General features: G+C 61.9%; 50 protein-coding genes (1 of these 50 running past the window's edge). 31 read left to right on the plus strand and 19 right to left on the minus strand.

Annotated features, from left to right (window positions below; genetic code table 11):
• The 3 genes from KH208_RS01370 to KH208_RS01380 all read right to left on the minus strand — a co-directional run.
• Positions 1 to 4,045, minus strand: a 4,045-nt coding sequence (locus tag KH208_RS01370) for a VCBS domain-containing protein (protein ID WP_291433159.1), incomplete at its 3' end; no start/stop codon positions are given.
• Positions 4,046 to 4,068: 23 nt separating this feature from the next.
• Complete coding sequence (locus KH208_RS01375) at positions 4,069 to 5,427, minus strand: HlyD family type I secretion periplasmic adaptor subunit (protein ID WP_291433161.1); 1,359 nt, start codon at positions 5,425 to 5,427, stop codon at positions 4,069 to 4,071.
• Complete coding sequence (locus KH208_RS01380; protein WP_291433163.1) at positions 5,424 to 7,646, minus strand: type I secretion system permease/ATPase; 2,223 nt, start codon at positions 7,644 to 7,646, stop codon at positions 5,424 to 5,426. Before KH208_RS01380 ends, KH208_RS01375 begins: the two co-directional genes overlap by 4 nt.
• A 359-nt stretch (positions 7,647 to 8,005) precedes the next feature.
• On the opposite strand from KH208_RS01380, the gene KH208_RS01385 reads away from it, so the two are divergent.
• From KH208_RS01385 to tatA, 6 genes are all read left to right on the plus strand, one after another.
• Positions 8,006 to 8,848, plus strand: coding sequence for a gluconate 2-dehydrogenase subunit 3 family protein (locus KH208_RS01385; RefSeq protein WP_291433165.1), 843 nt, complete (start codon positions 8,006 to 8,008; stop codon positions 8,846 to 8,848).
• Positions 8,849 to 8,851: 3 nt separating this feature from the next.
• Positions 8,852 to 10,630, plus strand: a complete 1,779-nt coding sequence (locus KH208_RS01390; protein ID WP_291433167.1) for a GMC family oxidoreductase — start codon at positions 8,852 to 8,854, stop codon at positions 10,628 to 10,630.
• A 9-nt stretch (positions 10,631 to 10,639) separates the two neighbouring features.
• Entirely contained in the window at positions 10,640 to 11,920 is a 1,281-nt protein-coding gene (locus KH208_RS01395) for a cytochrome c (protein WP_291433168.1), read from the plus strand.
• Positions 11,921 to 12,226: 306 nt separating this feature from the next.
• Positions 12,227 to 12,754 carry a DUF1269 domain-containing protein gene (locus KH208_RS01400; RefSeq protein WP_291433169.1) on the plus strand — a complete coding sequence of 176 codons (528 nt, stop codon included), beginning with the start codon at positions 12,227 to 12,229 and terminating at the stop codon, positions 12,752 to 12,754.
• Positions 12,755 to 12,796: 42 nt separating this feature from the next.
• Entirely contained in the window at positions 12,797 to 13,081 is a 285-nt protein-coding gene (locus KH208_RS01405) for a hypothetical protein (protein ID WP_291433171.1), read from the plus strand.
• A 56-nt stretch (positions 13,082 to 13,137) separates the two neighbouring features.
• Positions 13,138 to 13,332 (plus strand): twin-arginine translocase TatA/TatE family subunit, encoded by a 195-nt coding sequence (tatA, locus tag KH208_RS01410; RefSeq protein ID WP_291433173.1) that lies wholly within the window; start codon positions 13,138 to 13,140, stop codon positions 13,330 to 13,332.
• 71 nt (positions 13,333 to 13,403) lie between these two features.
• Here tatA and KH208_RS01415 read toward each other — a convergent pair whose 3' ends face one another.
• Positions 13,404 to 13,859, minus strand: coding sequence for a hypothetical protein (locus KH208_RS01415; protein WP_291433175.1), 456 nt, complete (start codon positions 13,857 to 13,859; stop codon positions 13,404 to 13,406).
• Positions 13,860 to 14,164: 305 nt separating this feature from the next.
• On the minus strand, positions 14,165 to 15,502 hold the full coding sequence (locus KH208_RS01420; RefSeq protein WP_291433177.1) for a deoxyguanosinetriphosphate triphosphohydrolase: 1,338 nt from the start codon (positions 15,500 to 15,502) through the stop codon (positions 14,165 to 14,167).
• 409 nt (positions 15,503 to 15,911) lie between these two features.
• Here KH208_RS01420 and KH208_RS01425 point away from each other — a divergent pair, with 409 nt between their 5' ends.
• The 3 genes from KH208_RS01425 to KH208_RS01435 all read left to right on the plus strand — a co-directional run bounded on the left by KH208_RS01425 (position 15,912) and on the right by KH208_RS01435 (position 18,780).
• On the plus strand, positions 15,912 to 16,883 hold the full coding sequence (locus KH208_RS01425; RefSeq protein ID WP_291433179.1) for a DctP family TRAP transporter solute-binding subunit: 972 nt from the start codon (positions 15,912 to 15,914) through the stop codon (positions 16,881 to 16,883).
• 127 nt (positions 16,884 to 17,010) lie between these two features.
• Entirely contained in the window at positions 17,011 to 17,490 is a 480-nt protein-coding gene (locus KH208_RS01430; protein WP_291433181.1) for a TRAP transporter small permease, read from the plus strand.
• Positions 17,491 to 17,499: 9 nt separating this feature from the next.
• Positions 17,500 to 18,780 (plus strand): TRAP transporter large permease, encoded by a 1,281-nt coding sequence (locus tag KH208_RS01435; protein ID WP_291433183.1) that lies wholly within the window; start codon positions 17,500 to 17,502, stop codon positions 18,778 to 18,780.
• A gap of 266 nt (positions 18,781 to 19,046) precedes the next feature.
• On the opposite strand, the gene KH208_RS01440 is transcribed toward KH208_RS01435, so the two are convergent.
• From KH208_RS01440 to upp, 3 genes are all read right to left on the minus strand, one after another.
• The gene (locus tag KH208_RS01440) at positions 19,047 to 19,208 is read right to left on the minus strand and encodes a hypothetical protein (RefSeq protein ID WP_062251748.1); all 162 of its coding nucleotides are present in this window, start codon (positions 19,206 to 19,208) and stop codon (positions 19,047 to 19,049) included.
• 110 nt (positions 19,209 to 19,318) lie between these two features.
• Positions 19,319 to 20,578 (minus strand): uracil-xanthine permease family protein, encoded by a 1,260-nt coding sequence (locus KH208_RS01445; protein WP_291433187.1) that lies wholly within the window; start codon positions 20,576 to 20,578, stop codon positions 19,319 to 19,321.
• Positions 20,579 to 20,636: 58 nt separating this feature from the next.
• A complete protein-coding gene (upp, locus tag KH208_RS01450) occupies positions 20,637 to 21,263 on the minus strand; it encodes a uracil phosphoribosyltransferase (protein ID WP_291433189.1) in 627 nt (208 codons plus the stop codon).
• 246 nt (positions 21,264 to 21,509) lie between these two features.
• Here upp and KH208_RS01455 point away from each other — a divergent pair, with 246 nt between their 5' ends.
• The 3 genes from KH208_RS01455 (at position 21,510) to KH208_RS01465 (ending at position 24,885) form a co-directional block, all read left to right on the plus strand.
• On the plus strand, positions 21,510 to 22,634 hold the full coding sequence (locus KH208_RS01455; protein WP_291433191.1) for an alanine racemase: 1,125 nt from the start codon (positions 21,510 to 21,512) through the stop codon (positions 22,632 to 22,634).
• Between the two features lie 94 nt (positions 22,635 to 22,728).
• Entirely contained in the window at positions 22,729 to 23,823 is a 1,095-nt protein-coding gene (locus KH208_RS01460; protein WP_291433192.1) for a DUF362 domain-containing protein, read from the plus strand.
• A 222-nt stretch (positions 23,824 to 24,045) separates the two neighbouring features.
• Complete coding sequence (locus KH208_RS01465; RefSeq protein ID WP_291433194.1) at positions 24,046 to 24,885, plus strand: DMT family transporter; 840 nt, start codon at positions 24,046 to 24,048, stop codon at positions 24,883 to 24,885.
• A 776-nt stretch (positions 24,886 to 25,661) separates the two neighbouring features.
• On the opposite strand, the gene KH208_RS01470 is transcribed toward KH208_RS01465, so the two are convergent.
• Positions 25,662 to 25,823, minus strand: a complete 162-nt coding sequence (locus KH208_RS01470) for a hypothetical protein (protein ID WP_291433196.1) — start codon at positions 25,821 to 25,823, stop codon at positions 25,662 to 25,664.
• Positions 25,824 to 26,151: 328 nt separating this feature from the next.
• On the opposite strand from KH208_RS01470, the gene KH208_RS01475 reads away from it, so the two are divergent.
• The 3 genes from KH208_RS01475 (at position 26,152) to KH208_RS01485 (ending at position 30,025) form a co-directional block, all read left to right on the plus strand.
• Positions 26,152 to 27,663: an APC family permease gene (locus KH208_RS01475; protein ID WP_291433198.1), complete on the plus strand. Its 1,512-nt coding sequence runs from the start codon at positions 26,152 to 26,154 to the stop codon at positions 27,661 to 27,663.
• Between the two features lie 38 nt (positions 27,664 to 27,701).
• Positions 27,702 to 28,781 (plus strand): ABC transporter substrate-binding protein, encoded by a 1,080-nt coding sequence (locus KH208_RS01480; RefSeq protein ID WP_291433200.1) that lies wholly within the window; start codon positions 27,702 to 27,704, stop codon positions 28,779 to 28,781.
• Positions 28,782 to 29,002: 221 nt separating this feature from the next.
• The gene (locus KH208_RS01485) at positions 29,003 to 30,025 is read left to right on the plus strand and encodes a transporter substrate-binding domain-containing protein (protein WP_291433202.1); all 1,023 of its coding nucleotides are present in this window, start codon (positions 29,003 to 29,005) and stop codon (positions 30,023 to 30,025) included.
• A gap of 78 nt (positions 30,026 to 30,103) precedes the next feature.
• Here KH208_RS01485 and KH208_RS01490 read toward each other — a convergent pair whose 3' ends face one another.
• The 6 genes from KH208_RS01490 to kdpA form a co-directional block, all read right to left on the minus strand.
• Entirely contained in the window at positions 30,104 to 31,438 is a 1,335-nt protein-coding gene (locus KH208_RS01490) for a sigma-54 dependent transcriptional regulator (RefSeq protein WP_291433204.1), read from the minus strand.
• Complete coding sequence (locus KH208_RS01495; protein ID WP_291433206.1) at positions 31,435 to 33,282, minus strand: ATP-binding protein; 1,848 nt, start codon at positions 33,280 to 33,282, stop codon at positions 31,435 to 31,437. Before KH208_RS01495 ends, KH208_RS01490 begins: the two co-directional genes overlap by 4 nt.
• 89 nt (positions 33,283 to 33,371) lie before the next feature.
• A complete protein-coding gene (locus KH208_RS01500; protein WP_291433208.1) occupies positions 33,372 to 34,496 on the minus strand; it encodes a kinase in 1,125 nt (374 codons plus the stop codon).
• A 179-nt stretch (positions 34,497 to 34,675) separates the two neighbouring features.
• Positions 34,676 to 35,305, minus strand: a complete 630-nt coding sequence (gene kdpC / locus KH208_RS01505; protein WP_291433210.1) for a K(+)-transporting ATPase subunit C — start codon at positions 35,303 to 35,305, stop codon at positions 34,676 to 34,678.
• 27 nt (positions 35,306 to 35,332) lie between these two features.
• Positions 35,333 to 37,432 carry a potassium-transporting ATPase subunit KdpB gene (gene kdpB, locus KH208_RS01510; protein WP_291433211.1) on the minus strand — a complete coding sequence of 700 codons (2,100 nt, stop codon included), beginning with the start codon at positions 37,430 to 37,432 and terminating at the stop codon, positions 35,333 to 35,335.
• Positions 37,433 to 37,465: 33 nt separating this feature from the next.
• Complete coding sequence (gene kdpA / locus KH208_RS01515) at positions 37,466 to 39,130, minus strand: potassium-transporting ATPase subunit KdpA (protein WP_291433212.1); 1,665 nt, start codon at positions 39,128 to 39,130, stop codon at positions 37,466 to 37,468.
• A gap of 54 nt (positions 39,131 to 39,184) precedes the next feature.
• On the opposite strand from kdpA, the gene KH208_RS01520 reads away from it, so the two are divergent.
• Positions 39,185 to 39,307 (plus strand): hypothetical protein, encoded by a 123-nt coding sequence (locus tag KH208_RS01520; protein WP_291433213.1) that lies wholly within the window; start codon positions 39,185 to 39,187, stop codon positions 39,305 to 39,307.
• A 335-nt stretch (positions 39,308 to 39,642) separates the two neighbouring features.
• Here the strand turns inward: KH208_RS01520 and KH208_RS01525 are convergent, their stop codons facing one another.
• Positions 39,643 to 41,256: a DUF4139 domain-containing protein gene (locus KH208_RS01525; protein ID WP_291433214.1), complete on the minus strand. Its 1,614-nt coding sequence runs from the start codon at positions 41,254 to 41,256 to the stop codon at positions 39,643 to 39,645.
• Between the two features lie 61 nt (positions 41,257 to 41,317).
• Positions 41,318 to 43,000, minus strand: a complete 1,683-nt coding sequence (ettA, locus tag KH208_RS01530; protein WP_291433216.1) for an energy-dependent translational throttle protein EttA — start codon at positions 42,998 to 43,000, stop codon at positions 41,318 to 41,320.
• A gap of 308 nt (positions 43,001 to 43,308) precedes the next feature.
• On the opposite strand from ettA, the gene KH208_RS01535 reads away from it, so the two are divergent.
• From KH208_RS01535 to KH208_RS01570, 8 genes are all read left to right on the plus strand, one after another.
• Entirely contained in the window at positions 43,309 to 44,265 is a 957-nt protein-coding gene (locus tag KH208_RS01535; protein WP_291433218.1) for a bile acid:sodium symporter family protein, read from the plus strand.
• Positions 44,262 to 45,488 carry an aromatic amino acid transporter gene (locus KH208_RS01540; protein ID WP_291433219.1) on the plus strand — a complete coding sequence of 409 codons (1,227 nt, stop codon included), beginning with the start codon at positions 44,262 to 44,264 and terminating at the stop codon, positions 45,486 to 45,488. Before KH208_RS01535 ends, KH208_RS01540 begins: the two co-directional genes overlap by 4 nt.
• A gap of 11 nt (positions 45,489 to 45,499) precedes the next feature.
• Complete coding sequence (locus KH208_RS01545) at positions 45,500 to 45,880, plus strand: RidA family protein (protein ID WP_291433220.1); 381 nt, start codon at positions 45,500 to 45,502, stop codon at positions 45,878 to 45,880.
• A gap of 158 nt (positions 45,881 to 46,038) precedes the next feature.
• Positions 46,039 to 47,178, plus strand: coding sequence for a metallophosphoesterase (locus KH208_RS01550; protein ID WP_291433221.1), 1,140 nt, complete (start codon positions 46,039 to 46,041; stop codon positions 47,176 to 47,178).
• 111 nt (positions 47,179 to 47,289) lie between these two features.
• Positions 47,290 to 48,057 carry a methyltransferase domain-containing protein gene (locus tag KH208_RS01555; RefSeq protein ID WP_291433223.1) on the plus strand — a complete coding sequence of 256 codons (768 nt, stop codon included), beginning with the start codon at positions 47,290 to 47,292 and terminating at the stop codon, positions 48,055 to 48,057.
• A gap of 133 nt (positions 48,058 to 48,190) precedes the next feature.
• Positions 48,191 to 49,318: a translation initiation factor IF-2 gene (locus KH208_RS01560; RefSeq protein ID WP_291433225.1), complete on the plus strand. Its 1,128-nt coding sequence runs from the start codon at positions 48,191 to 48,193 to the stop codon at positions 49,316 to 49,318.
• A gap of 237 nt (positions 49,319 to 49,555) precedes the next feature.
• On the plus strand, positions 49,556 to 50,302 hold the full coding sequence (gene pgl / locus KH208_RS01565) for a 6-phosphogluconolactonase (protein WP_291433227.1): 747 nt from the start codon (positions 49,556 to 49,558) through the stop codon (positions 50,300 to 50,302).
• Between the two features lie 223 nt (positions 50,303 to 50,525).
• Positions 50,526 to 51,035: a hypothetical protein gene (locus KH208_RS01570; protein ID WP_291433229.1), complete on the plus strand. Its 510-nt coding sequence runs from the start codon at positions 50,526 to 50,528 to the stop codon at positions 51,033 to 51,035.
• 16 nt (positions 51,036 to 51,051) lie between these two features.
• Here the strand turns inward: KH208_RS01570 and KH208_RS01575 are convergent, their stop codons facing one another.
• The gene (locus KH208_RS01575; RefSeq protein WP_291433231.1) at positions 51,052 to 52,017 is read right to left on the minus strand and encodes a M15 family metallopeptidase; all 966 of its coding nucleotides are present in this window, start codon (positions 52,015 to 52,017) and stop codon (positions 51,052 to 51,054) included.
• Between KH208_RS01575 and KH208_RS01580 the strand changes: the two genes are divergently transcribed.
• Positions 51,995 to 53,410 carry a MiaB/RimO family radical SAM methylthiotransferase gene (locus KH208_RS01580; RefSeq protein ID WP_062251728.1) on the plus strand — a complete coding sequence of 472 codons (1,416 nt, stop codon included), beginning with the start codon at positions 51,995 to 51,997 and terminating at the stop codon, positions 53,408 to 53,410. The genes KH208_RS01575 and KH208_RS01580 overlap by 23 nt on opposite strands.
• Before the next feature lie 138 nt (positions 53,411 to 53,548).
• Here the strand turns inward: KH208_RS01580 and KH208_RS01585 are convergent, their stop codons facing one another.
• Entirely contained in the window at positions 53,549 to 54,130 is a 582-nt protein-coding gene (locus tag KH208_RS01585) for a DJ-1/PfpI family protein (protein WP_008684680.1), read from the minus strand.
• A 202-nt stretch (positions 54,131 to 54,332) separates the two neighbouring features.
• On the opposite strand from KH208_RS01585, the gene KH208_RS01590 reads away from it, so the two are divergent.
• From KH208_RS01590 to KH208_RS01615, 6 genes are all read left to right on the plus strand, one after another.
• Positions 54,333 to 54,587: a zinc ribbon domain-containing protein gene (locus tag KH208_RS01590; RefSeq protein WP_062251727.1), complete on the plus strand. Its 255-nt coding sequence runs from the start codon at positions 54,333 to 54,335 to the stop codon at positions 54,585 to 54,587.
• A gap of 123 nt (positions 54,588 to 54,710) precedes the next feature.
• Positions 54,711 to 55,592, plus strand: a complete 882-nt coding sequence (locus KH208_RS01595) for a YicC/YloC family endoribonuclease (RefSeq protein ID WP_062251726.1) — start codon at positions 54,711 to 54,713, stop codon at positions 55,590 to 55,592.
• 4 nt (positions 55,593 to 55,596) lie between these two features.
• Positions 55,597 to 55,851, plus strand: a complete 255-nt coding sequence (locus KH208_RS01600) for a DUF370 domain-containing protein (RefSeq protein ID WP_008684688.1) — start codon at positions 55,597 to 55,599, stop codon at positions 55,849 to 55,851.
• Positions 55,851 to 56,459: a guanylate kinase gene (gene gmk / locus KH208_RS01605; RefSeq protein WP_062251725.1), complete on the plus strand. Its 609-nt coding sequence runs from the start codon at positions 55,851 to 55,853 to the stop codon at positions 56,457 to 56,459. Before KH208_RS01600 ends, gmk begins: the two co-directional genes overlap by 1 nt.
• A gap of 34 nt (positions 56,460 to 56,493) precedes the next feature.
• A complete protein-coding gene (gene pyrF / locus KH208_RS01610) occupies positions 56,494 to 57,192 on the plus strand; it encodes an orotidine-5'-phosphate decarboxylase (RefSeq protein WP_291433238.1) in 699 nt (232 codons plus the stop codon).
• A 113-nt stretch (positions 57,193 to 57,305) separates the two neighbouring features.
• Positions 57,306 to 57,671: the beginning of a tetratricopeptide repeat protein gene (locus KH208_RS01615; RefSeq protein WP_083521945.1), read on the plus strand. It continues 534 nt past the right edge of the window; only the first 366 of its 900 coding nucleotides appear in the window; its start codon is at positions 57,306 to 57,308; the stop codon falls past the right edge of the window.

Genomic DNA, 57,671 nt, shown 5'->3' on the forward strand with positions numbered 1-57,671 from the left:
AGTTGCCGTTGGCGTCCACGCTGAGCGTGCCGTAGCTGCCCGGCGCATTGCTCAATGGCGTGAAGCTGACCGTATCGTGCACATCCGCGTCCGTGGGCGTGGGCAACGTACCGCTGGCAACGGCGCTGTCTTCGGCGATATTCACGGTTGTGGCGGCCAGCACGGGCGCGTCATTGCTGCCGTTGATGGTCACGGTCAGCGTGTTGGTGACCGTGGCGCCGTGATTGTCGCTCACCGTGAAGGTGAAACTGTCGGTGAGGCTTTCACCCACGCCCAGGCCCTGCACCACCGGTAGGGAATTGTTCAGGATATAGGTATAGTTGCCGTTGGCGTCCAGGCTGAGCGTACCATAGATGCCGGATGCATTGTTCTGGGGCGTGAAGGTCACAATATCATGAGTATCCGCATCCACGGGCGTGGGCAGTGTGCCGCTGACCGTTGGCGTATCCTCGGCAATGGCAGCCGTGGCCGCGACCACGGTGGGCGCGTCGTTACTGCCGTTGATGCTCATGGTCACGACCGTTGAAGATGAGCCGCCGTGATTGTCCGAGACTGTAACTGTAAAGGTGTCGGTCAGGCTTTCGCCCGCGCCCAGGCCCTGCATTGCGGGCAGTAAGGTATTCAGCGTATAAGTATAGTTGCCGTTGGCGTCCACGCTGAGCGTGCCGTAGCTGCCCGGCGCATTGCTCAATGGTGTGAAGCTGACCGTATCGTGCACATCCGCGTCCGTGGGCGTGGGCAGCGTGCCGCTGGTGGTGGCGCTGCCTTCAGCGACGTTCACGCTTGTGGCGGCCAGCACGGGCGCGTCGTTTGTCCCGTTGACAGTCACGGTCAGGGTATTGGTGGCCGTGCCGCCGTGCCCGTCGGACACCGTGAAACTAAAAGTATCAGCCAGACTTTCACCCACGCCCAGACCCTGCACCGCAGGCGAGGCATTATTCAGGGTATAGGTATAGTTACCGTCGGCGTCCACATTAAGCGTGCCGTACTGGCCGGCGGTATTGGACTGAGGGAGGAATGTCACGGTATCATGGGTATCCGCATCCACAGGCGTTGGCAGCGTGCCGCTGACGCCGGCCATATCCTCGGCAACGACGGTTGTGGCTGCCGCCACGGTGGGCGCGTCATTGCTGCCGTTGATGGTCACTGTCAGGGTGCTGGAACCCGTGCCGCCGTGGCCGTCGGACACCGTGAAACTAAAAGTATCAGTCAGGCTTTCACCCACGCCCAGGCCCTGCACTACGGGCAGCGCATTATTCAGGCTATAGGTATAATTGCCCGAGGCATCCAGCGTGAGCATGCCGTAGAGCCCGGCCGTGTTTGTCTGCGGCACAAAACTCGCAACATCATGCAGATCCGGATCAACCGCCGGGGGCAATGTACCGCTGACGCTGACCGTATCTTCGGTGATACCGGACATGGCCGCGCTTACAACAGGCGCGTCGTTGCTGCCGTTGATGCTCACGGTTATGACTGTGGAAGACGAGCCGCCGTGATTGTCGGACACTGTGACGGTAAAGCTGTCGGTAAGGCTTTCGCCAGCGCCCAGACCCTGCAGTGCGGGCAGGGACGTATTCTGCACATAGGTATAATTGCCCGAGGCATCCACGCTGAATGTGCCGTAGTTGCCCGGTGCATTAGTTAACGGCGAGAAGCTGACCACATCATGCACATCCGCATCCGTGGGCATGGGCAGCGTGCCGCTGGTGGTGGCGCTGCCTTCGGCGACGTCCACGGTTGTGGCGGCCAGCACAGGCGCGTCATTGCTGCCGTTGATGGTCACGGTCAGGGTACTGGAGGCCGTGCCGCCGTGTCCGTCGGACGCCGTGAAGGTAAAGGTATCGGTGAGGCTTTCGCCCACGCCCAGTCCCTGTACCGCAGGCAGCGCATTATTCAGGGTATAGGTGTAATTGCCCGAGGCATCCAGTGTGAGCATGCCGTAGAGCCCGGCCGAGCCTGTCTGCGGCACAAAACTCGCTGCATCGTGCAGATCCGGGTCCGCGGGCGCGGGCAGCGTGCCGCTGACGTCGGCCGTATCCTCAACAATGGAAGCCGTGGCCGCGGTGACGACAGGCGCGTCGTTGCTGCCGTCGATGGTCACGGTCAAGGTGTTGGAGCCCGTGCCGCCGCGTCCGTCGGATACCGTGAAGGTAAAGGTCTCGGTCAGGCTTTCGCCCGCGCCCAGACCCTGCACCGCGGGCAGCGCATTGTTCAGCGTGTAGGTATAGTTACCGCCGGCATCCAGCGTGAGCGTGCCGTAAAGCCCGGCCGTGTTTGCTTGCGGAACGAAAATCACAACGTCATGCAGGTCCGGGTCCACGGGCGCGGGCAGCACACCGCTGACGCCGGCCGTATCTTCGCCAATGGAAGCCAGGGCGGCGGTCACGCTGGGCGCGTCATTGTTGCCGCCGTTGACGCTCACGGTTATAACAGTGGAAGACGAGCCGCCGTGATTGTCGGACACTGTAACAGTAAAGGTGTCGGTCAGGCTGTCCGTGGGGCCCAAAGCCCGCACTGCGGGCAGGGAGGTGTCCAGCACATAGGTATAGTTGCCGTCGGCGTCCACGCTGAATGTGCCGTAGCTGCCCGGCGCATTGGTCAATGGCGTGAAGCTGACCGTATCGTGCACATCCGCATCCGTGGGCATGGGCAAGCTGCCGTTGGTGACGGCAGTGTCTTTGTCAACGCCCACTACCGTGACGGCCAGCACGGGCGCGTCATTAGCCCCGTTGATGGTCACGGTCAGGGTACTGGAGGCCGTGCCGCCGTGCCCGTCGGATGCCGTGAACGTAAACGTGTCCGTCAGGCTTTCGCCCACGCCCAGGCCCTGCACCGCGGGCAGCGCATTATTCAGGGTATAGGTGTAATTGCCCGAGGCATCCAGCGTGAGCGTGCCGTAGAGCCCGGCCGAGCCTGTCTGCGGCACAAAACTCGCTGCATCGTGCAGATCCGGGTCCGCGGGCGCGGGCAGCGTGCCGCTGGTGGTAGCGCTGCCTTCGGCGACGTTCACGATTGTGGCGGCCAGTACCGGTGCGTCATTGGCGCCGTTGATGGTCACGGTCAGGGTGTTGGCGGCCGTGCCGCCGTGCCCGTCGGACACCGTAAAGGTGAAAGTGTCGGTGAGGCTTTCCCCCACTCCCAGGCCCTGCACCGCGGACAGGGCATTGTTCAGGATGTAGGTATAGTGCCCGGAAGCGTCCAGGCTGAGCGTACCATACAGGCCCGCCGCATTGGTTCGGGCAGCGAACGACGGAGCATCCCCGGCATCCGGGTCCGTGGGTGAGGGCAAATTACCGCTGACGCTGGCCGTATCCTCGGCAATGCTTGCCGTAGCCGCGGCCACGACAGGATTGCTGTTGCCGATTCCGCCGTTTCCTCCTGTTCCGCCTGAACCGTTATTGCCGCCGGTGCCTCCGCTGCCGCCACCGCTACCCGACCCGCCGGAACCGCCGCTGCCGCCCGAGCCCTGGCCGCCGCCGGGGCTGACGCTGCCGCTCCCGTTTGAGCCGCTGCCCAGGGCATCCACGCCGCCAAGCCGTCCGGCCCGCTCCGCCGCAAGCTCGTCCTGCCTGTTTTCCCTGCGGCCCAAGGTCTTGTCCGCGTCGGATTCACCCGTACGCTTGTCAAGAGCGCTGAGTTCGGAAATTCCCTTGCCCAGCTCGCTCTCGGAATATTCGTGATACGCGCTGTTTCTGGCCTGGACCACGCCTGCTTGCGGCATGTCGTCCTCGCCCAGCGCGTCGAAAAAGGCCTGATGGGTCATTTCCCGGCCACCCACCACAACGGCGGGCGGGCCTTCGTCGCGCGGCGCGCCGTCCGCCGGAGCATTCTGCGGCACATCCTCGGGCATGTTCCGGGGCGCATGATAGTCCTTGAGCACGAGCCGGGTTCCGTCAATACGGGAGAAAACCAGATCATTGTTTTCCCTGCCCACGAAAACCCCGCGTGCTGGAAAATCCAGCACCAGCCGCGACTGCGGGGAAAGTCCCGCGAGAACCGTTTCACGTCCTGCCGACGGCAGATGCAATATATGTGTTGTAGGCATGACAGCGCCTTATGGTAAAATTATTAACGTTCTCTCAGGGCATTCTGACGTGCCTTGAGGATGGGTTTCAGCAAATAATCAAGGATGGATTTCTTGCCCGAGATAATATCCACGCTCGCCACCATGCCGGGAATAATCGGCAACTGTTCGTTGCGGTAGTTGATGGCGTTCTTTTGCGTGCGCAATTTGACGAGATAGTAATACTCGCCTTTCCTGTCTTCGATGGTGTCGGCGCTGATCTGCTCCACACGCGCTTCAAGGCCGCCGTAAATGGAAAAATCATAGGCCGAAATTTTGACCATGGCTTTCTGATCGGCATGAATAAAGGCAATATCCGCAGGACGGATGCGCGCCTCCACCAGCAGCGTGTCGTCCAGAGGCACCACTTCCATGACCGGATCGCCGGGGCGCACCACGCCGCCCAGAGTATTGACGACCACCCGCTTGACCGTGCCGCGTACCGGCGAGCGCAGCTCCGTGCGCGTTACCCGGTCGCCTCCGGCGGAAAGCACTTCCTGCAGTGAGGTCAGCTCCGTGCGGCGTTTGTTGATTTCCTCGGAAATCTGCGCCTCCATCTCGGCCTTGCGCAGGGCGAGCTTGCGCCGGGCCTCCTCGGCCGCTTCTTTCGCTTTGGACATGGTGGAGGAAAGAGCTTCGATATCTCCGCCCAAGGTCACCACCCTCTGTTCCAGGTCCAGATAATCCACCTTGGAAAAGAGCTTACGATCCACCAGAGGCTTGGCGATGTCGCGGCGCTCTTCGGCCAGAGCCAGGGTTTTCTCCAGTTGCACCTTGCGGCCCTGCTGCTCATCCACGTCTTCCAGGCGCTGCTTGTACTGTGACTCGAGCAATTGCGTTTCCGAAGTGGATTTGTCGCGGCGGGTCTGGAACATTTCTTCCTGGTCGGTCACGATCTGCGGCGCTTTTTCCCTCAGTTCCGCGCTGAATACAGGTTCTGTTCCGTTTTTTTCAGCTTCCAGACGGACCAGGGCCACCTGATTTTCAAGGGCTTTATTCATGGCGTCGCGGTACTGGCTGGCCGCGCCCAGGTTGTCCAGGCGGGCCAGGAGCTGGTTTTTCTCCACCACATCGCCTTCCCTGACCAGGATCTCGCGCAGGATGCCGCCTTCCAGGTGCTGAATGACCTGGGTACGCTGCGCTGCCACCACCTGCCCCTGGCCGTGCGTCACCTCGTCCAGTTCCGCCCAGGCCGCCCAGGCAACCAGAAGCGCAACCAAACCCACCGTGCCCAGTGAAAGAAAAACCGCTCCGATTCCGCCCCGGCGCTGCAGGGCCGCGTCCACCCGGTTCATATAGGGCAGGTCTTCCTGTTTGCCGCCCAGGTCCGTCCGGCTTCGGAAAGAGTGCAGAAGTTTTTTCATGCCTGGCCTCCGGCGGCCGGAGAAAGCTGTCCGCTTTCCGGCTTCGGGACGGGCGGCGGCCCGTTCAGGGCGCGCAAAACAGCCTCCCGGGGCCCGTCGGCGATAATTTTGCCGTCTTCAACGACGATCAGCCTGTCCACCAGGTCCAACAGGCCGGGCCGGTGGGTGATGAGCACCAGGGTCTTGTTGGCTGTGATTTTCGCCAGGCGGTCCCGGATCAGCCGTTCCGTGCCCTTGTCCATATTGCTGGTGGGCTCGTCGAGAATCAGCACTTCCGGATCATGCAGCAGGGCCCTGGCCAGAGCCACGGACTGGCGCTGCCCGCCGGAAAGGGACATGCCCCGTTCCCCGACCTGGGCGCCCAGGCCGCCGGGAAGGGCGCGGATGAAATCCGAAGCTCCGGCCAGATACGCGGCCCGCAGCACCATCTGATCCTCGATGCCGGGATCGTCGAGGGCGATATTATCGCGGATATTGCCGTAAAAGAGCGTCACATCCTGGGGCAGAAAACCGATGCGCCCCCGCAGGTTGGCCGGGTCCATCTGGCGGATGTCCACGCCGCCGTAACGCACCGTCCCGGCCTGGGGCGCGTAGAGCCCGGCCATGAGGCGGCCCAGGGTGGACTTGCCCGACCCCATTCTGCCGACAATGCCCACCTTCTCGTGGGGCCGGATGCTGAAGGAAATATCCTCAAGCGCCTTTTTCTTGGCGTTGGGATAGCTGAATTCCGCGTTTTCAAAGGAAAAAGCGGGCTGCAACAGGCCGAAGTCCATATGCTCCTCGTCCCCGTCGTCCTCAGTGGGCAGTTCCATGATGGCATTCAGGGCGCTCAGGGACAGACGCGACTGCTGCAGGCGCGAAATCATGCCCGCCAGCTGCATGAGCGGAGCCATGGCCCTGCCTGCCAGGATATTACAGGCGATGAGCCCGCCCATGGTCAGGGAACCGGCCATGATCAGGTACACGCCCCAGACGATGACCCCCACGGAAACCAGCTGGCTGATGCCGCCGGACACGCTCAGCGTCAGCGTGGCATAGCGGCGGGACTGGCGCGTGGTTTCGGCGGACATGTCCGAAAGCTGCTCCCAGAGATACAGCAGGCGGCTTTCCGCGCCGGTGATCTTGACGGTTTCCAGGCCGTGGACGACCTCAACCAGAAGCGCGTGCTTCTGCATATTCAAGAGATAATTCTGTGCCGCCGAACGCCGGGCCGCCAGTTGCAGCAGCAGCCCGAGGCCGATCATCAGGGGTACGGCCGCCAGAGGCACGATGACAAGCGGCCCTCCGATGAAGGAGATGAGCCAGAGAAAAATGATCAGAAACGGCATGTCCGCGAGGGCCACCAGGCTGCCGGAGCTGAAAAATTCCCGCAAGGCCTCGAACCCGCTCAGATTGTTGACGAGCCCGCCCGTGGAATCGGGTTTGGCCTCCATGCGCAGACTGAGCACCTTGCTCATCAGCTTGCTGGAAAGCACCACGTCCGCGTTGCGTCCCGCCATATCCACGAAATAGCCGCGCACATTGCGCAGGATGAAGTCCACGAGGTAGGCGAACAGCACGCCCGTGGCCAGAACCCAGAGCGTTTCCACGGCCTGGTTGGGCACCACACGGTCATAGACGTTCATGGCGAACAGGGAACTGGCCACGCCCAGCAGATTGATGATCACGGTGGCGATGATGACGTGCTTATACAGGGGCAGGTAATGGGCGATGACGTCCCAGAACCAGCGTCTGGTCACGGGAAGGCGCAGATTGGCGCGGGCGTCCAACCGCCCGGCGAGGCTGCCGAAGGCCGTGTAGCCCGTGTATTCCGCCTCAAGGTCGGCCAGGGGCACGCGCTTGGCATGTTCGCCCTCTTCGGGCAGGACCACTTCCGCCGTCTCCGCGTCGCGGCCCAGAAGCACGCAACTGCGGCCGCCGGCCAGCAGCAGAATGCAGGGCAGCACCAGAGAGGAAATATCGCTCAGGGATTTGCGGTGGACAATGCGGCCGTCCAGCCCCCAGCGCCGGGCCGCGCGCAGGCAGGCTTCCGGCGAGTTGACGCTGGGACCGCCCAGAATGCCGCTCAGCAGCAAGGGCATGGAGACGGGACGGCCCAAAAGGCGCAGCAATGTGCCCAGGGAACGGGCGAACGGCGGGACATGGTCCGCGCGTTCAGGAATAGTTTCAGGCAGGATGTCCTGCTCAGCCCCAGCCAAGAGACTTGTTGTCTGGCTCATGCGCGCTCAATGAAACGCCCTGCCCTCTACCCCATTAGGAAATTCTATACCCTGTGGAAGCGATACGCAAGCATCCCTGCCGGGAACGGCAAAAAGTTCTTTTCCCTTTGTACAGCTTTTTGAGGGGGTCTCCCGCCCTCGGGCAGAATTTAATCTTAGTAAAAAAATCAGTTTCCAGATTGACACCACGAAGAGAATAGGCATAAGTCGATATACGTTGCTGCTGTACTATGGTAGTCACAGCGTCTGGACTTCACACTTCAAAAATCCCACGACACGCCTTCCAAAAGCCTCTGTTCGGATTTCCCCAAGCCTAAAGTTCAACGCCTCCCTTACCAAAATCAGCAAGAGACAGGAGAATGCGCGTCCGGCCCTTCGCGGTTGCGGCGCTGTCTCCGCGACTCTATCGCGCAGTTTCGAGTTGTTGCAAGGTGGTTTGTTTTTCGAGGGGTTACGTTAACCCCCAATATATGGAGTCATGTATGTCGAAAGATACGCTTGAAAGATCGCGCAGAGATTTTCTGATAAAGAGCATGGCCGTTGCTCCCGTTCTGGCGCTTGGCGGCATTGCGCTTGACGCCAGGGCCGCGTCCTCCTCGCGGGGAACCGTGGCTGAGAGCGCGGGCGGCTATCAGCCGACGTTCTTCAACCAAGAGGAATTTGAATTCATCAAGGCGGCTGTCGCCCGTCTTATACCCGAGGACACGCTGGGCCCCGGCGCGCTGGAGGCCGGTGTTCCGGAATTTATTGACCGCCAGATGCAGACGCCGTATGGCGTCGGCGCCAAAATGTACATGCACGGCCCCTTCCGGCCGGATGCCTCTCCGGATCTCGGCTACCAGTTGCCGCTCACGCCACAGGAGATTTACCGCCTCGGCATTGCGGAAGCGAACAATTTCGCCCGCAAAAGACATAATGCTCCCTTCAACAAGCTATCAGCCGCGCAGCAGGACGCACTGCTTGAGCAGATGGAATCAGGAAAGGCGGAGTTTGAAAAGCTGCCTTCCAACGTCTTTTTTGGCGCCCTGCTCCAGAACACCCGTGAAGGTTTCTTCAGCGATCCCGTCCATGGGGGCAATCAGCGGTTGACCGGCTGGAAACTCATCGGTTTTCCCGGGGCAAGGGCCGACTTTATGGATTGGGTGGAAAGAAACGAGAAATATCCTTTCCCGCCGGTGTCCATCAGCGGAGAAAGGGGGTAAATTATGGCAAAAGTAATGAAAAAAGTGGATGCTGTTGTGATCGGCTTTGGCTGGACCGGAGCCATTATGGCCAAAGAGCTGATCGAAGCCGGGCTGAACGTGGTCGCCCTTGAACGAGGGCCTGCCCACGATACCTATCCTCTGGGTTCCTACCCCCAGAGCATTGACGAGCTGACCTACAACACTCGTCATAAAATATTTCAGAACCTTTCCAAGAGTACAGTAACATTCAGGCATGCCAAGGATCAGACAGCCGTGCCGTACCGCAAACTCGCGGCCTTTTTGCCCGGGACAGGCACCGGCGGCGCGGGGCTGCACTGGTCGGGCGTCCATTTTCGCGTTGCTCCCATGGAATTGCGCATGCGCAGCCATTATGAGGAACGCTACGGCAAAGACTTCATCCCAGAAGGAATGACCATCCAGGATTTCGGCGTCACCTACGACGAGCTGGAGCCTTTTTTCGACAAGGCTGAAAAGGTCTTCGGAACATCCGGCACAGCCTGGAGCGTCAACGGTAAAATCGTCGGCAAGGGCAAGGGCGGCAACTTCTTCGCTCCGGATCGCTCAAATCCCTTTCCGCTCCCGGCGCAAAAGCGCACCTATTCGGCCCGGCTCTATTACAAGGCGGCTGAATCCGCCGGCTTTCACCCCTATGACCTGCCTTCGGCCAACACCTCGCAAACCTATACCAATACCTACGGCGCCCAGATGGGACCGTGCAACTTCTGCGGCTTTTGCAGCGGGTACGCCTGTTACATGTACTCCAAGGCGTCTCCCAATGTGAACATCCTGCCGGCGTTGCGCCGGGAACCGGGGTTCGAGCTGCGCAACGACTCCTGGGTTCTCAAGGTCAACCTCAGCAAAGACAAAAAAACGGCCACGGGCGTCACCTATGTGGACTCACAGGGCAACGAGGTCGAACAGCCTGCGGATATCGTCGTCATTTCGGCTTTCCAGTTCCATAACGTGCATCTGATGCTGTTGTCCGGCATCGGCAAACCGTATGATCCCGCCACCAATACGGGCGTCGTGGGCCGGAATTTTTCGTATCAGAACATGACCACCATAAAAGCCTTCTTTGACAAAAATGTTCATACCAATCCCTTTATCGGCGCGGGCGGCGCGGGTGTCGCCATAGACGACTTCAACGCCGACAACTTCGACCACGCCCCGTACGGCTTTGTGGGCGGCGCGCCGTTCTGGGTAAACCAGGCCGGAACAAAGCCGATCTCCGGCCTGCCCACAGCGCCGGGCACTCCCAACTGGGGCAGCAAATGGAAAGCCGACGTGGCGAAAAACTATACCCACCATCTTTCCATGGACGTGCACGGCGCGCATCAGTCCTACAGGGTCAACTATCTGGATCTGGATCCGACGTACAAATCGGTCCATGGCCAGCCTCTCCTGCGCATGACCTTTGACTGGCAGGACAACGACATCAAAATGAACCGGTTCATGTTCAAGAAGCTGGAAATCATTGCCAGGGAGCTGCATCCCAAATTCATTACCGGCAGTCCCAAGCACCCCGGAGAGCATTTCAATCTCGGCACATATCAGACGACGCATTTGAACGGCGGAGCCGTCATGGGCACTGATCCGAATACCAGCGCCGTCAACCGCTTTCTGCAGAACTGGGATGTGCACAATGTTTTCGTTCCCGGCGCATCCGCTTTTCCGCAGGGCCTGGGCTATAATCCCACCGGGCTGGTGGCGGCCCTGACCTACTGGTCCGCCAAAGCCATTCGCGAAAATTATCTCAAAAAGCCCGGACCGCTGGCGTAAGGAGCAACCATGAAAAAACTGCTTATCGTTCTGACGTTGGGTGTTTTTGCCGTGGCCGCGACGGCGCGGGCAGCCACAAGCGATCTTGAACAGAGCGTCAGGCGCGGCGAATATGTCGCCCGCGCGTCAAACTGCATTGCCTGCCACACCTACCACAAAGGACCTTATGCCGGAGGCGTTCCTTTCGGCATCGTCAACAGCCCCAATATTACCCCGGACAAGGAAACAGGCATCGGCAGATTCGACTTCGACGCCTTTGACAAGGCCGTGCGGCAGGGCATCTCGCCAAGAGGCCCCATGTCGGTCATGATGCCTCCCTCGTATGCGATCATGACCGATGAAGACGTGCATGACCTGTATAACTTCTTCATGCACGGCGTACGGCCCATTGACAATAACGTCAGCCAGCCGGACAAACCGATGGGCAATGCGGCTCCACGAGAGGTCAGGCCCTTTGCCCCCGCCCCCGGCGAAAACCCGGTGGTGGCGCGTGGCCGCTACCTGGTGGAAGGATTGGGCCACTGCGGCTTCTGCCATACGCCCAGAAATGCGCAGGGGGTCGAAAAGGCCCAATGGGCGAGCCAGGGCAAGGACTTTTTGTCCGGCGGCGGCAATTATGCCGGTTGGATAGCCATCAATCTGCGGGGAGACAATCAGGACGGGCTGGCCGGACGCAGCGTGGAAGACCTGACGGAGTTCTTCCTGACCGGGCGCAATGATCCTACAGCCGCCTTCGGCAAGATGATCGAGGTGGTTGAAACCAGCACGCACTACCTGACCCGCGACGATGCCGTTGCCATGGCGCGTTTTCTGAAATCCCTTCCCGCCAAGGATCCGTCCAAAGCGCCTTTCAAGGAAGACAAGACGGTCGCCCGGCAATTGTGGAAAGGCGATGACAGCAAACGGGGGGCAGCCGCCTATGTGGACAGCTGCGCAAGCTGCCATAGAACCGATGGAAGCGGCTATGCCCGTTTCTTCCCGGAACTGCGCGGCAACCCGGTTCTGCTGAGCCGTGATCCCGTCTCGCTTATTCACATTGTTCTTCAGGGGCAAACCCTGCCCGGTTTCAAGGCCGCCCCTTCCTCCATAACCATGCCGCCCTTCGGCTGGCGGCTTGATGACCAACAGCTTGCCGATGTGGTGACATTTATCCGCGGCAGCTGGGGGAATCATGCTCCCGCTGTAAGCGCTGAAGACGTGCGCAAAGTTCGTGAGGACAAGTCCCTTTTCCCGGACCCGCGCGTTTTCGGGAACAGCAGCGTGGACAAGCTGCTGAATACGCAACCGTAAGCAAAACAACAGGCTGACCGCCGGGGGCGTCTCTACGAAACGCGCCCCCGGCGGTCAGGGACAGGATTCTGTCATCCGCCCTGCGGCTGACAGGCGCGAAAATAATTCCGGCCGGGCACGGCACTGCCCTTGCAGACATTGCCGGGAGCGACGAATCCGTTTATAAGAAATCAGCACGGGTGCCCCGCGCCCGTCCACGGGCAGGATGTTTGCCTGGGAGAGCCTAAATCGCGCATCAGCGCGCAGATTCGGACCCGGTTGACGTTACACCAGAATATACCGCCCAATATCATATAGGAGATTAAGATGCGTAATCTAATCGTCGTGACATACGACACGGAATTCAAGGCTGAGGAAGTTCGACTCGACTTCATTAAAATGCAGAAATCCTACCTCGTTTCGCTTGAGGATGCCGTCATTGCCGAAAAGAAGCCGAACGGCAAAATCAAATTGCACCAGATGTACAATTTGACGGCGAGCGGCGCGGTCGGCGGCGGCTTCTGGGGAACGCTCATCGGCCTGATCTTTATGAATCCGCTTCTCGGCCTTGTGGTCGGCGCCGGGGCCGGTGCGGTCGCCGGGGCCTTGAGCGACGTAGGCATCAACGACAACTTCATGAAACAGCTTGCGGAAAAACTGACCCCCGGCACGTCCGCCCTGTTTGTGCTGGTCGATTCCACCCTGACTGACAAGGTGCTCGACGAACTGCGCGGCACCGGCGGCACCATTATGCAATCTTCGCTTTCGCATGAGGATCAGGCCAAATTGCAGGCCGCCCTGGACAGCGCCCGCACGGCTCAGCAGGAAGCCGAACCGGCCCAGGAAAACAAGTAGCACGTTCCCGTCAAAGGCCGCTCTCCCCAAGGAGGGCGGCCTTTGAGCGCCCGCAACGCCGTATTCCATTTCCCGGCGGCAATTTCAGAACTGACCGTGGCCGTGATCGCTGGCAACAGCGCGCGGCCATTTTTCATGAAGCGGTTTTTCTCAGCTTCAGGCGCAACACGGCCCGCATTGTGTGGGAGTTCTCCCGGCCGCCTCTTCCAAACCTTTCCCGCAAAATCCTTGAATAAGGGCGGCATGCCGTTCTTCCCGGCCACGGGGTCTTCTGCCAGGCAGCTTGCTTTTACAGTGAAGGCGGGTATGGTAAGGCAGGATAGGTAAAAAGCCGGGCCGATTCCGGCCCCGCATCGGTTATACCCTAAAAAGGGAGTCCCGCTATGTTGGATTTATTCAGTATACCGCATCTGCTCATGGTTCTGCTGGTTGTAATGCTGCTGTTCGGCACGAAAAAGCTGCCTGAAATCAGTGCCGGGCTCGGCAAGGCCATCAAAAACTTCAAACAGGCCGTCAACGAACCGGATGAAATAGATATCAGCCGCAAAAAAAGCGATACGAACAAGTCGGACAGCTAAACGCATGCGAAGAGCGCCGGGATTCAAAACATCCCGGCGCTCTTCGTCCTTACCGCCGCCGGCTGAGTGCTCTACTTGTCTTCCGGTTCCGGCTCCTGGAAATCCGCCACCAGCGAACAAAGCCGGTTCAGCATGTCCAAGGGCTGGGCCATCAGGTTTTCAACAATCTGGTTGAGAAAAAAGCCGTCCACCTCTTCCTCCTCATCAAAGTGGCGCATCAGACAGGAAAGAACTTCAAGTTTGCCGCGCACCATATGCAGGGCTTCCTGCCAGTCCGTAGCGCCGCATTCCTCCAACAGGCACTTTTCCTCTTTCACGGCGAAGTCCGGAAGAAGGTAGGTACGGATCACGCCGGACGCCCCTCCCGGCGTGGGGGAAGGCGTGCCCGCCGCATTGCCGCCGTCCCGGCCTGCCGGGCAAAAGGCCAGCAGAGCCCGGGCGGTTTCTTGCAAGTTTGCGGCCAGCGCGCTGAAATCCGGAAGACTTGGGCGTGGGGAAGGAACGGGAGTTGAGAGAGATTGGGACATAAGGCGCTCCTGACGGTTTTTTTGATGAGAGCTCCCAAAATGAAAAGCTCCGGGTGCTCAAAACTGCCGTCAGACAGCGGGCTATTTCCCGGCAAGCCGGTCTTGTATTTCGCCCACACCCGGAACATCAATGCAGGAAGCAGGCCCCAAAAGGGCACAAGAAAACCCACAAACTCTCGGGGTGGGAAACCGCTGACGGAAAAGGCGTTTTGAGCACCTTTTGGGAAAAAAGCACACTAAGAATCAAAGGTCAAGCCCGCTCGGAACGGGAAAAGGCCCGCCCTCTTTCCCGCCGCGCTTGCGCGTCAACCGGCCGTGCCGGAAAACTGCCTGGAAATGAACGTGGCGTAATCGTCCGTCATGCCGGAAATGAAATCAAGGACGCGCAGATATGATTGATAGAGATCGTCGTCGTGCGTCGGAGCGTTCACGCCCATGAGATGCAGCGCCCGTTCCTCCTGATAAGTGAGACTGCGGTTCATCTTGACCTTGAAGCAGGCCGGAATAAAGACGTCCAGAAGCCGCCGGTACAGATTGTACGCGCCCACCTCCAGGGAAATCTTCTGGTTATTGTTCAGGATTTTTTCAGTAAAAATCCTTTTCGCCCGCTCCAGATAGTCGGCGACCTCGCTTTCCGCGTGCTTGAGCAGGCTCCCTTCCAGGCGGCCCTCCATGATCTCCGCGTACTTGTCCTCAAAGGTCCGGCCCAACGAGCGCACGATATGCGAAATCAGCTGCGCGCGGAGAAAGCCCGCCCGCCGCCTGTCGGAATCCATGGCCTTCTGTTTTTCCTCGTCAATGTTCAGGGCCGCTTTCAACGGCTCCAGCACGTCGAGGATGTCCTCATACGAGATGATCCGCAGCTCCCGCGCGTCTTCCATGTCAATAATACGGTAACAGACATCGTCGGCGGCCTCCAGCAGATAGGAAAGCGGATGGCGGCGGAACCCGCCGCAACTGAGGCCCAGCGTTTCAAACACCTGACAGAAGATATTTTTTTCCGCCGCATAATAGTTGAATTTTTTTGAATCGCTCCCCACAGCCTCATAGGAAGAGTTCGGATACTTGACCAGCGCGGCTATGACCGGAAAGGTCAGGCGGAACCCGCCGCGATCCTTGTTGTTTTCAATCCGGTTGATCAGCCGGAAGCCCTGGGCGTTGCCGTCAAAGGTCTTGAAGTCGGTTTTTTCGTATTCCCTGAGTTCCTTCAGATAGTTGCCGCCGTTCTGCTCGTCCTTGAACCAGTCCTGGATGGCGGATTCCCCGGCATGCCCGAACGGCGGGTTGCCGATATCGTGAGCCAGGCAGGCGGCCTGCACGATCTGCCCGAAATGCACCGGCGTAAAGCCTTGGGGCATGTCTCCCCGCCCGGCCGCCGCCTGCCCCGCCAGAATGCCCAGCGAACGCCCTACGCAGCTTACCTCCAGGGAGTGGGTCAGCCGGTTGTGGATATGATCGTTCCGGCTCAGGGGATGTACCTGGGTCTTTTTCGCAAGCCTGCGGAACGAACTGGAAAATACGATTCTGTCGTAATCCTGTAGAAAGGGGTTCCTGTCGTCCGACAGCTCATAACAGCAGGTTCCCGTACCGGTTATCCGGTGCGGGGCGAGCAATTTTTGCCATTGTTCCGCATGCACAGTCATAAGCATACCTCCGGCAGCATGGGGCATGTGAGACAACGATCCTCATGGCGTCAGCGCCAGCCTACACAATTTTCTTTTGTCCCGACAGAGGCGGCCTTTCCCTTCTATCGGCCTCTGGAAGCGACGCAAACAGCCCTGACGCCGTGGCGGGCAAAAAGACTATTATTCCACACAGTAAAAGAAATCCATCAGTATGTCGCGGGGATATTCATTGAGCATGCAAACAATACACAGGGAATTTTCTTGCCAGATATGGGGAGCAAGGCTACATAGGTAAGTATATAAATGGCATGGAGCGTGGCTTTCTTCACACGCGGAGGAACCGTCGCGGGGGCTGCGGTGACTCTCGAAACGCGTGCGCAAGCCCGGCTCCGGATTCATAATTCGTATTCTTACAAGGGAGTTGTGTATGTTCCGCACCATCATGTCCGCCGCCGCCATTCTGCTGTTCGGCGCATCCCTGGCTCTGGCCGCGCCCGTCACCCTGAAACTGGGGCACATTGCCGAGCCTGAAAATCCCTACGGCCAGGGCGCGGACCATTTCGCCAACCTGGTGAAAGAGCGTACCAACGGCGAAGTGGAAATCAAGGTCTACCCCTCCAGCCAGCTGGGCAATCAGCGCGACCTTGTTGAAGGCCTGACCTTCGGCACGGTGGACATGACCCTCACCGGCACCGCCGTGCTGGGCAATTTCGTGCCCGAAGTGGCGGTCTTTGACCTGCCCTTCATTTTCCGCGACGTGCAGCATGCCTACAAGGCCCTGGACACCGTGGGCATGGATCTGTGCAAAAAGGGCGAGGCCCGGGGCATGATCACCCTGGCCATCTGGGAAAACGGCGTGCGCCACATGACCAACAACGTCCGCCCCATCAAGACCCCCGAAGACATGAAGGGCCTCAAATTCCGCGTCATGGAACAGCCCGTGTACATTGAAATGATGAAGGCCCTGGGCGCGAGCCCCACCCCCATGGCCATGAGCGAGCTGTACACCGCCCTGCAGAAGGGCGTCATCGACGGACAGGAGAATCCCCTGGCCCACATCGCCACCAAGCACTTCTATGAGGTGCAGAAGTACCTTTCCCTCACCGGGCACACCTATGCCGCCGAGCCCGTGCTGATCAGCACCATCGCCTGGAAAAAGCTCAGCCCCGAACAGCAGCGGATCGTGCGCAAGGCCGCTGAGGACACCCGCGACTGGCAGCGCCAGCTCTGCCGCGACCTGGAAGGCAAATTCCTGAAGACCATCCAGGACAGCGGCAAGTGCCGGGTCAACGAGGATGTGGACAAGGAAGCCTTTGCCAAGGCCACGCGCGGCGTGTGGGACATCTACACCAAGCGCTTCGGCGACGACAACATCAAGGCCGTTCTGGCCGTGAAGTAAGCGGGCATTTCTCGTTTTTACGGCGGGCTCCCCCGGAGCGAAGTAACTTTTCAACGTTACTTCGCTCCGGCGTCGGCTGTCGCCGGACGGGGAAAGGACGCGGCGCGGCGGCAGCCGGAGGGTTCTCATGATCGCATTGTCCAGATTTTTAGAAAAGATGCTCAAGGCCCTGGTGATTGTCGCCAATGCGGCCATGTTGCTGCTGGTGTTCGGGCAGGTCATCACGCGTTATGTCTTCGGCTGGACCCCGCATTTCGGGGAAGAACTGGCGCGTTATCTCTTCGTCTGGGTGGTTTTTCTTTCGTTGCCCCTGGTGGCCCGTTACGGCGGGCATATGTGCATCGAAACCCTGACCAGCCGCGTCAAGGGCGCTACGCTGAAGACGCTGAATATCCTTGCCGATATTTTCTCCATCGCCTTTTTGTCCATCATGGTCTGGAACGGCGTGCGCATGGTCATGCTGGCCGATTTCCAGACCTCGCCGGCCATGATGATCCCCATGTCCTGGGTGTATGTGGTCATTCCGTTCGGCTGCGGCGTCATGCTGTTGTATGTTCTCGGCAACCTCGTGCGCGTCCTCAAGACGCCCGCCGCGGAACTGAGGTAGGAGGCCGCCATGACATTGTGGGTTATTCTGACGTCCTTTGTGCTGATTCTGGCCACCGGAGCCTCCATCGGCGTGGCCCTGGGCCTTTCTTCGGCCATTGTGCTCTACGCCGTGCTGGATATGCCGCTCATTGTGGTGGTGCAGCGCATGTTCACCTCGGTGGATTCCTTTTCTTTCATGGCCGTGCCCTTCTTTATGCTGGCCGGGGCCTTCATGTCCGACGGCGGCGTGACCCGCCGCATCGTTGACTTTTCCATGGCCCTGGTGGGCGCGCTGGCCGGCGGCCTCGCCCTGGTGGTGGCCGTGGCGGGCATGTTCTTCGCGGCTCTCTCGGGTTCCTCGGCCGCCACCACAGCGGCCATCGGCGCGTCCATGATCGACGAAATGGAGCGGCGCGGCTATCCCCGTTCCTTCGCGGCGGCCGTGGTGGCCAGCGGCGGCACGGTGGGCATCGTCATTCCGCCGTCCATCACCATGGTGGTCTACGGTTCCATTGCCAATACCTCCATTGCCGACCTGTTCATCGCCGGTTTCGCGCCCGGCATTCTCATGGGCGTGAGCATGTGCGTGGTGAGCTGGGTCATTTCCAAAAGAAACGGCTATCAGGGCGAGGGGCATTTCTCGGTCATGCGCATTCTGCGCTCCTTCAGGGAATGCTTCTGGGCGCTGATGATGCCGGTGATCATCCTCGGCGGCATTTACACGGGCATTTTCACGCCCACGGAGGCCGCCGCCGTGGCCGCCGTGTACGGGGCTCTGGTGGGCTTTTTCATCTACAGGGAGCTGACCCTGGCCCATCTGCCCAAAACCCTGCTCAGCGCGGCCTACAACACCACCATGATCATGTTCGTGGTGGGCGCGGCCAACCTGTTCGGCTGGATTCTGACCAACGCCCAGGTGCCGCACATGCTGGCCCGGAGCTTCGCCACCCTCACCGACAGCCCCATCGTCTTCCTCATGCTGGTCAATGTGCTGCTGCTCTTCATCGGCACGCTGATCAACGCCTCAGCGGCGGTGGTCATTCTCACGCCCATTCTGCTGCCCGTGGCCACGACGGGCATGGGCATCGACCCCATGTTCTTCGGGGTGCTCATGGTGGTGAACCTGGCCATCGGCTGCATCACGCCGCCCGTCGGCCTGGACCTCTTTGTGGTGGCCTCCATCACCGGCCTGTCCATCGACAAGGTCACCGCCAAGGTCATGCCCTATCTGATCATGCTGCTGGTGGACCTGGTGCTGCTGACCTACTTCCCGTCCATCATCACCTTCCTGCCCGATCTGCTGCGCTGACGAAGCGTCGGCCGGAACAGACGGGCTTCCCCCGCATCAGCAGGGGAAGCCCGCGACACAAAAAGCGGCGGGTTTCCCCGCCGCTTTTTTCTGGCATACGTATTCCGTCAACTCAGCATGAAAATGCTCTGGTGTCGCGTCAAGCGACACATGCCGCAAACCCGCAAAGGGCTTGCACCGCCACAGACGGCGCAAGCACAGCAAAAACCGCGTTTTTTTGCTCTGCGATCTTCACGCTGAACCGACAGGTGAAGCGTGACATCTCACTAATCGCACACGCCGGTGTGCTCCGGCCCTTCGGGAACCTGGCAGGCATTCTGCCGCTGGCCGCTGCCGCCGCATTCATAGCAGGCGGAACCGTCGTTATTCTTGCCGCTGCCGTGGCAAACCGGGCAGGTGGTGTATCCATCATCTTTTTTTTCCGTCATGGTACATACCTCCATATATATGTACGCTGCGAATCAGCGTTAAAAAAAGTCTAGCACGCTTGACGGAAAAGACATAGCCCTGATTTCAGGCCGACGCCGCCTGCCGCTCGTTATTCCCGACGCCGGGGCAGAAACAGATTGAGCAGCACGCCGGTCACGGCGGCCAGGCCGATGCCGCCCAGCTTGAAGCTGCCGATGCTGAACTGCATGCCGCCCACGCCGAAAATGATGATCAGCGCCACAATAACCATATTGCGCGCTTCCATGAGATCCTCGCGGGCCCGCACCAGGGTGTTCAGGCCCACCACCATGATGGCGCCGAAAAGCAGAATCATGATTCCGCCCATGACCGGCGTGGGAATGGAGGCCAAAAAGGCCCCCAGCTTGGAAACGCAGGAGAGCAGAATGGCGCAGAGCGCGGCCCAGGTCATCACGGCGGGATTGAAGGCGCGGGTCAGGGTCACCGCGCCGGTGACTTCGGAATAGGTGGTATTGGGCGGTCCGCCCACGGCGCAGGCGGCCATGGTCGCCAGGCCGTCGCCGAGCATGGTGTTTTTGATGCCCGGATCTTTAAGATAATCCCGGCCCGTGACCGAGCTGATGGCGATGATGTCGCCGAAATGCTCAATGGCCGGGGCCAGGGTGATGGGAATAATGAAAAGGACGGGTTCCAGAGAAAATTCCGGAAAGGTGAAGGCGGGCAGGGCCAGCCAGGGCGCGGCCAGCACTTTGTCCCAGCCGCCCACGCCCAGCCAGAGGGCCGTGCCGAACCCCACGCCAATGCCGCAAAGAATGGGCACCAGGCGCAAAAAGCCCCGGCCCAGCAGGGAAACCAGCACCGTGGCCGCCAGGGAGGCCATGGAAATGATCATGGCCGTATTTTCCGGCACGAGCTGCTGCGCGCCGTCGCCGCTCTTGCCCAAGGCCATGTTCACGGCCACGGGCGCGAGCACAAGGCCGATGACCACAATCACCGGGCCGGTGACGACGGGCGGCAGCAGGCGCAGAATGATGCCCATGCCCCGCCAGCGGATCAGCAGGCTCAGAAGGACGTAGACCAGGCCGGAACAGAACAGCCCGCCCAGCGTCAGGGCCATGCCCCAGGTCTGCGCGCCGTAAATGATGGGCGCGATGAAGGCAAAGGACGAGGCCAGAAAAATAGGCACCTTGCCGCGCGTGCAGATCTGAAAGATCAGGGTGCCCACACCGGCCGTGAACAGGGCCACATTGCTGTTCAGGCCGGTGAGCAGCGGCACCAGCACCAGAGAGCCGAAGGCCACAAAAAGCATTTGCGCGCCCAGCAGGCAATCCCGCAGGCGCAGATTATAGGTCGTGTCCATGCCGCCGTGTTGCCCGCTGTCCGCATGCATGCGCCCGCTCCCGGTTATGGTTCGCCGCAACGGCCCGGCCTGGGAAAGCCGGTCCGCTCTACCTGGTGCCGAAAATGCGGTCCCCGGCGTCGCCCAGGCCCGGAATAATGTAACCGTTTTCATTGAGATGGTCATCGATGGCGGCGGTGTAGATATCCACATCCGGGTGCGCGGCCTCGACCCTGGCAATGCCCTCGGGCGCGCAGACCAGATTGAGACTGCATATCCGGCGGCAGCCGTGCTTTTTCAGCAGGTCGATGGCGGCGATCAGCGAGCCGCCCGTCGCCAGCATGGGGTCCAGGATGATGGCCAGGCGCTGCTCCAGGTCCTTGGCCAGCTTGACGTAGTATTCCACCGGCTCCAGCGTGCTTTCATTGCGGTACAGGCCCACCACGCTGATCTTCGCGCCGGGGATCATGTCCAGCACGCCGTCCATAAGCCCGAGCCCCGCCCGGAGGATAGGCACCACGGTCACTTTCTTGCCCGAAATGGCCTCCACTTCCACCGGCCCGGCCCAGCCCCGCACCATGTGCTTTTCCGTACGGAAATTTTTGGTGGCTTCATAGATCAGCAGGCGGGCCACTTCGTTGGCTACGGTGCGGAATTCGCGGGTGGAGGTGGACTCCATGCGCAGGATGCCCAGCTTATGGCGCACGAGAGGATGATCAACCACGTAGACGGCCATGCAGATCTCCTGTCAAGAGGATGAAGTGATGATAATGGATTGTTTTTACTATAATTCTTAACTTGTTAAGCCTATGCCGTCAGTGAAAGCGTGTCAAGCCCGCACGGCGCGGAACTTTCCTTCTTTTCCACGGTTCCCCGCCCCGGTTTACAGACGCGGGCTTTTGCGATAGCCGTTTACGCCAACCTCGTTTCAGCGCCAAGCCATCCGGATATGGCAACGCTGACTTCCCCCAAAGGAGCGCCCGTGCATTTACGCCATCTGCCCACCCCTTCCCTGCTCCTGGATGAAGCCCGCCTGCGCCGCAACATCGCCCGCCTGGACGAGCGCCTGCGTGTTCCGGGCGTGGTTTTGCGCCCGCACTGCAAAACCTGCAAAAGCATGGACGTGGCGCGGCTCTGCATGGCCTCACCGCAGGGGCCCATCACTGTCTCCACCCTGGCGGAGGCCGAATATTTCGCGGAACACGGCGTCACGGACATCTGCTACGCCGTGGGCGTCACGCCGGGCAAACTGGCGCGCGCTCTGGCTCTGCGCCAGCGGGGCATACGCCTCTCCCTGCTGCTGGACAGTGCGGAGGGCGCCCGCCTGCTGGCCGCCTTTGCCCGGGAGCGCAAACACATTTTTGATCTGCTGCTGGAAATCGACTGCGACGGCCACCGTTCCGGCCTGCGCCCCGACGATCCGGAGTTGACGGAGAGCGCGGCCCTGCTGGCCGGTGCCGGACAGAACCTGCTGGGCGTGCTGACTCACGCCGGTTCGGCCTACGACCTGCCCGATCCCGGTCCGGAGGTTTTCGCGGCCCTGGCCGGGCAGGAGCGCGACGCCGCCGTGCGCGCGGCTCAACGCCTGCGCGAGGCCGGGCACGCCTGCCCGGTGGTCAGCGTGGGCTCCACGCCCACGGCTTTTTACGGCGAGGATTTCACGGGCGTCAGCGAAGTGCGGGCCGGGGTCTATATGTTTCAGGATCTGGTCATGGCCGGTCTGGGCGTCTGCCGCCCGGAGGACATCGCCCTGTCCGTGCTCTGCACGGTCATCGGCCGCCGGAAAGACAGCGGCAATCTGGTGGCGGACGCGGGCTGGATGGCCCTGTCGCGCGATACGGGCCTGCCGGGGCGCTTCGTCCGGGAGGGGTACGGCCTGGTCTGCGATGCCGACGGCAAGCCGCTGCCCGGCCTGCGTGTGGCGGAAACCAATCAGGAGCACGGCATCATCGCCGCGTGCGAGGGCCAGTGCCCGCCCCTGCCCATGGGCACCCTGCTGCGCATTCTGCCCGTGCACGCCTGCGCCACGGCCGCCGCTTTTGACGCCTACCACGTCTGCCGCGGGCAGGAAATCACGGCCGTCTGGTCCCGCTGCCGGGGCTGGTGACCCCGCGCCGGGGCACGTCGCACCTCTCCGCTTCGCTTGCCTGAAACAGGCGGTCATGCCAGAATAACAAACAAAACAATGGAGGGAGGATCCTATGCCAGCCACCGTCTATTATGCGGATATGCACAGCCGTTCACTTGAGGACAGCAAAATCGCCAAGGTGGCCCGCCTCTGCGACGCCGTGGGCCTGAAAAAAGTCATCAAAAAAAATGACCTCACAGCTATCAAACTCCATTTCGGCGAATACGGCAACGACACCCATCTCAATCCTTCCCTGGTACGCCAGGTGGTGGACAAGGTCATGGATGCCGGGGGCAAACCCTTTCTGACGGACACCACCACCCTGTATTCCGGCAGCCGCCACAATGCCGTGGATCATCTTCAGACCGCCTATCTGCACGGTTTCGTGCCTTCGGTGGTGCGCGCCCCGGTCATCATAGCCGACGGCCTGTACGGCGAGAACGACGTGCCCGTACGTATCAAGGCCAAGCATTTCAAGGATGTTCACATCGCCACTGAAATCCGCCGCGCGCCCGCCATGGTGGTGCTTTCGCACTTCAAGGGCCATGAGATGGCCGGTTTCGGCGGCGCCATCAAAAATCTGGCCATGGGCGGCGCTTCGGTGCTCGGCAAAAAGGACCAGCACGCCACCCACGTGCAGGTGGACGAAAAAACCTGTGTGGGCTGCGGCAAATGCGTCAAGGCCTGTCCGCAAAAGGCCCTGAGCCTGCGCAAGAAAAAAAGCCAGGTGGACGTGAACCGCTGCATCGGCTGTTTCGAGTGCATCACGGTCTGTCCGGTCAAGGCCATCAACATCGACTGGGCCACGGAAATGACCCCGTTCATGGAACGCCTGACCGAATACGCTTACGGCGTGGTCAAAGGCCGCCAGAAGCGGATCTGCTACATCAACTTTGTGCTCAACGTCACCCCGGACTGCGACTGCGTGGCCTGGAGCGACGCCCCCCTGGTGCCGGATCTGGGCATTCTGGCCTCCACTGATCCCGTGGCCCTGGATCAGGCCTGTTTCGACATGGTGAACAAGGCCCCCGGCCTGGACCCGAAACTGGACAGCGGCGCGCCCGACAAGTTCACGGCCCGCTGGCCCAATACCCGTGGCGACGTCCAGCTCAGCTACGGCGAGGAGCTCGGCCTGGGCAGCCGCAAATACAAGCTGGAAAAAATCTAGTACCGTGTAACGCTTAAAGTTGCACGGTACTAACCGTCGGGCGCAAGCCCGGCGCGGCGGCGAAGCCGCCGTGAGCGAGCTGAAAACCACGTTTTCAGCGAAGCGATCTTACTACTTAAAACGAAGTTTTAAGTAGTACATGGTACTAGACGGCAACGCGGCGGCGGGTCTTGTCCGGTCCGCCGCCGTTTTTTGTTCCATCCCCCTACTGGAGCGCCTCCCATGTCCGGCCAGGTCATTCTTCTTGTACTCGGCGCGGCCCTGCTGCACGCATCCTGGAACATCATCGTCAAAGGCGGGGACAACAAACTTTTTGAATCCGCCATGAACGCCCTGGGCGGCGGCCTGGGCGCGCTCTGCATTCTGCCTTTCCTGCCCGTGCCGGACAAAAGCGCCTGGGGCCTCCTGGCGCTCTCCTGCTGCTGCCACCTGACGTATTACATCTGCATTGCCGAAGCCTACAAGGTGACGGACCTTTCCCTGGGCTACACCATCATGCGCGGCAGCGCGCCCATGCTCACGGCCCTGGTGCTCTGCGTTATGGGGGTTCCGCTGAGCCTCACCGGCTGGGGCGGCGTGCTGTTGCTCTGCTCGGGCATTCTGACGCTGGCCCTGGAGCAGAAATTCAGCCATAAAGCCAGCCTCAAAGGCATTCTCTACTCCCTGCGCACGTCTTTCGTCATCATGGGCTACACCCTTGCCGACGGCTACGGCGCGCGCGCCAGCGGCAACGGCGTGAGCTACACCTGCTGGATATTCTTCCTGAACATCTTTCCCCTGCACATCTATGTGCTGTCCCGCTACGGCACGGAATACCTGCGCTACCTGCGCAAACGGGCCGCGGTCGGCATCAGCGGCGGCCTGGCCGGTCTGGGTTCCTACGGCATCGCCATCTGGGCCATGACCGTGGCCCCCATCGCTCTGGTGGCCGCCCTGCGCGAAACGTCGGTCATTTTCGGCATGATCATGGCTGTGTTGTTTTTGGGCGAAAAACTTTCCGTCGTCCGCGTGCTGGCCATCCTGCTGGTCATGGGCGGGGCCATGATTCTGCGTATGGGCTGAGCCGCGTCCGGTGGACGGCGCACCGGCATGCGCCGACCGCATCCTTTGGGGAACTCCTCCTCGCGCGGCCTGCATGCCTGCCGCAAAAAAACCGCAGCGAGGCTGTCTGAATTCCGGTCCGCCATGTTCTTTTTTTCATTCGCGCCGCACCCGACAAGACCCTTTAACACTTGAAATGCCCGTCTGCGGCAAGCAAGGCCCGCCTGCCCGCATTTCGCGGCAAGGATTTGTCTGTAATTCCTTGCGGAGCGGTTCACGCATATGAAATACGTGAACCGCTCCGCACCCGTCATCCCCGCTGTGCTGTTCCAGCCGGCGGCATATGGTTCTGAATATTCCCATTGATGTTGTTCCTGCAAAAAGGCGGATGCCTTGTGGCGCAAGCCGGGCGACGACCATTCCCTCCTCGAAAAGACCGAAAGGCAATCGTCCCGGCCTGGACATGTGTGCTTATGGATTGCCGGATCGGCCGCCGGCATTGTCGTTTTCCCGGAAAGCAGCTATGAGGATACATGGAAAGAAAAAACGTATCCGTGCCAGCTTGCTGGGCGCGTTCGCAGGCATCCGCCATCAACCGCCCCTGCGGCTAAGTTGATTATGCATTATAAGTCAATATAGACTTATAACAAAACAAGGAGTTGAAAGAAAATAAGTCCAAATCGACTCAACCCTTGACGGAGGAAATCCGGCCGCCCTACAGGTCCGGAGGAATAACCTGCCGCCATTGCACGGCATCCGGGCCATGTCCAATTTGGCACAAGGATTGCTTATATAGATTATCTGTGGCCGCGCCCGGCTTGCTCTGTTTTTCCTGAAATCCAGGCGTTGCCTTCAAAGAAAATACGGCGTCGCAACTCCTGACGGTATGCCGCGCAAAAAGTATTGTTCAACGGCGCTGTGGTCGTGCGGCCTTCAGAAGCCATATCGTCTTTATCCATACGGCCTGTAAGCCCCGCAGCTGCCTTTGTTTCGCCGCAACGGCTGAAGCGGATTAGTCTGAAGGCAAGTTACATCGCTGTTTTCGAAAGTCCGCGCAGAACGATTTGCCGGTTTCAAAGGCGAATCGGTTAACTAGGGTAGATAGTTATAAACCTACAGGATGGAGCGTAGTTCCAGATGGCGAAACGGCGTTGCCGACGCCCACGCTGAAAGCGTGCCGCGGCGTCCGCAGCGTATTCCGGCCGGAGACTGGCCGGGCTTTACGGCCCCGTCCGTGCCGGAAAAAACACTGGCCCTAAAAACCAGACAATGAGCAGGAGGAAGCGCATGGGTGATTCAGAAAAGCACTGTCATGCGGGCGAGCGGCGTGAAGAACTTGAAAAAACGCTTCGCCCCGTCGAAGTGCTGGCCCTGGCTTTGGGTGCCATTGTGGGGTGGGGCTGTTTTGTGTTGCCGGGGATACGCTTTTTGCCCGATGCCGGTCCCATGGGAACAGTCATCGCCTTCTTTGTGGGCGCGCTGTTCCAGTGCATTGTGGCCCTGAGCTACAGTTTTCTGATCAAACCCTACCCCGTGGCCGGCGGCGCGTTCGCATACGCCTATGCGGGCTTCGGCACCAAGGGCGCGTTTATTTGCGGCTGGGCCCTGGTGCTCAGCTATATCTGCGTCATCGCGGCCAACGCCATGGCCATGATCCTTCTGACACGCTATCTCCTGCCCGGCGTTTTCGACGTGGGCTACCTCTATACTATCGCGGGCTGGGACATCAACGCCGGAGAACTGGCCTTTGTTTCCGCGGTGCTGCTGCTGTTCGGCTGGATGAACTTCAGGGGCATGAGCGCGGCCAGCGCCATCCAGGTCTTTCTGGCCTTTGCCCTGACCATCGGCGTGCTGGTGCTGACCTTCGGCACCATCCAGGCCGATACCTCCAGTTGGGGCAACCTTGAGCCGCTCTTCGCGGAAGACCGTTCTCCCTTGGCCTGTGTGCTGATGGTGCTGGCCTTGACCCCCTGGCTGTACGTGGGCTTCGACACCATCCCCCAGACCGCCGAGGAGTTCACCTTTTCCCCGCACAAAGCGCGGGATCTGATGCTGCTTTCAATCATCTGCGGCGCCATCATTTACGCCCTTGTGACCCTGTGCGTGGCCGGGCTCATTCCCTACAAGGAACTTCTGGGCCAGAACCACGCCTGGGCCACCGGCTGGGTGGCGGATCAGATTTTCGGGCGCTGGGGCGGCGTGGCCTTGACTGTGCCGGTGCTGGCGGGCATTCTGACGGGCATGAACGGCTTTTTCATGGCCACCACCCGTCTGCTGTTCAGCATGGGACGCAGCAAATTCCTGCCCAACTTCTTTGCCGCCGTGCATCCCCGCTACAATACGCCCTGGAAGAGCGTGGCCTTCACTCTGGCGCTCTGCCTCATCGTGCCGTGGTTCGGCCGCGCCGCCCTGATCTGGATCGTGGACATGTCCGCCATCGGCACGGCCCTGGCCTATCTGTTCACCAGCCTGACCGCCTTCAAATATCTGGCCCAGAATCCTGACATCCCCGAAGCCCGCTGGGGCAAGCCCGTCTGCCTAGTCGGCGCGGCTACCTCCATTATCTGCTTTATCTTGTTGGTTTTCCCCAGTTCTCCGGCGGCCATCAGCGTGCCGTCATGGATCATGCTTTTCATCTGGGTGGGCCTGGGCGGCCTGTTCTATCTGAACAGACGTGAGGAGTTGCTGCATATTCCCCATTCCCGGCTGCGCTACCTGCTGTTCGGCAAAAGCGATTATCCGGTGCTGTTCAAGGAAGCTGACGAAGAAGAGCCGGAACCTTCCGCCTCCGTTCAATAACCGACTTCCGCAAAACATTTTACCACACGGAGACGTCTATGCGGTTGAAAAAATGTCTCAGCTTGGTCCTGATGTCCCTCTTCTGTCTGGGCGCGGCCCTGCCCGCCGCAGCCGCCGATCTGGTCAAGGTTCCCACGGCCTGGTTGCCCGGTCAGGAAGCCTTTCCCATCTGGTACGCCAAGCAGCAGGGCTGGGACAAGGCCGTGGGCATCGACCTGCAGATCTACGCCTTTGATTCCGGCGCCGATGCTCTGCGCGCCTTCCCGGCCAAAAGCTGGATTTTCGGCGGCCTGGGGGCCGTGCCGGCCATGCTGGGCGCGTTGCGCTACAATATGAGCGTCATCGGCCTGGGCAACGACGAAGCCATGGCCAATGCGGTCATGGTGCGCGCGGACAGCCCCATCCTGAAAACCAAGGGCTACAACAAGGACTATCCCAATATCTACGGCAGCCCTGAAAGCGTGCGCGGCAAGACCATCCTCTGCACCCGCGTGACGTCCGCCGACTATGCCCTGCACCTCTGGCTGAATGCCCTGGGCCTCAAGGAATCGGACATCGTCCTCAAGAATCTGGAACAGGCTCCGGCCCTGACCGCCTTTGACTACAACATCGGCGACGCCGTGGTGCTCTGGGCGCCCTTCACCTTCGTGGGCGACAAGCGCGGCTGGAAAACCGTGGGCACCCCCAAGGATCTGGGCAAGCATCTGCCCATCGTGCTGGTGGCGAATACCGCCTACGCCACGCAGTATCCCGACGTGACCGCGAATTTCCTGACCCTTTATCTGCGCGGCGTCAACTGGTTGCAGACCGCTCCGCGCGAAGAGGTCGTCAAGCAGTTCCAGAAATTCTATCTGGACTGGGCCGGCCAGGATTACAGCACGGACCTGATCAACCTCAACTTCGACACCTATGAGTTCTTCAATCTGGAAGCCCAGAAAAAACTGTTCAGCACGTCGGCCGGCCCCAGCCAGGTGCAGCAGTGGCAGAGCGAACTGGCCGAATTCTTCGCTTCCGTGGGCCTGATCACGGAGAAGAACCTCAAGGATCTTCAGGGCAGTTCCTATGTGACGTCCAAGTATATCGACATGGTCACGCCGCAAGCCGTGACCAAGCAGTAGCCAAACGCCTCAGGGCGTAACCGTGTTTTCGCGCGAAACGCACTCCGGCGGGGTTGTCCCTGCCGGGGCGCGCCCGAACTAGGGCGGTTCACGCATGAAATGCGTCAACTGCTTTGCAAGGGTTTGTCTGCAAATCCTTGCCGAAATGCGAGTAGGCGAGCTTTGCTCGCCGTAAACGAGCATTCCAAGTGTAAATGCTCTAAAGAAAAGCGGAGAGCCATATGCGCCTGCTGCTCACACTTTGCCTGGGTCTGTGCATCATCGCCATTCAGGTCGTTCTGGGGGTTAAGGCTTTCTTTCCCGACGCCTATGCCGACAAGACCGACGTGGTGGACGCCCTGATGGAGCAGAAAAAATCCATACTGGACCAGATTCCCCCGGCGGAGCTGGCCTGGGTCACCGAACATCCCGTCATTGTCGTGGGTGTGGACCCCAACTTCTACCCGTTGGAAACATTCGACGAGCGGGGCCGCTACACCGGCCTTGGCGGAGACTATCTGCGTCTGCTGAGCAAGCTGACCGGCCTTGACTTCCGGGTGCGCAGGCTGACGGACTGGGCCAGCACCGAAGAGCAGGCCCGCCAGAAGCTCATCGACGTCTTCATGGCCGCGGCCAAGACGGGACGCCGCAGCGAATATATGCTGTTCACCACGCCTTACATCAACATGCCGGGCATCATCATGACCCGCCGCGGCAGCGGCCTGGACAAGATCGGCCTTGAGGATCTCAAGGGCAAGAAGGTGGCGGTGGTCAACAACTATTCCTGGCATGACTTCCTGAAGGAATTCCATCCTGAAATCACCGCCGTGCCGGTAACCAACACCTTGGAGGCCCTGCAGCGGGTCGTCACCGGCGAGGCCGATGCCGTCATCGACTATGAATTCAACCTGCTGGAAAAAATCCAGACCGGCGGCATCATGCAGATTCAGCCCGCCGGCAAGGTGGATTCCTCCTATGGCCACGCCATTGCCGTACGCAAGGACTGGCCGGAATTGTTCAGCGTGATTTCCACGGCCCTGGCCCGGATCACCCCCGCTGAACAGAAGATGCTGGCCCAAAAGTGGCTCCAGCAGGAGCGCCCCGCCGGACAGGAACGCCATCTCCAGTGGATATTCTTCTTTGTGGTGGAATCCCTTCTGCTCTGTCTGGCCCTGAACTGGCTCTGGCAGAATGAATTGAAAAAACAGGTGGCCCTGCGGACCAGAGAGCTTAAAGCCGAGCTGGCCGCCGCCAAGCGGGCTTAACCGCATCTCCCCACAAGGTTTTGAGGCGGGGCGGAAGCGTGGGAAACGCGCTTCCGCCCCGTTCCGTTCAGGCCCGGTTCAATCCAGGCCCAACTCCTTGCGTTTGCGCCAGAGCGTCACCGTGGTGATGCCGAGCAGGGCCGCGGCCTTGTCCATGCTCACGCCCAGGCCCAGCACCTTGCGGATCTGGGCCTCTTCCACCTCGGCCAGCGTCAGAATGCGTCCCTCGTCCGCCGCGCCGCCTACGCCCTGCAGGGCCGGGGGCAGGTCGGCACGCCGCACCTCGGGACCTTCGGCCAGCAGCAGGGCGCGCTCCATCACATTGCGCAGTTCGCGGGCATTGCCGGGCCAGGCGTGGGCCAGCAGGGCGTCGCGCGCTTCGCCGGAAAGCACGGGAACCGCCTTTTCTCCGGCGGCCTGCCGCAAAAAACGCTGTGCCAGGGGCAGGATGTCCTCCCGGCGTTCCCGCAGAGGCGGCAGGCGGCATTCAAAAATGTTCAGGCGGTAATAGAGATCTTCACGGAAGCGCCCCTCAGCCACCAGGCTTTGCAAATCCCGGTTGGTGGCCGCCAGCACCCGCACGTCCAGGCGCAGGGGCTTGTTGTCCCCCACCCGCTCAATGACCCGGTCCTCCAGAAAACGCAGCAGCTTGGCCTGGCTTGACGGCGAGAGCTCGCCCACCTCGTCCAGAAAGAGCGTGCCCTCCTCGGCGGCCTCGAATTTTCCCGCCCGGTCTCGTACCGCGCCGGTAAAGGCCCCGCGCACATGCCCGAAGACCTCGGACTCGAACAGGGGTTCGGCGATAGCCGAACAGACCACTTCGACAAAGGGCTTGCCGCTTCTGGCTGAGCAGCGATGCAGCTCGCGGGCCAACGAAGTTTTGCCGGTGCCCGTTTCACCCTGAAAAAGCACGGAAACCTCACTTTGCGCCAGCTTGTCCATCAAACGCTGCAAGTCCAGCGCGGCGGGAGAGGTCAATCCCTCAAACCAGCCGTGCCGCGCCTGCCTCAGACGGGCGTTTTCACGCCGCAGGCGCACCAGATCCCGGACCCGGCGCAGCAGATGCTCCAGCTCTCCGGCGGAAAAGGGCTTGGGCAGATAGTCATACGCCCCGGCCTTGATGGCTTCCACCGCATTTTCATAAGAGGCGAAGGCCGTCATCAGCACGCAGACCAAATCCGGACGACGCTCCAGCGCGGCGGCGGTCAACTCCACTCCGCTCATGCCTTCCATGCGCATGTCGGTCAGCAGCAGATCGGGCGCCTGTTTCTCCACAGCGGCCAGCGCCGCTTCGCCCCCGCTTTCGCCCACGACCCGGCACCCCAGGCTTTTCAGAGTCAACAGCAGGGTGCGCAGGATGGCCGCATCGTCGTCCACCACCAGGACGCTCAGTCCCGAGTCATCTCCGGTCATACCAGTCCTCCGCCGGTTTCGGCGTCCCGCTCCGGCAGGGGCAGGCATACCGTAAAAATGGAACCGCCTTCCGGAGCGGGCGCGTAGTGCAGTGTGCCGCCGTGCCCTTCCACAATGGCCCGGCTGATGGCCAGGCCGAGACCGGCGATGCTCAATCGCCGCCCGGCAGCGCGCCGATGCGAAAAGGGCTCGAAAAGACGTCCGGCCAGCTCGGCGTCGATGCCCGGCCCGTTGTCCGTCACCTTCAAGGCGAGAACGCCCTCCCCTTCCAGCTCCGCGCCCACCGTGACCGCGCCGCCCTCAGGCACGGCGCGCAAGGCATTGGACACAAGGTTGGAAAGTACCCAGGCAAAGCGTTCCTGATCCAGGAACACGGGCGGGAGATCCGGCGCAACATCGCAACGCAAGGCTACGCCCGCCTCCCGTGCCGCCGGTTCAAAGGGTTGCAGCCAGCGCGGCAGGCAGTCCCGCAGATTCAGCGGCGCTGGCCGCAACTCCAGAGCATGCGGGCTCATGCGGGCGATATCCAGGAACTGGGCCGCCACAGTGCGCAGACGCGCGGCATCCTCCCGCACGGTCGCCACCAGGGCGGCCAGATCCGGGTCCGCCGCGCTTTCAGGCCGCCGGGCCAGCAAATCGGCGGCCAGCCCCAAAGATTGCACCGGCGTTTTCAATTCGTGGGAAATCCAATCCATCATTTCCGCGCGCAGGGCGTCGCGTCGCTTCTTTTCCGTGATTTCAGTGAGCAGAAAAACCTGCCCCAGGCTCTGCTTCGGCCCGGCCACGGCGCGCGCCCCCCGGCTTGGCTCTTCCACCACCCGCCTCCGGGCCGAGAACCAGCGCTCGCCCCCCGTGCGCGCGCCGTCGTCCGGCTGCTCCGGATCCGCAAGGACAATGTCCCGGCTGCCGGTCAGGCCGCTGTGCAGGACGGCGCGCAGGGTCAGGTAATTGGGAGCCGTGCTCGAAAGATCCGTCCAGACTTTACCCAGCACATCCCTGGGCGTGAGCCCCAGCAGAGCCAGCATGCGGCTGCTGGCATGCTCCACCGCGCCGCCGGGACCAAGCATCAGCACGGCGTCTTCAGCGGCGTCCAGCAGCACGGCCAGCTTGTTTTTTTCCGCGATCAGGCGGTTCAGATTCACGGCGTCAAGCTGGCTGAGCCGCGCCCAGAGTCGCGTGAATTCCTCGAACAGAATACGCACTTCCAAGGTCTGCGGCGCGGGCAGGCGCAAAGGCTTGCGCAGGGGCGGACGGGCCTGAAACACCTCGGCCGCGCGGCGCAGGGGATGGGCAATGCGCGCGGCAATGGCGTCAGTTTGAAAAAAGGCCCAGAGCGTGCACGCCAGGAACAGGGCAACGCCAGCCGTGAACACGAAGTCGCGCCACCAGCGGCCCTCGGCGATCCTTTGCCGGATGCCCTCCTCATTGAGGGCCACCAGAGCGTTGAGCTGCATGCGCACGTGGTTGTAGCTCATATCCGCGTCTTCCGGCCCGGCAAGCAGCAATTCGCTCCAACTCCGGGCCACGGCGTCCACCGCCGCCTGCTCACCCGTTTCGGTCACATTGGCCCGCGCTCCGGCCAGGGCCAGTTCAAACTCGGTCTGCCAGGCAACGCGGTCCTTCCCGACATAGAGTTCCGGGAAACGCCAGCCGGCCAGAGCCGTGGACATCTGCCGGGCCAGGGCCACGGAATCGTAATTCCGGCTCACCAGCGAGTCAGGCGCGTGCCCGGCAAAGAAAAAGCCCGTGCAAAGCAGCCCGCCCGCCAGACCAAAAGCCAGTACCAGCCTGAGGGTGGCCTGGCTGATGCGGCGGTGCAGAGTGGGTAAAACTGTTATATCCATTGCCGTCAACTGGTTGGATGCTTTTTACGCGTTATATTTTCGTCTGGGGACATGAAAAATTCACACCGGAAAGCCCCGGTTTTTCCGCATCAAACCTCTCTGGGAGTCAGATTGACGATATGCACGTCCACTCCCACCGCGTCATACAAAAAATTAAGGATAAAGGAACCGCGCAGGCGTTCGCGCAACGGCGTCAGGCGGGATTTGCCGAAAAAGGCATGCCGCACATTGCGGGCGCTGGCAAAATTGACCAGGGTTTCGGCCACGTCCTCGCCCGTCAGCTCCACAACCTCGGCCCCCAGGCGCGTGGCCAGCCGCAGATTGTTCAGCAGGCCGCGCTGCACGGCGGCGTTGATCCGCTCCGGGCTCTCCCGCTGACGCTGCACATACACCACGTAACAGCACGAGCCCATCTGGCTCGCCAGACGCATGCCCTTGCGAATCAGGGTTTCCGCGTCCGTGGGATTGGAGCTGATGGCTACCATCACTGCCTCGGCGGCGTGGCCTTTCGCCTCCGGCGAAAGCAGTGTCTGGGCCTCGATCTTGCGCATCTGGTCGCCCGAGGCCTCTCGCAGGCAGAGCTCGCGTAAAAAAGACAGATTTTCGTAACTGAAAAAATTCCGCAAGGCCCGCTCGGCCTGCTCCGGCTTGTAGATCTTGCCCTGGCGCAGGCGCTCGCGCAGATCCTCCTTGGATACGTCCACCGTAACCACCTGATCAGCGCGGGCCAGAAAGGCGTCGGGCAGACGCTCACGCACGGCCACGCCCGTGGCTTCCTGCACCCGCTCGGCCACGGACTCCAGGTGCTGCACATTGAGGGTGCCGATGACGTTGATGCCGTGGAAGAGAATTTCCAGCACGTCCTGGTAGCGTTTTTCCCTCAGGGAGCCGGACGCGTTGGTATGTGCCAGTTCGTCCACCAGGGCGATCTGAGGCGCGCGGCGGATCAGGGCCTCCACGTCCAGTTCGGGAAAAGCCGCCCCGCCCTGGCTGACGCGCAACGGCGGCAATTGCTCCAGCCCTTCCAGCAGGGCCCGGGTATCGGGCCGCTCGTGCGGCTCAACATAGGCGGCCACCACGTCAAAGCCCTGCTGCAAAAGGTTATGGGCCTCCTGAAGCATGGCGCAGGTTTTACCCACGCCCGCCGCGTAGCCCAGATATATTTTGAGCGAACCTTCGCGTTTGCGCGCCAGTACGTCCGAAAATTCCCGCATAACGCCCCCGGATATTCCGAGCTTCACTACAACGGAGGGGCGGGTGCCGGCCCGTCCCTCCGGTCTTCATGTCCAGAGCAGATCAGCGTTGAGATGCCGCATCAGCGGCCGGGTCGGAAAAGAAACCTTCCCACGCCGGATTTCAGTCTATCCGACCTCCCGGCCCCGGACAAGGCGGCTTACCGCCCCTGCTCCGGCGGAGCGGGCATGGCCCCGGCGTCGATCGTGCCGCTCAGATGATCCAGAGCCATATTCAGCTTGAGCACATTGACCAAGGGCGCGCTGTTCAGCACGCCGCCGGGCGTTTCGGCCAGGCTGTCCGTCAATTCCACCACGTCCGAAGGTTCCAGGCCGCGCGCGCGGGCCACGCGTTCCGCCTGCCAGTGCGCGGCGCGCAACGTGATATGCGGGTCCATGCCGCTGCCCGAGGCCGTGACCAGATCCGCCGGAACCTTGCGCTGCGGCGTGGCATTCAGGATTTTCAGGCTTTCAAGCGCGCGCTGCCGCAGAGCCTCGCCCGCCGGGGAGAGGTTACTGCCGCCCGTGGCGTCGGCTTTGTAGTCCACAGCCGACGGGCGCGGCCAGAAATACTCCGGCCTGGTGAAAGCCTGGGCAATCTGCGCACTGCCCACCACCTGGCCCTGCTCATTGGTCAGCAGAGAGCCTTGGGCGGTCCAGGGTGCAAATGTGCGTCCCACGGCCAGGATGCTCAACGGATACAACACACAGAGGATCACCGCGGACACCAGCATCAGGCGCAGGCAGGCCGCGAGCTGCATGCCCCAATTTCCCGTAAGTTCACTCGTCATGACTTTTCCTCACTCATTTGCGGGCCATCAGGCCAGGCCCAGACCGGCCAGCAGCATGTCGATGAGCTTGATGCCCGCGAAAGGCACCAGAATGCCGCCCAGGCCGTATACCAGCAGATTATGCCGCAACAGGCTTTCCGCGCTTTTGGGACGGTATTTCACGCCCTTGATGGCAATGGGAATAAGCAGCGGAATAATGACGGCATTGAAGATCAGGGCCGAAAGTACGGCGCTCTGCGGCGAAGCCAGGCCCATAACATTCAGAGCCGAGAGCTGCGGGATGGCCAGCATGAACATGGCCGGGATGATGGCGAAATACTTGGCTACGTCGTTGGCGATGGAAAAGGTGGTCAACGCGCCCCTGGTCATAATCAACTGCTTGCCTATTTCAATGATTTCAATAAGTTTTGTGGGGTCGCTGTCCAGATCCACCATATTGCCGGCTTCCCTGGCGGCCTGGGTGCCGGAGTTCATGGCCACGCCGATGTCCGCCTGGGCCAGGGCCGGAGCGTCATTGGTGCCGTCGCCCATCATGGCGATCAAGCGTCCCTGGGCCTGCTCCCGCTTGATATAGGCGAGCTTGTCCTCGGGCCTGGCCTCGGCGATATAGTCGTCCACGCCCGCTTCCCTGGCGATGGCCTCGGCCGTGAGCGGATTGTCGCCCGTGACCATGACGATGCGGATGCCCATGGCCCGCAGACGGGCGAAACGGCCGTAGATGCCCGGTTTGAGCACATCGGCCAGAGCCACCACGCCCAGCGCGTCGCCGCCGCGCAGCACCACCAGCGGCGTGGCGCCGCTGCGGGCCACAGCCTCCACCAGGGTGGAAAGGCCGTCCGGCAGGGCCTTGCCTTCCTTGGCCAGAAGGCGCTCAATAGTGTCGGGAGCGCCCTTGCGGTACAGCGTGCCGTCGGGCAGTTCCAGGCCGCTCAGACGGGTCTGGGCCGTAAAGGGAATCACTTTTGCCCCAGCCGCCACGTCTTCTTCCAAAGGCGCCTCACCGGCCAGCAGCTTTCCCCCCAGAGCAATGATGGATTTGCCCTCCGGGGTCTGGTCGCCGAAAGAGGCATACATGGCCGCGCGCGCCAGTTCCAGGGGCTTCACTCCGGAGAGTGGAAAGAATTCCGAAGCCTGGCGGTCCCCCATGGTAATGGTGCCGGTCTTGTCCAGCAGGAGTGTGTCGATGTCACCGGCCAGTTCCACGGCTTTGCCGCTTTTGGCCAACACATTGGCCGTCAGAGCCCGGTCCATGCCCGCCAGGCCGATGGCCGCCAGCAGTGCGCCGATGGTGGTGGGAATCAGGCAGACCAGCAGTGAGGTCAGCCAGGGAATGGGCAGATCAATGTTGAAATAGCGGGCCATGGGCCAGAGTGCGCCGGTCACCAGCACAAAAGCCAGACTCATACCGGCCAGCACCACGGTGAGCGCCAGTTCGTTGGGCGTCTTCTGGCGCGCCGCGCCTTCCACCAGGGCAATCATTCTGTCCAGGAAAGACTGGCCGGGCATGGCCGTGACCCGGATCAGGATGCCGTCCGAAAGCACCCGCGTGCCGCCGGTGACGCCGGAACGGTCGCCGCCCGCCTCGCGCACCACGGGCGCGGATTCGCCGGTGATGGCCGATTCGTCCACGCTGGCCGCGCCTTCCACCACTTCGCCGTCCACGGGAATGACTTCCCCGGCTTCCACTTTGACCAGATCGCCCTGACGCAACTGATCGGAATACACTTCCACCAGCTTCTCGCCATCCACCTTCCGGGCCGGGGTGCGGGCGCGGGTCAGCTTGAGGCTGTCGGCCTGGGCCCGGCCCCGGGCTTCGGCCAGGGCCTCGGCGAAGTTGGCAAAGAGCACGGTGAGCCAGAGGATAAAGGTCACGGCCAGGGTATAGGGCACGGGCAGCAGGGCCGCGCCCTGCCCGGTCAGATCCAGAATCAGGGTCAGGGTGGTCAGGGCCGCGCCGATTTCCGTGACGAACATCACCGGATTTCGGATCATGGCCACGGGATTGAGCATCACAAATGCCTGCCCGACCGCCGTGCGCACCAGACCGGCCTCAAAGAGGGAGGCTTTGCGCCCGGCACGCCGCGACAGTTTGGCCTGCGCGGTCTGATAATTCATTGCGGTATCCATTGTGTATTTCTCCACAGTAAATGTTCTCAGCCGCTAGCGCACGGCGGACAAGTGCTCGGCAATGGGGCCCAGCACGGCCACGGGCATGAAGAGCAGCGCGCCCACGATAAGCACGCAGCCCAGCAGCATGCCGCCGAAAAGCAGCGTATCGGTACGCAACGTGCCCGCGGTTTCAGGCGCGGCCGTCTTGGCCGCCAGGGAGCCGACCATAGCCAGGGGCAGGATGATAGGGATGTAACGAGCCAGGAGCATGACCAGACCGGTGGCGATATTCCAGGGCACGGTATTGTCTCCCAGCCCCTCGAAACCCGAACCGTTGTTGGCCGCCGAGGAGGTGAACTCGTACAATATTTCGGAAAAACCGTGGAATCCGGGGTTGGCCACGGTATCCGCTCCCCACGACGTGGCCGCGAACAGCGCGGTGCCGCCCAAAATCAGGAGAGGGTGGGCGAGAATGGCCAGCAGGGCCAGCTTCATTTCGCGCGTTTCCACCTTGCGCCCCAGATATTCCGGCGTGCGCCCCACCATCATGCCGCTGATGAACACGGCCACGATGATGTAGAGAAACATATTGATGAAACCCACACCCACGCCGCCGAAGACCACATTCAGCCACATGCCGATCATGGGGATAAGCCCGGCCAGCGGGTTCAGGCTGTCGTGCATGGCATTGACCGAACCGTTGCTGGTGGCTGTGGTAAAGACGCTCCAGGCCGGGCCGGCGGTGGTGCCGTAGCGCAGTTCCTTGCCTTCCAGGTTGGAGCTGTTTTCAATATCCAGACCATGGAAAGCGGCGGCAGGAGCGCTTTCAAAATACACGGCAAAGCATAGCTTGGCGCAGAACAGGCTCAGCATCACCGCGAAGATCACGACCGCGTGCTTCATGCGTCCCGTGATCCGCCCGAACATCCAGACGCAGGCCATGGGAATAACGATCAGGGCCACGGTTTCCACCACGTTCGTGAAAAATCCGGCGTTTTCAAAAGGATGTGTGGAGTTTGGTCCGAAAAAGCCGCCGCCGTTGGTGCCCAGTTGCTTGATGGTCACAAAGGCCGCCACCGGACCGCGGGCGATGATCTGTTTGGCCCCCTCCAGGGTATGGGCGGCCACGGAGCCGTCAAACGTCATAACTACGCCGCCCAGCACCAGCATGCTGGCCGTCACCACGCAAACGGGCAGCAGCACCAGGAAAGTGGCCCGCATCACGTCGGCATAAAAATTGCCCATCAGCACCTTGCCGGACAGGCCGCGCGCCAGTGCGGCCAGGCAGGCCAGGCCTGTGGCCGGGGTCAGGTATTGCAGCCACATCAGCGCGAACTGGCCCAGATAGCTGAGCGCCTGCTCGCCGGAATAGTGCTGCAAATTGGTATTGGTGGTGAAAGACGCCGTGGTGTTGAAAATCAGGCTGCCTTCCAGTGCGCCCTTGGCGTCGGGATTAAGCGGCAGCCACTGCTGCGCGCCCAGCACCAGAAAGACGGAGATGAAAATAAGCACGTTGAACAGCAGCATGGACAAAACGTAGCTCTTCCAGCCCTGCTGTTTGGTGACGATCTTACCGCCGACCTTCACAAACAGACGTTCGGCAGCATGCCGGAAGCCGCGACCCGCAACCGGATCATTCATGGCCCAGGCCGCCATCTTGCCGAGGGGCCAGGACACGGCGACGCTGAGCGCCACCAGCAGAAAGACATACAGCATGGCCGCGCCTCCTACAGTTTTTCCGTGTTCAGAATAACCCAGACGAGATAGGCAATGCAGAACAGCAATGCCAGCCCCGAAACATACAACATGATGTTCTCCATTTTCTTCTTACAATTTGGCGCAGGCCACGGTCAGCAGGGCCATACCGGCGAAGACGGTCAGCCCCAGCCCTAAACAGATGACGAACATGATTCCTCCTTGCGACAGAGATCGCGCCCGGCGTCGGCCCGGCGTATCCGGTATTGAGCAAGGCCCGTACCAAACAATATTTTTATTTAATTTCAATATGATATGATTTATGCAGTGCAGAAAAGCCTTTCATTTTGTAACATAACTTGGAGTCGGGATTACAAAATGTAAAACGAAGGCATCGCCGGAGTGAGGCTGGCGGGATCAAAAGGAAGACGCAAAAAGCAAAAACGCGCGCCGTCCACAAGGACGGCGCGCGTTAGTCAGACGGGTTATCGGTGAAAGACGCCAAGCCTGGAGCAGATTACCTTTGAAATGCTCTAAGGGGCGTCAGGCAACAACGGCAACTTGGTCGGCGACGAAATGGTCACGCTGTGATGCACGCTGGCCTTGCCGTCGGCAGGCACCTTCACTTCCCAGAAGAGCATATGCTTCTTCTCGTCTTTCTGGGAGGGGGGAGTATCGTCATAGCTCACGCTGACGCTCTGGTCCACGATCATGGGAGCCGGGCGCTCCAGCCGCACGGTCAGGGCCTTGGGGTGGCTGTTGGTCAGAGTGTAGGTCCAGGCCCAGGTCCAATTCTTGCTTTTGTCGATAAAGCCGCTTTCGCCGCGCTTTCTGCTGTCCGCCGTGGTGGTCACGCTGACGCGCGGGTCCGCGCCGAAGAAGAGGGTGGCCTCGCCGCCGCGCGGGCGGAACAGGCCCTGGCCCACGCTCTGGCCGTCCACGCTGTATTCCGCCCGGCCTTCCGGCCAGGCCTGCTGCGGCGGCAGAACATACTTAGCCATCAGCCAGACGCGGCTGTCGCCCACGCTGGGCCGGGCCAGCCATTGCAGGGGGGCCTTCCAGGCGTCGGCGGTGATCAACAGGCGCGAGCGCCCTTCGGGCAGGCCGCGCGCGGCCAGGGTCCAGGTGGCGTATACGCCGCTGGCATCCAGGTCCACCGGCGCGTTGGCCTGCGCGGGACCGTCTTCAGCGGCCATTTCCATGCCAGCGGCTTTGCGCGGGGCCATCATAACCATGGGCGCGGGCCTGGGTTCCGGCTTGGGGGAGGAATCCACCACCCAGCGCGGCAGGGGGGCGGGCTCGCGCGGGCCGCTGCCGCGCGTCGCCAGGGTCAGCTTGGTATTGCGCCAGTCCATGCCCGTGAACTGCCAGACCTCGGCCATGAGCCGCACGTCGATGATGTCGCCGTCGCCCTTTTCCGGTTGGGCGTTGAAGTTATAGATCGGCTGCCAGCCGCAATTGTTCAAGGTATAGCTGTAGCGGACGGGCAGTTTCTCCACGCCGGACACGGCCTTTTGCAGGGTGACGCTGATCCGCTGCCCCAGCTCCGGGCTGGCGGGCAGACGTTCCAGCTCCTGCTGCAGGAGCTTCAGGCGGCGTTCCAGATCCGCCTGTTCCCGGCCCAGGCCCGGAATCACATCCTGCATTTTCCTTTCGCGCTGCTCCAGCTCCTGCAGGGTGATGGTTTCCGGCTTGGCCTGCCAGAGCGCCAGCCGCGCGCTCACGGCGGTCAGCTGCCCGGCCAGGCGGGCGCGTTTGACCAAAAGGTCCTCGCGCAGCCGGGCCAGGCCGCCGTCCTGTTCCAGGGGCTGCGGCGCGGCGCTCCAGCGGGCCACGCTCTGGCCGGGCACGGCCAGTTGCAGGTTCTCCGCGTCGCCGGGAATCACAAACTGCAGCACGCTCACGCCGTCTTTGGTCGTGACCGGGGCGTTTTCCTCCACGTCAAGCAGCCCGCCGGCGGGCGACAGCTGGGCTGAAACCGGATTGGCCAACGCGGCCGGGACGTTTTGAACCTCCGGAGCGTTTTCGGCGGCCGCGGCCTGTCCGGCAAGGAACAGGCAAAACAGCTGGCCCAAAAGAAGGCCTGACAGCAGGCCCCGGAACAAAACGCCGGGCCGCCGCCATGCCATTGTCATGGTCGTATACATTTATCCTCCACGGCTTCCGCCGCCGCGCCCGGCCTTTTGCAGCCAGGCGCCGGGCGGGCCGTCATCGTGTCAGTTTGCGGAATTTGAGTCGATGCGGCGTCTCGGCATCCTTGCCCAGGCGCTTTTTGCGGTCTTCCTCATACTCCGTGAAATTGCCTTCAAAAAAAGCCACGCTGGAATCGCCTTCAAAGGCCATGATATGGGTCGCCACACGATCCAGAAACCAGCGGTCATGGCTGATGACCAGCACGCAGCCCGCGAAGTTGTCCAGGGCGTCTTCCAGGGCGCGCATGGTGTTCACGTCGATGTCGTTGGTGGGTTCGTCCAGCAGCAGCACATTGGCCCCGGACTTGAGCATGCGGGCCAGATGCAGGCGGTTGCGTTCGCCGCCGGAGAGCATGTCCACCTTTTTCTGCTGATCAGCGCCGTGAAAATTGAAGCGCGTGCAATAGGCCCGCGCGTTGACTTCGCGCCCGCCGAGCCGAATGGTTTCCTGCCCGTCGCTGATCAGCTCATAGACGGTCTTGCCGGGCGTGAGCGATTCACGCCCCTGATCCACATAGGCGAACTGCACGGTTTCGCCCACGCTCAAACTGCCGGAATCCGGCTTCTCCTGCCCTACCAGCATCTTGAACAAGGTGGTCTTGCCGGCGCCGTTGGGGCCGATGATGCCCACAATGGCGCCCGCCGGAATCAGGGCCTCGGCTTTGTCCATGAGCAGCCGGTCGCCCATGCTCTTGCTCACGTCCTTGAGTTCAATGACGCTCTTGCCCAGGCGCGGTCCCGGCGGAATGTAGATTTCCAGGTCAGGCGCGCGCTTTTCGCTCTCATGCGAAAGCATGGCCTCGTAGGCGTTGATCCTGGCCTTGCCCTTGGCGTGGCGGCCCTTGGGCGACATGCGGATCCACTCCAACTCGCGGGACAAAGTTTTCTGGCGCTCGGCCTCGGCCTTTTCCTCACCGGCCAGACGCTTCTGCTTCTGTTCCAGCCAGGAGGAATAATTGCCCTTCCAGGGGATGCCCCGGCCCCGGTCCAGTTCCAGAATCCAGCCCGCCACGTTGTCCAGAAAATAGCGGTCGTGGGTCACGGCGATAACCGTGCCCGGGAAGGTGGACAAATAGCGCTCCAGCCAGGCCACGGACTCGGCGTCCAGGTGGTTGGTGGGTTCGTCCAGGAGCAGAATGTCGGGATTCTGGAGCAGCAGGCGGCAAAGGGCCACGCGGCGGCGTTCGCCGCCGGAAATCTGCTCCACCGGCATGTCGCCCGGCGGGCAGCGCAGCGCGTCCATGGCCATTTCCAGGCGGGATTCCAGATCCCAGACGCCCTTGGCGTCCATCTGCTCCTGCACTTCGGCCTGCCTGGCGATGAGGGCGTCCATTTCCTCCGGCTCCATGGGCTCGGCGAATTTGGCGTTGATTTCCTCAAACTCCCTGGCGATGGCCGCGAGGTCGCTGACGCCCTCCTCCACCACTTCGCGCACAGTGCGCGTTTCACCGGCCAGAGGCTCCTGCTCCAGATAACCGATGGTATAGCCGGGGGCCAGCACGGTTTTGCCGTCAAAGGCCTGGTCCACACCGGCCAGAATTTTCAGCAGGCTGGACTTGCCCGCGCCGTTGAGGCCCAGCACGCCGATCTTGGCCCCGTAAAAATAGGAAAGCGAAATGTCTTTCAGCACTTCCTTCTGGCCGTGGCGCTTGGACACGCGGATCATGGAATAAATAATCTTGTCCGGTTCGTTGCTCATAGGCTCCTCAGAGTCTGGGACCAGGGCGCGCGGGCGGATAATATCTTGTGGCGCGTCCGTCTGGCCCGGATATAAAAGGGGATGATAGCCGGGACCAGAACGATTTTCAAGCCGGTCGCCCGGACACCGGCGCACCGAGCCGCCCGGCCGTATCGCGCTACGCCGGAAACTCCGCCTCCACACGGCAATATTTCCGGATCCGGCGGCTTTTTTCCACCCGCGCTTGCCATCATTCGCGCTCTCTGCCAGTATGCGGAGCACATTTTTTTGCGCGTTCCCCCCTTTCCCCAAGCAGCCGGAGGGCTCTTTTGCCGCGCCTCGCACACAGGTTCAGCGCCCTTGTCACCCGTTTCATGGGCGCCATCATCATCGCCTGCTCGGCCCTGGCCCTCTGGCGGCCCGGACTGTTCGCCTGGGTGGCCCCGCATGTGGCCCCGCTGCTGGGGGTAATCATGTTCGGCATGGGCATGATCTTGCGCTGGGAAGATTTCAGCCATGTTTTTTTGCGGCCGCGCGACATTGTTCTGGGGCTGGCGGCCCAGTTCGGCTGCATGCCCCTGCTGGCCTTTCTGCTCTGCCGCCTCTTCCGCTTGCCGCCGGATCTGGCCATGGGCGTCATTCTGGTGGGCGCCGCGCCGGGCGGCACGGCCTCCAATGTGCTGACCTTCATCGCCCGGGGCGACGTGCCCTATTCCGTGGCGCTCACCGCCGTGGCCACCTTCCTGTCTCTGGGCCTCATGCCGCTGCTGACCTGGCTGCTGGGCGGCGTCTGGGTGCCGGTGGACGTGTGGGGACTGTTCCTTTCCATCGTCAACATCGTTTTGCTGCCGGTACTGCTGGGCCTGGCCGTCCACCGTTTCTGCCGCCCTCTGGCGCAAAAGGCCCTGCCTTTTCTGCCCCTGCTCTCGGCCCTGGTCATCACCCTGGTGGTGGCCGGGATCATCGCCGTCAATGCGGAGCGCATCCTGCACGCCGAAGCCTCCGTATTTCTGGTGGTCGTTATTCATAATCTGCTGGGTCTGGCCCTGGGCTACGCCCTGGCCCGCGCATGGAACCTGGGCGAAAGCCGCTGCCGGGCCCTCTGCCTGGAAGTAGGCACGCAGAATTCAGGCCTGGCCACGGCGCTGGCCCTGACGCATTTTTCACCGGCCTCGGCCATTGCCGGGGCCCTGTTCAGCGTCTGGCAGAATATCTCCGGGGCGCTGCTTTCCAACTATTTTCACACCCGTCCGCTCGGCGCGGCGACAACAAAGGAGCAGGCATGAGCAGCCGCTTCCTCCCCATTCTGGGCGGCACCATGATTGTGGCCGGCACGGCCATCGGCGCGGGCATGCTGGCCCTGCCCATGATTTCGGCGGGCATGTGGTTTTACTGGTCCGTAGGCCTGCTGCTGGTCTCCTGGTTCTGCATGTTCCGCTCCAGCCAGGCCATTCTGGAAGTCAATCTGCATTTTGAACCCGGAGACAGCTTCCACACCCTGGTGCGTGAGCTGCTGGGCCCGTTCTGGAGCACGCTCAACGGCCTGGCCGTGGCTTTTGTGCTCTACACCCTGGTGTACGCCTACGTCAGCGGCGGCGGTTCCGTGGTCCAGCAGAGCCTCGCGCCCATACTGGGCAGCACGCCGCCCCGTCTGCTCTCCAGCCTGCTCTTCGCCCTGTTGCTCACGGTCTGCGTCTGGTGGAGCTCCAAGATGGTGGACCGTCTTTCCGTGCTGCTCATGGGCGGCATGGCCCTGTCCTTTCTGCTCTCCATCAGCGGCATGATCGGCCACATCCGTCTGGACACCCTGTTGGACGTCAAGGGCAGCGGCGGCCAAGCCATCTTCATCTGGGGAGCCGTGTCCACCTATCTGACCTCGTTCTGCTTCCACGCCTCGGTGCCGAGCCTGGTCAAATACCTGGGCAAGGAACCCCGCACCATCAACGCCTGCCTGCGTTACGGCACGCTCATCGCCCTGGTCTGCTATCTTTCCTGGATCGTGGCGGCGGACGGCAACATCCCCCGCGAGCACTTCAAAGCCGTCATCGCCGCCGGGGGCAATGTGGGCGATCTGGTGGCCGCCGCCGGGAACAATCTGAACAGCGTCGTCCTGCGTCTGCTGGAAGCCTTTTCCCTGTTGGCCGTGGCCACGTCCTTTCTGGGCGCGGGCCTGGGCCTTTTTGACTACATGGCGGATCTGTGCAATTTTGACGACAGCCGCCTGGGACGCACCAAAACCCTGTTGATCACCTTTGCGCCGCCCATGCTCTGCGGCCTGATCTGGCCGGACGGCTTTTTGCCGGCCATCGGCTGGGCCGGGCTGGCGGCCTCCATCTGGTCCGTGATCGTGCCCGCCCTGCTCCTGAGAGCCGGGAGACGGCGGTTCGCCGCGCACGGCTATGCCGCGCCGGGCGGCGCGCTGCTTGTGCCTCTGCTGCTGTTGTACGGCATTCTTGTGGCCGTCTGTCATACGTTTTTTGTCTTCAAACTCTTACCCATGTATCAGTAAAGGAGAAGGTCATGAAAAAGGAAGTCGTCAGCACCGATAAAGCGCCCGCCGCTGTGGGCCCATACAGCCAGGCCATCCGCGCGGGGGACATGCTTTTCCTTTCCGGCCAGGTGCCTCTTGATCCGGCCACGGGCAAGCTGGTGGAAGGCGGCATTGAGGAACAGGCCTCGCGGGCCTGCAAAAATCTGGCCGCCGTCCTGGAATCCCAGGGCCTCAGCCTGGACAATGTGGTCAAAACCACGGTCTTCCTCACCGACATCAGCAAATTCCCGCTGGTCAACGAAGTCTACAAGCAACACTTCAAGGCTCCCTGCCCGGCCCGTTCCTGCGTGGAAGTCAGCGCCCTGCCTCTGGGCGTGCAGGTGGAAATTGAAGCCATCGCCGTGGCGTAAATTCCGCCTAGCCGACTGACCTCAAACCCGGTTTTCCAGCGGGCGGAAGAGCCGTTGCGCTTTTCCGCCCGCTCCGTGCCGGCGCGGCTTCGCGTTGAAATCGGATACATTTACGCCGACGCGGCCCTCACCTCTTCCCTCATGCCCGCTTTTTTCCCATGCTGCATATCCTCGCCACCAGCCTCTCGCTTTACGTCATTGTCCGCCTGATTCTGCCGCTGCGCCTGCCGCTCTGGCTCAAGCTCGTTCTCAGCCTGCTGGTGGTGCTTGTCGCGCTGAAGCTCTATTTTTTCCGCATGGCTTTCGGCACCATGATGCCGGAGCTGCCGCGCTGGCTGACGGCCGCCACGGGCGTGCTGCACGGCTCGCTGATCCTGCTGATCATCCTCTGCGCATTGCGCGACGCCCTGCTGCTTGCCCTGTGGCTGGCGCGCAAAGCTCTGCCGCATGTGCCGACGCTGCCGTTTTCCAACGGTGAATGGGCCGCCGGTCTGCTGGCGCTTTCCCTGTTTCTGAGCGCCGTGGCCGTCTGGCAGGCATTGCGCGTGCCGGACGTGCGCAAGTTAAGCCTGGCCTTGCCCCGGCTGCCGCAAGCCCTGAACGGTCTGCGCATCGTCCAGCTTTCGGATCTGCACATCAGTTCCGGATTTCCACGGGACTGGGTCCGGGCCGTGGTGGACAAAACCAACGCGCTCAAGCCGGATCTGATCGTGATCACCGGCGATCTGGCCGACGGTCCGCCTGCCTGGCGAAGCGGAGACCTTGCGCCGCTGGCGGATTTGCGCGCGCCGCTGGGCGTGTTTTCCTGCACAGGGAATCATGAATACTACTGGGGCTACCGGGGCTGGATGGCTAAAAGCCGCGAGCAGGGCATCAGGCCCCTGGAGAATGCCCATGTGGTTCTGGAAACTCGGGGCCAAAAGTTGGTGCTGGCGGGCGTCACCGACCAGGCCGCCCCGGCCTTCGGCCTGCCCGGCCCGGACATGCGGCGGGCCCTGGAAGGCGCGCCCCGAAACGCCGCGCGCATCATGCTGGCCCACCGGCCCCGCCTGGTGGAGCAGAGCGCTCAGGAAAACGTGGATCTTCAGCTTTCCGGCCATACCCACGGCGGGCAGTTATTCGGGGTCAACCAAATTGTCGGCTGGTTCAACGACGGCTTTCTCGCGGGAACCTATCATGCGGGACGCACTTTGCTGTATGTGAGCCCCGGCAGCGGCCTGTGGACGGGCTTTCCCCTGCGCCTGTTCGTGCCCTCGGAAATCACGGAAATCACGCTGCGCAGCGGAAAGAACGGATAATCTCCCTGAAAGCATACGGGAACCGGCGTACATCCCCCTTGCCATTTTCCGGTCTTTGCAAAATAGTGAGTTATGTTCGCTTCCGGCTGAAAACGGGAAAAGGTCACGCAGATGGAAAAAGAATGGTCCGAAAGCCGGGCGGGGCGTTTTGCCCTGAGCCTGCAAATGCGCCTGCTGCAACAATGCCTGGCGGCGTGGCCGAGGCGGGGCAAAAGCCTTTTGGAAGTCAACTGCGGCGAAGGCCTGTTCCTGTCCCTGCTCTGGGAATGCGGCTTTGACGTGACCGGCACGGAGCTGACGCCCGCCCTGCGGGCGCGGGCCGCGGCCACTGCCCCCGCCGGAACCGAAGTGGAAGCGGCTGCGGATGACCATCTTCCCTTTGAGGACAATGCCTTTGACTGGGTCGTTCTGCATGTGACGGCCGCCGACGGCGACGGCCTCGCGGCCAGCGCGCGCGAGGCCTTGCGGGTGGCGGCGCGGGGCCTGACCGTCACCTTCTGGAATGCCGCGTCCCTGCCCTGGCTCTGCCGACGCCTGAGCGGCCACAAAACAGTCTGGCCCGAACCGGCCTACTGCTGGTGGCGAATCTGGCGGCTGCTCAAGGCTTTCAAGGCCGGTCGCCTGACCGGCCTGAGCACTCTGGCCGGTCCGATCCGCACCTGGAACAGACAATGCGCCGCCGCGCCCTGCAATGCCTGGCTGCGCGGCCTGCCCGTGGGCGCCTGGGGCGCCATCCGTCTGGATCTGGTGCCGCTCAAACCGGTGACGCCGCTGCCCCTGCGCCTGGGGCGGGGACGTCTGCGCCGCCCCGAGCCGGTGCTGGAATGCGGTCAGAAAAATCTAGTGAGATGTCACGCCTCACCTGTCGGTTCGGCGTGAAGATCGCACAGCAAAAAACATGGTTTTTACTGTGCTTACGCCGCCTGCGGCGGCGCGCAATCCCTTGCGGGTTTGCGGCATGTGTCGCTGACGCGACACTGATCTCTCCCCTCAAAAAACGCGGGAAAAGCGCATGAAACTGCCCCTGCTCTCGACCCTGGCCGCGCTGGCGCGCGAACACGTTCTGGCCCTGACCGTGGTCCTGCTGGCAGCGGCCCTGGCGGCGGGCGGCTTTTACGGCTGGCGCTATTACCAGTACCGCCAGAGCAGCGAGTACGCCTATGTCCGCCTGCAGGCGGCTCTCTCGCCGCCCAAGCCGGAAGAACTGGCCCTGCGCGTGGACTTCAACACCCTCTCCGGACATTTGGCCGAGGCCGTGGCGCGGAACTTTGCCTTTTTTAAACAGGGGCCGGACCAGATCCGCGCCCTGAAAGACATTATTCAGACCGGCCTGCTCAAAAAATTTCTGAGCAAGGAGGAACCGGCCAAGGGCCAGGCGGAGAAAGAGGAAGACCCGGAAAAACTGCTGCAACAGCCGCTGACTTTACTGCCGCCCGATTTTCTGGCCCAGTTCATCGCCAATCTCAGCATGCGCCCCGCTGAAAGCGGCACGGTTCTGCTTTCTTCCGACATCCGTCATCCCCTGCTGATGGACCGGACCTTTCCCCTGATCCTGAGCATGGAAAAAGGCCCGGACGGCTGGATCGTCCGCGATCTGGTCAACGCCGACGAGCTGACCAGGCAGTTCCGCGACGCGCTGCGGGCGCGCCTGACCGCCCGCCACGATGTGCTGATCCGTAAAAACGCCGCCACCAGCAAACGCATGGACGGCATCCTGCCCCTGCAATCCTGCACGGCCAGCGCGGGCCTGCTTTCAGACGGCAAAACCCTGGTTCTGGTGGCGCATGTGCTGGCCCGCAATACGGGCGACGTTTCGGTGAACAATCTTGATCTGGACGCCACTTTCAGCGGCCCGGACGGCACGAAGCTGTTGCGCCGTTTTCTCAACGCGGCCCGGCCCGTCGCGCCGGGCGAGGATTTCGACCAACGCTGGAGCATTGAGCTGGACGGACAGAGCCCCCAGGGCCGGAGCCTGCTGGCCGCCGGACCGCTGACCTGCACGGCGACCTGGCGCACGCTGGGGCTGAGCAATGCCGAAGTGCTGCATATCGTCGATGTGCCCGACATCCTGAAAGCCTGCAACAAGCCGGGGCATCACCACTTCCCGGGCTTCTGCCTCTCTCCCATCTTTCAGAACTGATTCCGTCCAACTGGTCCAGTGCCGCGGGGTCGCCATCCCGCCGCGCATTCCGCTTCCGGATAAAAAACTTCAAAACGCTTGCCTGGAAATGGAATATGGGAAGATTTCAGCAGCTTATCCGGCAAAATGAAAAAATATAACTTTTCTCTCCAGAGCATCTGTGCCATAGTTCATTGGATCAGACCATAAAAGTACCCGCCGGCGCAAGACCGGCCTCATTTACGCAAGGAGCCGCACATGCAGGGCCGCAGCCGTTCCATTCATCTTTCCGTGCATATCCACAAAGATCCCGCCGCCATGGCCGAGCGGGCCGCCCACATCCTGGCGGCGGCCTGCGAAGAGGCCGTGGCCGAGCGCGGCGTGTTCAAAATCGCCCTTTCCGGCGGGCAGACCCCCATCCCCCTCTTCCGCCTGCTGGCAGCCGACGACTGGGCCGACCGCCTGCCTTGGGACAAAATGACCTTTTTCTGGGTGGACGAGCGCTGTGTGGGACCGGAACATCCCGAGAGCAATTACGGCCTGGCCCGGCGCGAACTGCTCAGCCAGGTGCCGGCCACGCACTTTTTCCGCATGCGCGGCGAAGCGGACCCGGTAGAGGCCGCCGTCAAGTACGAACAGCAGATCCGCCATGATTTCAATCTCGGTCCGCAGGAACTGCCGCGTTTTGACTTCATGCTTCTGGGCATGGGCGAGGACGGGCACACCGGCTCCATCTTTCCCAATTCTCCGGCCCTGGCCGAAAAGAAACGCCTGGTCATCGACCAGTACGTGCCCGAGCGCAAGGCCGACCGCCTGACCCTGACCCTGCCGGTCATCAACAACGCCCGCTGCTGCATGTTTCTGGTCACCGGCGCGGAAAAGCACGACGTGCTCTCCCGCGCCCTCAATCTGCTGGCAGAGCCCACCCTGCCTGCCCAGATGGTACGGCCCGGCATCGGCGACCTGATCTGGGTGGTGGACGAAGCCGCGGCCACCGGCAACTAACGGCACTACCTACCCATTTTTCAAGGGGGAAAGGGAATCGTTAACCGGTTCTCTTTTCCCCTTTCAACTTCCGAAGATTATTAAGACACTCCGGTATAATGGGCTTACCGACGCGAAAATAAAACCTCTTCATGCCATCACGCTTCAGTTCTTCTATTTCCCTTTTCAGGTATAAATTTTGCATATTTTTTAATGCAGAAAAATTTTCCCCTGGAGTAAGGACATGGAGCTGACCGGAATTTCACACACTGTGGCATCCGTATTCCAAACGCAAGCGCAGCAAGCCCGCATAAAGCCTTCTTCCGGAGACAGCGCGGTATTTTCTGAGGAAGCCCTGCGCCTGAGCAGGGAGGGGAACGGAAACAATGCTGCGGAAAACGCCGTTGGACAGGCCAAACTCCAAGCAGCGCGCGATGATCGAACGGAAGCCGACACATTGGAATTTTGGCAAATTCCGTCTGTCATGGCGGAGTACGCCCCGACGGCGCTTATCCTTAATCAAGATGCCATCGGTATTCCGGCAGCAACATTACCCACGCTTGAGGAAATAACGGCGGCGCGGCAAGAATTTACAGAGGTCAGAAAAACATTCGAGAAGGCTTTCAATCAAATGGGCGTCGACTATGACGCATTGTCGCAGAAAGAACAGTATTATCTCATGCGCAACGAAAGTTTCACCGCAAACTTGCAGCAATCTTTTCTGACTATCCGGGAAGGACAGGGCGGATCATAAAAATGGATACGCTCTTTCAAGGGAGCTTTTCCATTCCTCTCTCGGTACCGCCAGTCCCCAAGCCGGCGGCGTTCATTTTCTCAAGGCCCCGCAGAATGCGCGCCTTGCAGATCAGTTCCGGACGGTATTCAAAATGCATGAGGTCATACTCGTGCCATTTGCCGCCCCAAATGAAACCCTCCGCTTCAAAAGCGGCCACAATGGCCGCAGGGTAGCTCTGTTGCATGGGATGCGGCCGCAGGCGGCTCCAGCGCCAGTAGGGCGCGCGCCGGGCGCTCAGATCCAGAGCCACGCCGTAGGCATGCGGGCTCAGACGTTGTTCCCCGGCCACACGCCGCCACAGAAAGCCGCCGTCCGGCTTGAGCAGGGCACGCAGTTCCGGTTGTTCGCGCACGGATTCGGCCAGACGCGGCTCCACCTTTTGCAGGGCTCCCGCCGCAACCGCCGCCAGGCGGACAGGCTGCCCCAGCACATGCGCCGTGCGCAGGCCCTTGCCCACCTGCCGGGGGTCTGAGCCATATAAGGCCGCCAGCAGAGCGTAGGAACGCCGCCGCCCCGGCGCGACGCCCGCCGGAGTGGCCGGGCGTTCCGGCTCCAGCGGGTAAAGATCGGCCATGCTGGCGCGCACGTCCACATCCCATGGGTCCGCCGGAAATTCCCGGCCCTCGCCCTCACCCTGCGCCCGGCTGTACAGCACGCGGCGGCCGTCGGCCAGCACCAGCCATTGCCCGCCGTCGCCGTCAGGCTCCAAGGCGCGCACAACCGGGTAGGTCAGGCGCAGACAATAGAGATTGACCGCATCCTCGGCGGATGCCTCCTGAACCGGCGTCCCGCCCCAGGCGGCGCGCGGCGCGCAGCAGAACAGACAGCAACAAAAAAGGAAGAAACAGCGCATGCGCCAGCCTGACCCGGCCCGCCCGCGCTTGTCAAGGCGGGCGCTTTTGCGTACATCAGCGGCCATGCCTGCCTGGAAATTTTTCATTGCGACCTTCGGCTGCAAGGTCAATCAGTACGAAAGCCAATCCCTGCGCGAAGCCTGGCAAAAGCTGGGCGGCGAGGAGTGCGACGTGCCGGGCGAGGCCGATGTGCTCTGCGTCAACAGTTGCGCCATCACCGCCAAAGGCGAGCGCGACGCGCGCAATGCGGTCTTCCGCCTGCGGCGCGAAGCCCCGGCGGCACGGCTGATCCTTACCGGCTGCGCGGCCCGCCTGTTCACGGAGTTCCGCCCCCGGCCCGGCGCGGCCTGGGCCGAACCGGACCTGCTGGTGCCGCAAGAGGACAAGAGCCGCCTGCTGCGCGGCCCCTGGCCGGAGGGGAACGCGCCCGGCCTTCCGGCAGCGGAGAGCATCCGGGCTGAAGCGCCGGCAAATTTCCCGCCCTTCCGGATCAGCAGTTTCCGGCGCGCCCGGCCCGTCCTCAAAGTGCAGGACGGTTGCGCGCACCGCTGCACCTACTGCATCGTGCCGCTCACACGCGGCAGGCCGCGCAGCCGCGCCCCGCAAGAGGTTCTGGATGAAGCCCGCCGTCTGCTGCGCGCCGGGCACGCCGAACTCATGCTTTCCGGCGTCAATCTGCGCCAGTACGGCCGCGACGTGCCGGATTACGGGGATTTCTGGGATCTGCTGCGCTTTCTGGACGGACATCTGGCCCCGGAATTCGCGGACCGGGCCCGCTTGCGGATCAGCTCCCTGGAACCTTCGCAGTTGGACCGGCGCGGCCTGGAAACCCTGACGGCCTGCCGCATGCTCTGCCCGCATCTGCACATCTCGCTCCAGCACGCCAGTCCGGCGGTGCTCAAACGCATGGGGCGCGGCCACTACACGGCGGGCATGCTGGAAGAAGGCGTGGCCGCCCTGGCGGCCCACTGGCCGCGCATGGGTCTGGGCGCGGACATTCTGGTGGGTTTTCCCGGCGAAACAGACGAGGATTTGAGACTGTTGCTGGAACTGGTCCAGCGCCTGCCCTTGAGCTACGCTCACGTCTTCCCCTACTCACGGAGGCCTGGCACGGCGGCGGAGGCCTTTGCCGGGCATTTGCCCCAGGCCCTCAAACTCCGACGCGCGGCCGAGGTGCGCGCGGCCGTGGCGCGTCGCCACCAGGACTTTCTGCGCGACCAGCTCGCCCTGCCGCGCATGTTGGTGGCCGCCGACATTCTGAAACACGCCACGGCGGGAGCGGATGTCGGAATGCCGGAAACCGACGGCCTCAGCGGCCTGTGCAAGGGCGTCAACGAGTTTTACGCCCCCTGCTTTTTCCGGGCTCCGGCAAACGGAACGGTCAGTCCCGAGGTCCTCTCCGGCCTGCTGGCCGCGCGGCCCGTGCGGGCCACGGAAAAAGGCCTGCTGGTGGAACTGATGTCTGATTTTTCACATTAGGGGCGGCATAGCCGCCGTAAGTCAGAGAAATTTGAGAGCATACCTAATTCGAAATTTTTATAATCAGACACTAGAAGCAGAACAATCATGAAAAGGGGACCGTGTGGTCCCCTTTTCATGACAATACGCGTTGCGTGCCTACACGCTGATCTTGCCGCCCAGCAACTTGATGAAGGCCGCGATCCAGGCCGGATGCGCGGGCCAGGCCGGAGCCGTGACCAAATTGCCGTCCACCACCGCGTTGGTGAAGGTTTCGTTGGTGTCGGCCCAGGTGGCTCCGGCATCCACCACATCCGGCTTGACCGCCGGGTACGCAGTGCAGGTGCAGTTTTTCAGAATTCCGGCGGAAACCAGGATCTGCGGGCCGTGGCAGACCGCCGCGATGGGTTTTTCAGCCGCGTTGAATTCGCGCACGATTTCCAGCAGCCTGGGGTTCAGGCGCAGGTATTCCGGCGCGCGGCCGCCGGGCACCACCAGGCCCGCGTAGTCGGCGGTGTTGACCTTGTCGAAGTCGTAGTTGATGACGAAGTTGTGGCCGCGCTTTTCAGTGTAGGTCTGGTCGCCCTCAAAGTCATGGATAGCGGTCTTCACCGTGTCGCCGGGCTTTTTGCCGGGGCAGACGGCGTGCACTTCATAGCCCACCATCTGGAGCATCTGAAAGGGCACCATAACCTCGTAATCTTCCACAAAATCTCCGGCCAGCAACAGAATCTTTTTCATTGTCTTTACTCCTTGGGCATGCCCCGGCAGGGGCCGCCCCGCATGGCCCCACCGGGGCCCGGTTGACGGGTTCGCGGCAACAGTGGGGGATATGCCGCCCTTGCCTTGCCGATACGCATTCTTATATATGCAGGCAAAGCCCGTCGGCAAGCCCCCTCCGCGGGGGTCCACGGGCGGAAATTCCTGCTGCTGGAGGCTTCTCATGCCCATGTACGACTTTCTCTGCACAGCCTGCGGAGAAAAATTCGAGGAACTGGTCGCCGGAGACGGCGCGTCGCCTGCCTGCCCCAAGTGCGGCTCCCATGCCACCGAGCGCCAAATGAGCGTTCCGAGCCCCCTGAAAACCGGGGCTTTTCCCTTCAAACCCGGCCCGGTGCGCCCCATGGGCGGGGGCATGCCATCCTGCGGCGCGTCCGCCGGAGCGGGCGGCTGCGGCGGCAGCGGCGGTTTTTCCTGAGGCAGCTGACCACAATCCGTGAGATTGCTTCGTACAAAGGCCCTCGCACACGCGGGGGCCTTTCTTGCATTCCCCCGGCCCTTGCTCTACACTTCCCGAATATCTTTTGCAGCAGGAGAAGCCATGCTTCGCAGTATGACCGGATTCGGACGCTGTCTGGTGGAAAACGCCAACCTCACCCAGCAATGGGAGGTTAAAAGCGTCAATGGCCGCCACCTGGACCTCAAGTGGCGCTTGCCCGTGGCCGTGCGCAGTCTGGAGCCGCGCCTGGAAAAAGTGGTCCGGCGCTTTGCCTCGCGCGGCCGGGTGGACATCAGCCTGATCCTGCAATACGCGGCCGGTTCCGCGCCCAGCCCGCGCTTCGACAGCCTGCAGGCCGCGGCCATGCTGGAGAGCCTGCACGCCCTGGCCGCCTCGCGCGGCGAGGACTTCGCGCCCGACTACAACGCCCTGCTGCAGATTTCCTCTCTGTGGGGCGACACCGGCGAAGAGCTGGATGAAAACGTCGTCGCCCTGCTGGAGGAAGGTCTGGCCCTGGCCCTGGAGGACTGGAACGAAGCCCGCGCCACCGAAGGCCGGGCCCTGGCCACAGACATGCACTCCCGCATTCTGCGCATGCAGGAATGGACCGGCCTTATCGCCGAACGGGCCCCGGCCATCAAGGAGGAGCGGGCCAATACGCTGCGTGAGCGCTTGGGCGAGGTTCTGGCCCAGAGCGGACAGGAGCTGGAGGAAACCCGCCTGCTTCAGGAAGTGGTCATTCTGGCCGACCGTCTGGACGTCAGCGAGGAGCTGACCCGCCTGAACACCCATCTGGAACGCCTGGGCAATCTGCTGCAAAGCGGCGGCGACGCCGGGCGGAGGTTGGATTTCACCCTGCAGGAATGCTTCCGCGAGATCAACACCTGCGGCAACAAGCTGCCGGACGTGCAACTTTCCCGCCTGGTGGTGGATTTCAAAAACGAACTGGAAAAATGCCGCGAGCAGGTCCAGAACCTGGAATGATCCCATGCCCGGCGACAGACTCATTAACATAGGTTTCGGCAATTACGTGCTGGCCGGACGGGTGGTGGGCATCGTCAGCCCGTCCTCGTCGCCCATGAAGCGCCTGCGCGAGGACGCGCGGGCCGAGGGGCGGCTCATTGACGCCACCCAAGGGCGCAAGACGCGCTCCATTCTGGTGACGGATTCCAACCATGTGATCCTCTCATCCATCCAGCCCGAAACCATCAGCCAGCGTTTTACGCAGGAGGAAGGGGCCTGATGCGGCGTGAAGGCATTGCCCTGGTTCTGAGCGCCCCGTCCGGGGCGGGCAAAACCACCTTGATCAAGCGGCTTCTGGCGGAATTTCCTCATTTCGGCTACTCGGTATCCTGCACCACGCGTCAGCCGCGCCAGGGGGAAGCGCACGGCAAGGATTATCTTTTTCTGAGCCGGGAGGATTTTGAAAGCCGCCGGGCGCGGAACTATTTCGCGGAGTGGGCCGAGGTGCACGGCAATTTCTACGGTACGCCCCTGGAGCCGGTGAAGGACATGTTGCGCCAGGGCCAGGACGTACTTTTCGACATTGACGTGCAGGGCGCGGCCCAGCTCAAGCTGACGCTCGACGAGGCCGTCTTTGTCTTCATCCTGCCGCCGAGCATGGCGGAACTGGAACGCCGCCTGCGCGGACGCGGCCTGGACGACGAGGCCACTATTGAACGCCGCCTGAACAACGCCCGCCGGGAGATTCTCGAGGCCCGCTGGTACGACGCCCTGGTGGTCAACGACGACCTGGACGCGGCCTACGACGCCCTGCGGGCTGTCTATCTGGCCGCCACCATGGCTCCGGCCCGCAATCCCCGGCTGGTGGAAGAAATGCTCGCGCGCTGAATCCCGCAAACGCCCCGTCACGACAAGGAAGACAATGGCCCAGCTTATCGTCGCTCTGGATCTGCCCCGCAAGGATGCGGCCCTCTCCCTGGCCCGTGATCTGCAAGGCCTGGCGCCCTGGTGCAAGGTGGGCATGGAATTGTTCACCCTGGCCGGGCCTTCCCTGCTGGAATCGCTCAAGAGCCTGGGCTTCCGGGTTTTTCTTGATCTGAAATTTTACGACATCCCGCATACTGTGGGCCAGGCCGTCAAGGCCGCCGCCGCAGTGGGCGTGGATCTGCTGACCCTGCACTGCCAGGGCGGCGAGCGCATGTGCCGCGAGGCCCGCGCGGCCGTGGACGGCCTGGCGGCGGACAGCCCCGCGCGCCCCCTGCTTTTCGGCGTCACGGTGCTGACCAGCTTTGCGGAGGGCGAAATGCCCGGCATTGCCGCCGCCCCGGCGGATTTTGCCTTGAGCCTGGCGGCCGGGGCCGCCGCCTGGGGCCTGGACGGCGTGGTCTGTTCCGGCCTGGAAGCCGCGCGGATCAAAACGGCCTCGCCCGGCCTGCTTTGCCTCTGCCCCGGCATCCGCCCGGCCGGGGCCGCCGCCGGCGATCAGCGCCGGGTCATGACCCCGGCCAGGGCCGTTGCCGCCGGAGCGGACTTTCTGGTGGTCGGCAGGCCCATTCTTGAAGCGCCGTCCCCGGCCGAGGCCGCGCGGCGCATCCTGGCGGAAATGGACGCCGCCGGATAATATACTGATTTCTATGGAAATCAGTCACCATCGGCCTTGCGGCCGATGCACCGCCACAGGTGATTTCGCGGTAAAATGTAAAAATTTACCGCGCAGATCCGTAAGGAAACATTATGCCCGAAGAACAAGCCTCCGCCCCTCAAAACCCGGCGCTCAGCGCCCCCCGGCCCGCCGCCTCCAGAGCTGCCGTTGCCGAAACCAACAAGGCCGAGGTGCGCGGGGTGTTTTCCACCCAGGAAATCCGCCGGGTGGGCACAGGCACCACCACCCGCAAAACCGTGCAGAAAACCTTCTGGTTCATTGAGCAGCACGGCGACGTCATCGAATGCCAGCCGCTCAACCCCAACTACGTGCCCAGCGGTCCCAAGCGCAAGATCACCATGGACGAGCTGATCAGCAAGTTCGCGCCGGAACCGGAGTTCTACCTCAATTCCGTCTATCCCAAGATGCAGGAATTGCAGCGTTCCGTGGACAACGGG

Origin of the sequence: Desulfovibrio sp. (assembly GCF_018379785.1) — a bacterium.
GTDB lineage: Bacteria > Desulfobacterota > Desulfovibrionia > Desulfovibrionales > Desulfovibrionaceae > Desulfovibrio.

Coding starts and splice junctions, on each gene's coding strand:
- KH208_RS01375 (WP_291433161.1), bottom strand. CDS start 5,427: ATGAAAAAACTTCTGCACTCTTTCCGAAGCCGGACGGACCTGGGCGGC.
- KH208_RS01380 (WP_291433163.1), bottom strand. CDS start 7,646: ATGAGCCAGACAACAAGTCTCTTGGCTGGGGCTGAGCAGGACATCCTG.
- KH208_RS01385 (WP_291433165.1), top strand. CDS start 8,006: ATGCGCGTCCGGCCCTTCGCGGTTGCGGCGCTGTCTCCGCGACTCTAT.
- KH208_RS01390 (WP_291433167.1), top strand. CDS start 8,852: ATGGCAAAAGTAATGAAAAAAGTGGATGCTGTTGTGATCGGCTTTGGC.
- KH208_RS01395 (WP_291433168.1), top strand. CDS start 10,640: ATGAAAAAACTGCTTATCGTTCTGACGTTGGGTGTTTTTGCCGTGGCC.
- KH208_RS01400 (WP_291433169.1), top strand. CDS start 12,227: ATGCGTAATCTAATCGTCGTGACATACGACACGGAATTCAAGGCTGAG.
- tatA (WP_291433173.1), top strand. CDS start 13,138: ATGTTGGATTTATTCAGTATACCGCATCTGCTCATGGTTCTGCTGGTT.
- KH208_RS01415 (WP_291433175.1), bottom strand. CDS start 13,859: ATGTCCCAATCTCTCTCAACTCCCGTTCCTTCCCCACGCCCAAGTCTT.
- KH208_RS01420 (WP_291433177.1), bottom strand. CDS start 15,502: ATGACTGTGCATGCGGAACAATGGCAAAAATTGCTCGCCCCGCACCGG.
- KH208_RS01425 (WP_291433179.1), top strand. CDS start 15,912: ATGTTCCGCACCATCATGTCCGCCGCCGCCATTCTGCTGTTCGGCGCA.
- KH208_RS01430 (WP_291433181.1), top strand. CDS start 17,011: ATGATCGCATTGTCCAGATTTTTAGAAAAGATGCTCAAGGCCCTGGTG.
- KH208_RS01435 (WP_291433183.1), top strand. CDS start 17,500: ATGACATTGTGGGTTATTCTGACGTCCTTTGTGCTGATTCTGGCCACC.
- KH208_RS01440 (WP_062251748.1), bottom strand. CDS start 19,208: ATGACGGAAAAAAAAGATGATGGATACACCACCTGCCCGGTTTGCCAC.
- KH208_RS01445 (WP_291433187.1), bottom strand. CDS start 20,578: ATGCATGCGGACAGCGGGCAACACGGCGGCATGGACACGACCTATAAT.
- upp (WP_291433189.1), bottom strand. CDS start 21,263: ATGGCCGTCTACGTGGTTGATCATCCTCTCGTGCGCCATAAGCTGGGC.
- KH208_RS01460 (WP_291433192.1), top strand. CDS start 22,729: ATGCCAGCCACCGTCTATTATGCGGATATGCACAGCCGTTCACTTGAG.
- KH208_RS01465 (WP_291433194.1), top strand. CDS start 24,046: ATGTCCGGCCAGGTCATTCTTCTTGTACTCGGCGCGGCCCTGCTGCAC.
- KH208_RS01470 (WP_291433196.1), bottom strand. CDS start 25,823: ATGGATAAAGACGATATGGCTTCTGAAGGCCGCACGACCACAGCGCCG.
- KH208_RS01475 (WP_291433198.1), top strand. CDS start 26,152: ATGGGTGATTCAGAAAAGCACTGTCATGCGGGCGAGCGGCGTGAAGAA.
- KH208_RS01480 (WP_291433200.1), top strand. CDS start 27,702: ATGCGGTTGAAAAAATGTCTCAGCTTGGTCCTGATGTCCCTCTTCTGT.
- KH208_RS01485 (WP_291433202.1), top strand. CDS start 29,003: ATGCGCCTGCTGCTCACACTTTGCCTGGGTCTGTGCATCATCGCCATT.
- KH208_RS01490 (WP_291433204.1), bottom strand. CDS start 31,438: ATGACCGGAGATGACTCGGGACTGAGCGTCCTGGTGGTGGACGACGAT.
- KH208_RS01495 (WP_291433206.1), bottom strand. CDS start 33,282: ATGGATATAACAGTTTTACCCACTCTGCACCGCCGCATCAGCCAGGCC.
- KH208_RS01500 (WP_291433208.1), bottom strand. CDS start 34,496: ATGCGGGAATTTTCGGACGTACTGGCGCGCAAACGCGAAGGTTCGCTC.
- kdpC (WP_291433210.1), bottom strand. CDS start 35,305: ATGACGAGTGAACTTACGGGAAATTGGGGCATGCAGCTCGCGGCCTGC.
- kdpB (WP_291433211.1), bottom strand. CDS start 37,432: ATGGATACCGCAATGAATTATCAGACCGCGCAGGCCAAACTGTCGCGG.
- kdpA (WP_291433212.1), bottom strand. CDS start 39,130: ATGCTGTATGTCTTTCTGCTGGTGGCGCTCAGCGTCGCCGTGTCCTGG.
- KH208_RS01520 (WP_291433213.1), top strand. CDS start 39,185: ATGCAGAACAGCAATGCCAGCCCCGAAACATACAACATGATGTTCTCC.
- KH208_RS01525 (WP_291433214.1), bottom strand. CDS start 41,256: ATGTATACGACCATGACAATGGCATGGCGGCGGCCCGGCGTTTTGTTC.
- ettA (WP_291433216.1), bottom strand. CDS start 43,000: ATGAGCAACGAACCGGACAAGATTATTTATTCCATGATCCGCGTGTCC.
- KH208_RS01540 (WP_291433219.1), top strand. CDS start 44,262: ATGAGCAGCCGCTTCCTCCCCATTCTGGGCGGCACCATGATTGTGGCC.
- KH208_RS01545 (WP_291433220.1), top strand. CDS start 45,500: ATGAAAAAGGAAGTCGTCAGCACCGATAAAGCGCCCGCCGCTGTGGGC.
- KH208_RS01550 (WP_291433221.1), top strand. CDS start 46,039: ATGCTGCATATCCTCGCCACCAGCCTCTCGCTTTACGTCATTGTCCGC.
- KH208_RS01555 (WP_291433223.1), top strand. CDS start 47,290: ATGGAAAAAGAATGGTCCGAAAGCCGGGCGGGGCGTTTTGCCCTGAGC.
- KH208_RS01560 (WP_291433225.1), top strand. CDS start 48,191: ATGAAACTGCCCCTGCTCTCGACCCTGGCCGCGCTGGCGCGCGAACAC.
- pgl (WP_291433227.1), top strand. CDS start 49,556: ATGCAGGGCCGCAGCCGTTCCATTCATCTTTCCGTGCATATCCACAAA.
- KH208_RS01570 (WP_291433229.1), top strand. CDS start 50,526: ATGGAGCTGACCGGAATTTCACACACTGTGGCATCCGTATTCCAAACG.
- KH208_RS01580 (WP_062251728.1), top strand. CDS start 51,995: ATGCCTGCCTGGAAATTTTTCATTGCGACCTTCGGCTGCAAGGTCAAT.
- KH208_RS01575 (WP_291433231.1), bottom strand. CDS start 52,017: ATGAAAAATTTCCAGGCAGGCATGGCCGCTGATGTACGCAAAAGCGCC.
- KH208_RS01585 (WP_008684680.1), bottom strand. CDS start 54,130: ATGAAAAAGATTCTGTTGCTGGCCGGAGATTTTGTGGAAGATTACGAG.
- KH208_RS01590 (WP_062251727.1), top strand. CDS start 54,333: ATGCCCATGTACGACTTTCTCTGCACAGCCTGCGGAGAAAAATTCGAG.
- KH208_RS01595 (WP_062251726.1), top strand. CDS start 54,711: ATGCTTCGCAGTATGACCGGATTCGGACGCTGTCTGGTGGAAAACGCC.
- KH208_RS01600 (WP_008684688.1), top strand. CDS start 55,597: ATGCCCGGCGACAGACTCATTAACATAGGTTTCGGCAATTACGTGCTG.
- gmk (WP_062251725.1), top strand. CDS start 55,851: ATGCGGCGTGAAGGCATTGCCCTGGTTCTGAGCGCCCCGTCCGGGGCG.
- pyrF (WP_291433238.1), top strand. CDS start 56,494: ATGGCCCAGCTTATCGTCGCTCTGGATCTGCCCCGCAAGGATGCGGCC.